The following is a 57,671-nucleotide window of genomic DNA, read 5'->3' on the forward strand; positions in this document are numbered from 1 at the left end:
GATTAACGCTTTTATTTTTTAAGACTCATTTGATACTTTGCAATAAAACACTCATTCATGTTAAATACTGAAGGAGTTATTTAACCAATAAATGAAAGATAAAATAAAACAATTAGCCAATGATTTGGCTGGAGAATTCGTTGCAAATCGCAGACATTTGCACCAAAACCCTGAGTTGTCTTATGAAGAATTTAAAACTCAGCAATACGTAGCCGCACGTTTAAAGGAAATTGGTATTACACCAACAGAAATTGCAAATACTGGTTTAGTAGCAACAATTGAAGGCAATAATCCTTCTTCAAAAATCGTGGCTTTGCGTGCTGATATGGATGCTTTGCCGATTGTTGAAGCAAATGATGTTCCTTATAAGTCATTGAATCAAGGTGTAATGCACGCTTGCGGACATGATGTGCATACCGCTTCTTTGTTGGGCGTGTCTAAAATTTTATACAATCTCCGCAATGAATTCGACGGAACAGTGAAATTAGTTTTTCAACCTGCGGAAGAAAAAGCACCGGGCGGAGCTTCGGTAATGATTGCCGAAGGAGCTTTATTAAACCCTGCACCAAGTAAAATGCTTGGGCAGCACGTTGCACCAAATATTCCTGTAGGTAAAATCGGTTTCCGTGAAGGGATGTATATGGCAAGTGCTGATGAATTGTACTTTACGGTAAAAGGCAAAGGCGGACATGGTGCTATGCCAGAATTAGGCATCGACCCAGTGTTGATTACTTCGCATATTATTGTGGCTTTACAGCAAATCATTAGCCGAAACAGAAATCCACGTTATCCGTCTGTTTTGACTTTCGGGAAAGTAATTGCCAATGGTGCTACCAACGTGATTCCAAACGAGGTATATGTAGAAGGTACTTTCCGTGCGATGGACGAAGTTTGGCGTGCAGATGCTTTGGCTCGTATCAAAAAAATGGCAGAAGGCATTGCAGAATCAATGGGTGGAACTTGTGAAGTATTTATTCAGAAAGGTTATCCATTCTTGAAAAATGAGCCGGAACTCACTCGCAGAATGAAAGGTGCTGCCGTGGAGTACATGGGCGAAGAAAACGTAATTGATTTAGATATTTGGTTGGCTGCCGAAGATTTTGCCTATTATACACATCATGTTGATTCATGTTTCTATCGTTTGGGTACTCGTAATGAAGAAAAAGGCATTATTTCGGGTGTGCACACACCTACTTTTGATATTGACGAAAGTGCTTTGGAAATCGGAGCAGGGCTGATGTCTTGGTTGGCAGTGAGTGAATTGGCTTTATAATCATTCGATAATTCAATAAAACCCCTTGAACTTTACGGTCGAGGGGTTTTGTTTTTGTAGAATACTTTTGTGATTCACTTGACACAAAATCTTCATTCATTGATAAACAGTTTTTAATGATGACGGAATAGAATTCCGTATTACGATTAATGTAAAAATGGCGAAAATGAATTTTTGTCCACAATGTGGACAAAGCTTGATTATCAAGTTTAAAGATGATAGAGAAAGAGTACTCTGTGCTGATGAAGAAGACTGTGGTTTTGTGCATTGGAACAATCCAACACCCGTTGTCGCCGCCATTGTTGAACACGAAGGCGATATTATTCTTGCTAGAAATGCAGCTTGGCCAGAAGGCTGGTTTGCTTTAATCACAGGCTTTCTGGAAGCAGGCGAAACACCCGAAGAAGGTATTTTACGAGAAGTAAAAGAAGAATTAAATCTTGATGGCGAAATCGTAGAATTGGTAGGTTTATACGAATTCCACAGAATGAATCAATTGTTGATTACTTATCATGTTCGGGCTAGAGGAACAATACAATTGAGTCCTGAATTGGTAGCATATCAACGTAAAAAAGACCATGAAATTCTTCCTTGGGCATCAGGAACTGGCAAAGCCGTAAAAGACTGGCAAGCAAAAAGAGGAATTTTTAATGAGGTGATTGAGTTTAAGAAATAAGACTGACTCATTTACAATTTATTCAAACAACACTAATTTTGAACCAAATAAGATTTAAAAAACGTTTCAAACAAAATAAGTAAAAGGCTTTAGTCTATCATAATTTACAATAAACAATCATATCAAATGAGTTTTTCAGATACACGTCAAGCACAAATGCGTGAAATTTTAGCAAACGAAATCGCTAGAGGCGAAGCATTTTTAGCAGAAAACAAGAAAAGACCTGAAGTTATTGAAACTGAAAGTGGTTTACAATACGAAATATTAGTTCAAGGTGATGGACCAAAACCAAGCGGACCAAGAAGTAAGGTATTGACACATTATCATGGTACAACTATCGACGGTAAAGTATTTGATAGCAGTGTATTGCGTAACGACCCAATCAGTTTTGGCTTAAATCAAGTAATTACGGGTTGGACAGAAGGTTTGCAATTGATGCCAACGGGAAGTAAATATAAATTCTACTTACCACATCATTTAGCTTATGGTGAACGTGGTGCAGGCAGAGATATTCCAGGGGGAGCAACTTTGATTTTTGAAGTAGAATTATTGAAGACTAACTAAACGTAGTTTACCTTTTAAATAGGTTTTCAATATTAATTTTTATACATAATCCACTCATAATAATGGGTGGATTATTCATTTTATAAGCCCTTCTTCTGCATTACTTTCAATTGTTCATTAAACCAGCCAACCTATCTTTCCTATTGACAAACCCATCAAAAAGAATCAAGAATCCATCTCTGAGATAGGTCATTCCATCTTTTTGATAGGACAACCTATCTCTGAGATAGCTCGTCCTATCATTTTTGCGGTTTTTTGCGTGAAAAAGATAGGACATCCTATCTTCGAGATAGATTTGTCTGTCTTTTTCACGCAATTTTCCGTATAAAAACGAAGAAAACCGTAAATTTTATTTGGTCATTAGTTAGCCTCAATAACACTTATCTTTTATTAGTACACTTGAATATTGGCTAAATAATGCTCTTTGCCCTTTCAGAAATATTTTTCGATTCAAAACCATCTTTGTCTATCTTGTGTTAACCTCATGTACGTACATGAACACTGTCTTTGTTCATTATTGACTGTCCCCCAATGATGAACCGTTTAAACCAAAAACAAATACTCCATCGGGGATTGGAGGTATCTATTTCGATGAAAAAACTATTGACTACTTTGGCTTTCACAACTCTTTCGTACTTTGGTTTTTCACAGAGTTGTTGTTCATTAACAAAAGATGACATGCAATTGATGGCATCTACTAAAGAATTTCAGGCAGCTCACCTTTCGCCACTTCCTTATACTCACGTGAGTACTGTTGGTGGAACGATGATTGAATTCAAAACACCAGATGGCAAAATGGCAAATGCTTATCTGATTAAATCTGCAAAGCCTTCTAATAAGTATTTATTTGTATATCAAGAATGGTGGGGCTTGAATGATTATATCAAAAAACAATCAGAAGTATTTTATGGTGATTTGAAAGATGTAAACGTACTAGCAATTGATATGTACGATGGAAAAATAGCAACAGACCCTAAAGACGCTGGTGCATTAATGTCGGGTGCTGACCCTGCTCGTTTACAAGCTATCATTAAAGGTGCTTTGGCTTATGTAGGTCCTAAAGCTAAAATTGCTTCGGTGGGTTGGTGTTTTGGCGGTGGACTTTCGCTAAAATCAGCTATTTTAGAAGGCAAGCAAGCGGTAGGTTGCGTAATGTATTATGGGATGCCAGAGAAAGATGTTGAGCAATTGAAGACTTTGAAATGTGATGTTTTAGGATTATTTGCAGGAAAAGAACAATGGATTTCTCCAGCAGTTGTTGCACAGTTCGAGAAAGATATGGCAACGGCAGGTAAATCTGTAAAAGTAAAATCGTTTGATGCTGAACATGCTTTTGCAAATCCATCAAACCCAAAATTTGACAGAGAAGCATCAGAAGAAGCATACACTTTAGCTATTACTTATTTGAAAGATAAATTGAAATAAGGGAGATTGAAACAGCTGGATTTATCAAACTTGTATGATTCCGAATTTTATAATCATAAAAAAGCGGTCGAAATTAATTTTTCGACCGCTTTTTTATGATTGGTGGGTAATGAATTCCTACTGTTTGAGCGGAGCGAGGTGGTTCGCCACTGCGATTAGGAATTCTTGATTTTCTTTTGTTACTTTTCTTTCATCAAGGAAAGAAAAGTAAGGACTAGGATAAATCCCCAAAGCATTGAAATCTTCAATAACTTCATTCTCTTAAAATTAGGAATAAAGCATGTTTGATATTTAATAAGTTTGTTAAAACCTACAAACTATATTCCTTTACAGTATCGATAAAACATTTTACTTTTTCAGGGTCAGTATCTGGATAAACGCCATGTCCTAAATTGGCAATGTATTTTTGTCCACCGAATTGTTGAATCATCGAGCGAGTTTGTTTCTTGATTTCGTCAAAAGAACCATACAATACACATGGGTCAAGATTTCCTTGTAATGTTTTGCTGTCGCCAATTAATCTACGAGATTCAGCAATGTCCATGTTCCAATCTAAACCAATGGTTTCACAATTTAATTTACCCATTTCTTCACGAGCAAAGAAAGCACCTTTTGCAAAGACCGTCACAGGTACTTCTGTAATGGCATCACAAATCTGAGCGATATAAGGCAATGAATAAATACGGTATTGTTCTGGAGAAAGGATACCCGCCCAAGAGTCAAAAATCTGAACAAGGTTTGCACCAGCCGCTACTTGTGCTTTTAAATAAGCGATGGTACTATCGGTAATTTTCTGCAAAAGAGCATACGAAAGTTCAGGTTCAGAATACAAGTATTTCTTCGCTTTCGAGAAAGTCTTTGAGCCTCTTCCTTCAATCATGTAGCAAAGTAAAGTGAAAGGCGCACCCGCAAAACCAATTAAAGGTACACGTCCATTCAATTCTTTTTTTACAATTCTGATGGCATCTAATACATATTTCAATTCCACTTCTGGGTCTGAAACGATTAATTTATCCACATCAGCCATTGTTTTTATTACTTCTGGAAAGATTGGACCAACTTTTTCTTCCATCAAATAAGGCAAGCCCATTGCTTCTGGAATAACCAAAATATCAGAGAAAATAATGGCAGCATCAACGCCTAAAATATCAACGGGTTGAATCGTTACTTCGGCTGCTAATTCAGGATTGGTAGCTAACTGAATAAAACTTCCTGCTTTCTCACGAACGGAACGATATTCCGATAAAATTCTTCCTGCCTGACGCATCATCCAAACGGGTACACGTTCTACTTGTTCGCCTCTAGCGGCTCTTAACAATAAATCATTTTGTAAAATTTCCATATAAACTACACGATTTCTAGAATCGTTTGTGGTATTGATAAAAGCGAATGCGTGAAATCGCTGTAATTTTCACAAAGATACGATTGTTTCATCAGACTGGATTTTCATAGAGAAAGAAATCATCAGATTATTCATAGGTATCAGCTTTTGCGGACAGTAATTGACTCCTAAACAGCGCCATACGTCGAGTAAATTTCCAAGAAGCAAGAGAAGTCCTAAATCTTCCGTAAATTTGTAAAAGTTTTAAAAAGACGTATTTCATTTATAGAAAATGAGTAGCGTTTCAACATCAGTTTTATGAAAGTCTCAGAAGCAATATTTTTACAGAGTAATACAGAATACGAAAAATGCCCAAAGCCTGATAAACCAGAATATGCATTTATTGGTCGTTCGAATGTGGGTAAATCGTCTTTAATCAATACCATCGTTCAGAAAAAAGGTTTAGCGAAAACTTCGCAAACGCCTGGGAAAACCCAATTAATCAATCACTTTTTGATTGATCAAAAATGGTATTTGGTAGATTTACCGGGCTACGGTTATGCCAAAATCAGTAAAACAGAACGTGAGAAATTTGAATCAATGATCCATAATTATCTTTCAAATCGTGAAAATTTACTTTATACTTTTGTATTAGTAGATATTCGTCACGAACCACAAAAAATTGATATGGAATTTATCAATCGTTTGGGAGAAGAAGGTATTCCTTTCTGTTTAGTTTTCACAAAAGCGGATAAATTATCGAAAACAGCAGCCGATAGAAACGTGGCATTGTATCAAGAAAAACTCCTTGAAACATGGGAAGAAATGCCACAATTTTTCGTGAGCTCTTCCGTTAATGGCTCTGGTAGAGATGAAATCTTGCGAACAATCAATGAATTGAACATTGAATTTAAAGGTTAAAAGCACTTAGCAACTAGGAATTCAAGTCTTGTACTATTTTGCTAAGAACTTATTGAGTAATTTTGCAAAAACAAATCATTAAAATAAAACATGGAATTATTAAAAGAAATAGCCAATATTTCTGGCCAAAGTGGTTTATACAGAATTTTAAAACCAACACGTACAGGAGTAATTGTTGAAAGTTTGGATGGAAAGAAAACACGTTCGGTTGTTGGAGCGAATGCACGTGTATCAGTATTAAAAGATATTTCAGTTTATATTGAAGATCATCAAGATGCAGCGATGCCTTTAGCGAATATTTTCTTAAAAATCAGAGAAACACACGGCGAGAAAGTTGAATTAAATACGAAAAATGCTACAGAAGCTGATCTTTATGATTTCTTAGCAACAGTAGTTCCAAACTTCGACCGTGAACGTGTTCATGGTTCTGACGTGAAAAAAATGATTAGTTGGTATAATATCATTTCAGCAAATTTACCAGAAGCATTTGTGGTTGAAGTTGTTGAAACAGCAGAAGAAACAAAATCAGAAGAAGCTTAAAAATATTTTTATTATAAGTAAAAAGCCTTGAATGTTTTCCAACATTCAAGGCTTTTTTATGTTTGAGATTGTTATAATCTTTTTTAATTCATTAACATTTTAGGAAAACGGTACGATTGCGAGTCATAAACCATCAATTGGTCTATTTCTAATTCAAAGTATTTGTACAAAGGCGAACGTTGCAGATATTTATGAACACTTTCCTTACTTTTAGCATTGACAATTATCCATCCACGACCTACTTCCGCCGAAATAGCGTAAGAATCTATTACTCCTTTCAGAATTAAATCATTAATAATACTGCGATGTTCAGGAACGAGTGTCATGAATTCTTGATCAACACTAAAATAAACAGTTACTTGGTATTTGTTCATATCAATAAAAATTGTGGCTCGATTAAAAATACTAATATTGAGCGAACAAAAAAAATACCTTGACAGTTCGTTACCGATGTCAAGGTATTTTGATAATGTTTAATCGCTCTTAGCTTTTTTTAGCTTTACCTTTTGATTTTGCCGCTAATGAATTAATCCATCCTGCAATTTTCATTGCATCTTCTTTAGGTACTTTTAAAGCAGCCATTGGAGGATAACCTGGCCAGTTAGAAGGCTTCGGAGCACCGATTAATTCTACAATTTTCTCATTAGTATATTTCTTTTTTGCCACATCTGTATAAGCAGGACCAACAAGTCTAGCATCAACTTTATGACATGCAGTACAAGCGTACTTCGTTACAAGTGGCTTAATATCCTCTGGGAAGTCCTGAGCTTTTGCATTAATTGCTAAACCTGCAAGCAATAGTGCGCTAAATATCGTTTTTTTCATAATAAAGAAAAGAAAGGGTTACTGATATATTGATTAAATCTTATTTGTTCGGATAATTATAATTAGCAATAAGACTTGTTTATGGTTTAAGTAATTTCACTTATAACGACAAACATAGTTGCTTGTTTTAATACTTGATGTTAACAATATGTTAATGGCTGGCTCTGTAGGCATCTACTGAAGCTCTAACACTTCCGTGTTTTTGCAATAAGCTTTCTGCTTCATCACGAGTAATTCCTAATTCTTCCATCACCATATTCTCTGCTCTGACAACCAATTTATTATTGCTCAGTTGCATATCAACCATTCTGTTTCCTCTTACTCTTCCCAATTGAATCATCACCGAGGTTGAAATCATATTTAGAATTAACTTTTGAGCCGTCCCTGATTTCATACGAGTACTTCCGGTTACGAATTCTGGTCCTGGAATGGCTTCAATTTTAAATTCAGCAGCTTTAGAGATTTCACTATCTTCATTACAAGAAATAGAACCCGTCAACAATCCATTTTCACGAGCTTTGTTTAAACCGCCGATAACATAAGGCGTTCTTCCAGAAGCTGCAATACCGATTACTGTATCTAATTCATGAATATCGTAAGCTTCTAAATCTTTCCAAGCTTGTTCAATATCATCTTCTGCATTTTCAACTGCTTTACGAATAGCGCCATCACCCCCAGCAATTAAACCAATGACCAAATCAAAAGGTACACCAAAAGTTGGTGGACATTCTGAGGCATCTACAATTCCTAAACGTCCGCTTGTTCCAGCTCCGATATAGAAAAGTCTTCCTCCTTTTTTCATTCTAGGAACAATCTCTGCAACTAGTTTCTCTATTTGGGGAATGGCTTTTTCTACAGCATAAGGCACTGTTTTGTCCTCATTATTAATACCTTCTAAAATCTCACGTACTGACATTTCATCAAGGTTATCATACCGTGAGGATTCTTCTGTTGTAAGAGCTTCTAAATTAATTTCGGTCATGATGATTATAATTCAATTCTTTCAGAAAAGGCAAAAATCAACACTTATACCTCTCTTTAATCTTTGTATTAAGATATTTTATTACGTAGCAACGCTTCTATCTTTTTTGCAAATATAACAATTTGCCTTTTTAATTAAGCACAGTCCTATCTTGACTGTAATGGTTTTACTATAAAATACAGCAGACCTTTGCTATATTTTACTGAATCTTTATGATTCTGCGTAATATTTAAAAAATAAAGGTATGGTTTCTATTCCCTTGTAAAAATTAAATAAACCGTAATGCTCATTCGGCGAGTGAATAGCATCTGAATCTAATCCAAAACCCATTAATACAGTTTTTAAGCCTAATTCTTTCTCAAATAAAGCCACAATCGGAATACTTCCGCCCCCACGAGTAGGCACTGGTTTTTTGCCAAAACTTTCTTCCATTGCTTTTTCGGCAGCTCTGTATTCTTTAGAATCTGTTGGGGTAACATAAGGTTCACCACCATGATGTGGACGAACAGTTACTGTTACTCCTGCTGGTGCAATCGCTTGAAAATGCTTTGTAAATAATTCAGTAATTTTATCTGATTGTTGGTTTGGTACCAATCTCATTGAAATTTTTGCAGAAGCTTTTGAAGGCAATACTGTTTTTGCACCTTCTCCGATATAACCTCCCCAAATACCATTCACATCCAAAGTCGGGCGAATAGATGCTCTTTCCAAGGTTGAATAACCAGCTTCTCCTCTTACATCATCTATGGCTAAATCTTTTTTATAGGCTTCTAAATCAAATGGCGTTTGTGCCATTGCTTCACGCTGAGCAGGCGTTAATTCAACCACATCGTCATAAAAAGTAGGAATCGTGATATGATTATTTTCATCATGCAATGAAGCAATCATTTTACTCAACACATTGATTGGATTCGCTACTGCGCCACCATATACCCCAGAGTGTAAATCTCTGTTTGAGCCTGTTACTTCTACTTCTAAGTAACTCAAACCTCTTAAACCAACATCAATTGATGGAATATCATTTGCAATAATCGCCGTATCAGAAATCAAAATAACATCAGCAGTTAATCTTTCTTTATTGGCTTTTACAAAAGTACCCAAGTTATCAGAACCAACTTCTTCTTCCCCTTCAATCATGAACTTTACGTTGCAAGGTAAAGCATTGGTAGCCATCATCGTTTCAAAAGCTTTGATGTGCATATATACTTGTCCTTTGTCATCACAAGCACCACGAGCATAAATTTTTTCGTCTTTTACTACTGGCTCAAATGGAGGAGAATCCCAAAGATTTAATGGGTCAGCAGGTTGTACATCGTAATGTCCATACACCAAAACCGTTGGTAAAGATTCATCTATTATTTTTTGTCCAAATACAATTGGATGACCTGCCGTTTCACAGATTTCTACGAAATCAGCACCAGCAGATTGAATTTTATCAGCAATAAATTCAGCGGCTTTTCTAACATCATCTTTGTATTTACTATCAGCACTTATTGATGGAATTCTTAATAAATCAAGTAATTCAGCTAAAAAACGCTCTTTATTTGCTTCAATATAGTTTTTCATGTTGTTGTGATTGTGTAATGATGAGCTATTATTTTGTAGTTCGATGCTCAAATATTCTATCAAAAAAATACCTTCCGTCAATTTTCTGACAGAAGGTACAAATATAATATCTTCTAACGATTTAAACGGATTCTTTCTTAGGACGAAGGTAAATTCTATTCTCTTGTCCTTTGAACAATCTCACTACGTTTTTACGATGAGTAATCAGGATAAGTAAAAATAAAATAAAACCGAAGATGATTACTAAATCGTTTTCTTTACCAAAAGTCTTTAATAAAAGTAATATAGGAAACGACAACGAAGCGATGATAGCCCCCAATGAAACATAATGAAAAGAAATAAATACTAAAAAGAAAATCACCATGCAAACTAAAGCAGCTTCTGGATGTACCGACATCACCATTCCTAATAAAGTTGCTACTCCTTTTCCACCTTTAAAATTAGAAAACACAGGGAAGATATGACCTAAAACCGCTGCAAAACCAAAAAGTAATTTAAGATTCTGGCATTCAGACCATTCAATGAGATGCCCATAATAAATCATTAAAGCTAAAGACGTTGCAATCCAACCTTTGATAGCATCAATTAATAATACGATTGTTCCTGCTCTTTTTCCTAGTACTCTAAAAGTATTGGTAGCACCTGCATTACCACTTCCATGTTTACGAATATCAAAACCAAAATAAGCTTCACCATACCAAATTGCTGTTGGAATAGAACCAAGTAAATATGCAGCAATTGTGCAAGAAATTATAAGTACTAAAATTGACATTGATTGAGTATTAATTAATGTTAGGTAAACAGTGCTATATTTATTTTCTCTAAAACAAATATAAATCAAAATTTATTAAAACACGAAAGCCCCACAAAGTTCTTCAAATTGTACAAATTGGCTCTTTTAAATGTTTTATTTTTGAAAAACAGCTAAGATTCTTGCCTTGTTTAAGGTCTTTAATAAAATAACATAGCATAGTTCCGTAATTTTCAAAAACATAAAGCCTTGGCAATTTACATATACCAAGGCTTTATAATACTTAAAATGTCTCTTCGATTTACTATTTGTCTCCGCCGATTTTTCTATAAACTAAAGTAGCACTATCTTTTTCTTTATAGTAAATACTTCCTTCAATGGCTTTCGTAAATTCATCGGCATAAGTATCTCCAACAGGGATTCTCACTACTTTATCAAGGATTACTTCGTCCCCTTCAATACCTGTTATTTTTTCAGTTGAAATGATATAAGAACGGTGAATTCTCATAAAACGATCAGGAGGTAAACGCTTTTCTAAATCCGAAAGCGTTAGATTCGTCGTAATACGTTCTTCCTTCGTATAAATAGAAGCATAGCTTTTTTGAGCTTCCATATATACCACATCTTTGTAAAGTACTTTATGGAATTTTCCTTTTACATCTACTTTTACAAAAATAAATTCTTCTCTTTTAACGGGTTGTTCTGGAGCTGCCTCAACAGATTTCGTTGGGTCATCAACCAATGTCATGCTAAATGGCATTTTATTAACAGCCTTCAAAAACCTTTGATATGAAAATGGTTTAACCAGATAATCTAATACTCCATATTCAAAACTTTTCAAAGCATATTCCTGATAGCCCGTCGTCATTACGAATTTTACTTTATTTTCGAAAAGACTTACCAAGTTCAAGCCATTCATTCTTGGCATTTGAATATCTGCAAATACCAAATCAACCTCCCTAGATTGAATAATACCAACAGCTTCCATAGGGTTGGTTGTCGCAGCCACTAAGTTAAGGAAAGGGGTATCATTGATATAATCTACTACAAGATCTAAAGCAGATTGTTCATCATCTACTACAACACAATTAATCATTTCTTCAGAAGGTTAAAATTTACTGTAAATACTACTGTATAGTCCTCTTCGCTATCAATTATATCTATACTATGCGCTTCGGCTGGATATGTTGTTAAAAGTCGTTTTTTAATATTTTTAATCCCAATTCCAGTCTGTCCAGCATCTGCAATGGCATTAGGATACGGATTTTTCTTATTTGTCGCCGTAAACACAAATACTTCATCCATTAAAGAGGCTCTTATTCTAAATGCAATATCCGGTTCATCAAAAACACCGTGTTTAATGCCATTCTCTACAATCGTAATCAAGACCATCGGAACAATTCTGTGGTAAGAGAAATCTCCGTCTTCTTCAAAGTCGATATAAACTTTATAATGAAATCTTTGTAAATGTAATTCAATATATTGTTTTACAAAATCTAATTCACCACCTAAATCTACTTCATCCTCTTGCGATTTTGTACTGGTTGCATATCGTAACATTTCGGCAAAAGCTAGAACTATATCACCAGCCTCACGAGAGGCCTTTCTTACCCTTTCAAAAATCATATTAAGGGTATTATACATAAAGTGCGGATTAATTTGGGCTCTTAAAAATGCCATTTCCGCCAAAGCTTTTTCTTTCGCTAAGATAGCTATTTCCAATTCTTGTTTAGCAATTTTTGCTTCCTTTTCTGCAATAGCAATTTTTTGTTTGGCTATTTCTCTATCACGAGTAGCAATTTCAATTTGTTGGTTAATTGATTTCTGTGCAAAGTAATAGCCAAGAGCATAAAAAGTAAAAATCTGTGCATTCCAAAAATGAGAAATTAATTGTACTTGATTAAATACAACGCCAGGGTAATCAGGAAAAAAAAGAACTATTATATAAACATTAATTATAGTAATAATAGATACATTTAATATACTCAAAAGAATTACAATCAAATACTTTTGAGTAAATAGGAATTTAGGGTATATAAATAATATACAACAATAAAATATTATTATCCAACAAAGACAGTTTATCAAAATTATTATGCTCGTTATTAAATCAAATTTAAGCGAAACAACGATATAGCTTAGTTGATAATAAATGACATATAATGTCCAAACTATTATATGAATCTTCTTTCTTTCATTCATTTTAAATATTTTTTCATTTAATTATTCTATATATCTTATTGATTTATAGTCTAGTTAACTATATATACATGGCAATTCAAATCTATAATAACACATTTCAGACTGATAATAAGCTGATTAAGACATAGTATCTTTCTGATGCCTATTTTCTTTGCAATTTTGAATCAACAAAGTAAACAACGATTATTTAAAACATTATACTAATATACTAAGATGAAAAATAGCAAATTAACCCTCTCGAAAAAAACTGTATCAAGCCTTTCCGATTCTAAAAATTTCAAATCTAATAAGTTTATAACTATACCTAGTGGTGGTTCAACTGTTATTTCTGGTTTCTAGATATTTACAATTGAGGAAATATGATTAGACAATTTTAATCTTTTAATTTCCAAAAAAAATCCCACCTCACAGCTATATATTCTGTAAAGTAGGAGCTTTTTGTAAAACTAGTAAGTTTGTCTTAAAAAGAGAAATGTACAGATGCTTTTAATGCAAAAGGTCTTGGATTTCTTCCTGATGGTGAAAGATGGTCTAGGTAAGAAAGGCGATGAAATGCCTGAATCCTAAATATCTTAAAGATGTTATCAATACCGTATCCAACTTCTATATAAGGTTTGTTGGGGTCTAGTCCTGAAAAACTATACCTTGGCTGTAATTCTCCTTTAGTATGTCTTGGATTGATTACTGGTATAGCTTCTTGCATCAGTTCTTTATTCTCAGCTCTTTGGCTTCCTAGAAGTACATTCGCTGAAGCAATCAAACGCCATTTTAATTGACGAATGGCAGGAATACGGTTAAAGAGTAATCCATCAAAATTGTGATTATAATTTAACGAAACGTATTTATCACTGACAAATTCAAAATAGTGCATAGTATTGAATGCTGCACGATTATAAAAAAAGGTTTCGTTCCCTAAATGTGGGAATAAAAGCGGTGCTGGCAAAGCTGTTGGAATATAGCCTGCCTGCAAAGTATAATCTGAGCGCCCAATTGTTCCGATACGAAACGATTGAAATACTTTTGCCATAAACTTATCATAACGAAAATCTCCATTGAGGACTTTCATTCCATGTTGATAAGTTAGTGTAACCGTAGGAGTACGTTTACTTCCAAGCGTTATGCGTTCATTACCATCCATTAAGAATGTTTCATTCTTTGCGAAGCGTGCTTCAACAGTAAAAAAAGTATCATTGTAATTATCTATCGTAGGAGAATTTTTTCCTTCGTCTGGTCTTGTACGATATTGAAACTCAAAAAGTGGATCAAATCCTCTTGTCGTGAGTGAACCTGTAAAACTAATCCCTTTTGTTGGCTCTGTTTTATAGAATACTTCACTTTCTCTTCTGTAGAAAGCACCAGAAAATGCACCCCAGCGGGTAAAAGCATAGAATATTTTATTGTCTCCAATTAATTCTGGTGTCAATCCGATACGTTCTAAGTCATAGCTGTGTTTAATACCAGCAACAGTCCAATGTCTGCGAGAAATAATATAATCTACTTCACCACCATATTTAAGTACTAAATCTTTGGTGCCAAATCCTGCCCAGCCTTTTAAAATCCATTCTTTACTAAAATCTGAATTCGTTTTAAAACCTAGTCTTGTTCTAAAACCTTCAATTTTGTTGGCTGAAAAAAGTGTAATGTATGGACCTACTCCAAATTTATTAAATCTTTTATAGCCACTTGCAATGATTTCAGCGATTTCCACATAAGTCTTCACTATTGGAACATTTCTAACTGTATCAATTAATTTTGAAGCGAGAATATCTTGTGCTGAGAGTGATTCATGTCTTGCTTCAAGCCAAAATTTCGGGTCCGGTTCTTTTGAATTTTCTGCTACTTCTATTGGTAAATCATAGAAACTTAATTCTTTAGGTTGATTTACGACAAAATCTTTATTTGAAATATACATTTTCAACAACATCCCTGCCGAATTTTTAGTTAATTCTGCAATGTCAATTAAAAAACGTGTTTTTGCTGGCAGCCAAGCACCTTCAGCCGTTTGCTCTAATTCCTGAGATATTTTTATTTTATCAATAAAGTTGATGTTGGCTTCTTTTCCAACGGTAGCATCAATTTGTACTAAAGCATACGAAGTAGTATCAATGTAAGCTTTTCCTATAAAAACTAAATCCTTATCATTTTTAGGGTCAAATTCCATTCCATAACAAATATGCCCATCAACATTTGTTGTATCAGATAAAAACCATTTGTATGTTCCTTTCCAGTTGTCACCAAATGGAGAAATAATATCTTTCCCTAAAAATGGTACATAATTATCGTAGAAATTATAATTGGCAAAAATGTTTCCACCAACTAATTGAGAAACAAAGCCTCCTTCTTTTACACCAATACCTTTGATGTTATTTTTCAAGATAACTTCTTTCTTTCTTGAAGGACTTTCACGGAAGTAATATTTTGAAAGCGTTTCTGAAATAAAAGTTGGAATAACAGCTTTACCATCTTCGCCAGCTAATTTTTCAAACTTTTCAATAGCACCCTGTATTTGCTTCATTACCTTTCTTTCTTTAAATTTTTCAGAAAGGTTATCCACATCCAATTCCATTTTAGAATAAGAATTATACTCAAAAGCATTTAGGCGCTTTCTATCATTCTTAGCTTTATTTTCACTAAGTTTTCTAAGAATTTTAAATGCAGGATTTTCACCAGAATACACCACTACTTCGTCCAATGATTTGGCTTCTCCTTGTAATTGAAAGTCTATCGTTTGCGTGAATGCTTTTTTATCAAGAGCTTTCATTCTCTTTTTATAATTCACAGTACTGACATAGATAGAATCGGAAAGCACTTTTGTTTTGATGACATAGATGCCTTCAAAATTTGTTTGTGCTCCTACATTTATGCCTTTCAAGCCAACTGTTGCAAAAGGTAAAGGGTCTCCATTTTTGGCATCAGTTACAACTCCAGTGATAGTGTATTGGGCATTGGTATTTTGATAAGCTAAAGCAATGATTATAACAATTAGCAGTTTTAAAATTTTTGGGTAAGTCATTCTCTTTATGAATGTTAAAGAAATTAGCATTTTCTATTCGAATTTACATGATTTAGAGGCAATATCAAATTTGCTCGCAGAATACAGACATTTCATCTATGCAAAACCCCCATTGAATGTATAAATCTTTAAAAAAACACATATTTTGAAACAATGATAACCCATAAAGCAAGATAGCCACAAGACTAAGTAACAATCACTTAGTCTTGTGGCTATTCATCTAGTTTTTAATATTTACTTTAAAAAGCTAATTAATTTTTCAACAGCTTTTGCACGATGCGAAATTTCACCTTTTTCTTCTATACTCATTTCAGCAAATGTTATTTCATAGCCTTCTGGCATAAAGATTGGGTCATATCCAAAACCTTCGCTTCCTTTTAATTCTTCAATGATTTTACCTTTAACAATTCCTTCAAACTGATTTACTTTTCCATCTAAAATCAAAGTAATCACTGTCCTAAATTGCGCTGAACGGTCTTCTACTCCTGATAAGTTTTTTAAAAGTAAAGCAATATTATCGGCATGGCTTCTTTGCTCTCCTGCATATCGAGCAGAAAATACTCCTGGTTCACCACCTAATGCTGTTACTTCCAAACCTGAATCATCTGCGAAACAATCTACCTGATAATGGTCAAAAAGATATTGAGCTTTTTGTAAAGAATTAGCTTCTAAAGTATTTCCAGTTTCAGGTAATTCTTCTTGGCAACCAATTTGATTGAGCGTCAGTAACTCAAAGTGCTGTCCTAAAGTAGCTTGAACTTCTTCTACTTTATGAGCATTGTTCGTTGCAAAACATAGTTTTTTCATGATAAAATAAATAAAAAGCCTCCTCATTACTACGTGAGGAGGCTCTTAATGAAAATATGAATTTATTTAACCGCAGTTACTTCTATTTCAAAATTTAATGGTGAATACGGAGGAATTGTATAAGCTCCTGTCGAGTTATCAAGACTACCCGTTTTACTATAACCTAATGATGATGGAAAAACAAAATTTCCTTTATCTCCAACTTTTAGTTTTGAAACACTTTCTTCAAAACCTGCTACGGTTGAACCCTGTCCTAAAACAAAGCTGAAACTTCCAGCATCGAATTGTTCATTATAAACATAAAAACCGTTACTATCTCTTTTTTTCGTTGGGAAAAGTAATTTCCCTGTATAAGTAACGGTAACAGTTTGTCCAGTTTTAACCAATTCTCCAGTAGAGTTTGATTTCGTAATTACATATTGTAAGCCTGTACTAGTTGAATTCACATTTAATCCTGCAAATTTACTTTGAACGAACTCTCCAATTTGTTCCGTTTCATTACGAGTTGAAATCAATTCAATACTTAAAATTGTTGGTTCTGTATATTGGCTTGTTTCTGGAAAAATAAATACTCCTTTTTCACCTTCTTTTAATAATGCAGCAGGAATATTTAAAATGGTATTGTAAGTATAATAAGGGAAACTAGATGGTACTGTAGTTGTGCTATCAATTAATGTTCCGTCTAATTTTCTATATGTATAAAAAACTTTTACTAATTCTGTTTCCTTAGGGCTTCTTCCTGAAGTATTTGGAGTAGTTACTGCATAATAAGTGCCAGAGTTAGCTTCTTTGGTAAGTGTCAGATTGTTGGCTTTGCCGTATTGAATTACTTTATTTTCATTCTCGATGTATCTTTGGCTTGTATCTTCAAGTCCACTCGAACAGGCAGTAAGTAAACCCACAACGCCAACCAACATTACCCAAAATATACTTTTATTCATTGTTTTGTATTTATTTTTATTGATCTTTCATTGCTACTATTTCTAATTCAAAAATAAGGGGTGTGTATGGTGGAATTTTCCCTCCATCTCTTGAATCTCCAGTGGCTCCATAACCTAGTGCTGATCTGAAAATTATGGTTGCCTTTTCTCCAAGTTTCATTTTATTCGCTCCTACCATAAAACCTGTTACAAAGGAAGCCGCTGTAGAACCCACGGTTAAACTCAACGAATCTGTTTTATTTAGATTTGTATCGAAGATTTCACCATTTAAGAATTTACCGGTATATTTTATCTTAGCTACTTTTCCAGCAATTAAGTCAGCAGAACCATCTCTGGTTTTGATATATCTAACTCCTTCTGTGGTTTTTTCTGTAACTGTAATATTGTTTTTGGCGATATAATGATCAATATCTGCTTCTTCGCCGAATGTGTAGAAATAAGATATATCACAACGAACAGGTTGGTTAGCTGCTAAATTTGGGAAAGCTACTCCTCCGCCCACTAATCTTGATGGTAAAATAAACGTACCTTTTTCTCCTTCATGCAATAAAGAAAGGAATTTCAAAAAGATATTGGTATTCGCACCGTTGTGATAAAACGTAAAAGGCTTCTTAGTTAGTACCGAAGAACTATCAATTTTAACACCGTCGAGTCTGCTAATGACATAATGCAAACGTATAGTATCGCCCAAAAGCATTTGGCGACCACTTGCATTCGACTGAGTAACTGTATAATAAACCCCATTTCCAGCTTTTTGCATCGTTAGGCCTTTACTACTGATATATTGCTGGATTTGTGTTTCGTTTTGTTGGTCGATTACATTTTCTTCCAATACAACCGAAGAAAGACATGAACTGAGCAAACTCACTACCGCCCCAAACACTAAAAGGTTTAATAATTTGAACTTCATCATTACTGACTGTTATTTGATTATCAGTTATTCGTTAAAATTATAACGAAACTAAACTCTTATTTGAAACGCAAAATAACGAAATCCATTGTTGAGAATTCGTTAAAAACTGTTAAAATGGCAGAAAACCAAAAAGGTAAGTAAAAAAATACAACAAAATCTTAGAAATAAATAAATTCAAGCCTGTTTAGGCTAAATTATTTACTTATTCATTTTATTGTCTTCTTCACTTACCTTCTGTGAAATCTATTGTCCGCCTTTTTTGAAATCTACTACTTCAACATCAAAAACTAAAGCAGAGTTTGCTGGAATTGGTCCTTGAGCAGCCTCTCCATATCCAATTGTTGGAGGAATCAAGAAAGTACCTTTTCCACCTTTTTTCATCATTAATAATGCTTCATTGAAACCAGGAATCATACCTCCGATTGGCATATCTAATGGACTTGGGCTTTGGTCAAATACTTTTCCATCCAAAAATTTACCTACATACATACATTTACAAACATCGCCAGTTTTTGGAGTTTCGCCTGTTCCTTCTTTCGTGATTACATATTGTAAACCAGAAGCAGTAGTTTTAAATGTTAAGCCTGATTTTTTAACATAATCAGCCATCATTTGAGGCAATTTAGTTTTACGTTCTTCAGCATCAGCTTTTGCTTTTGCTTGTTCTGCCGCCATGTCTTTCTCAAATTCAGCTTTCGACTGTACTTTCAAAATCTTAACTGTATATTTTAAATCTGTTCCTTTTTTGATAAATGGAGGTAATTGCTGACCACCTTTTGCCAAAGAATCTACAGGAACATAAATTGTTGCGCTATCACCAAGAGAAAGTAAACGTAAACCATCTTCAAAAGAACCTTTGAAACCTGATAAACCAGCTGGTTGTAACATAGCACGTGCTGGTTGTGAAGCTGGCGACTCTTGAAGTACTGAGTCTGTAGAATTTTGAATTTTAGCTGTAAACGAAATAATATCTCCGTCTTTTAATTTTCTTGCTTTGTCATCGTGACTATGAATTTGGATTTTCACACCGTCTTTTACTTCTACACGATTCTTGTTACATGCAACCATCATGCTGGCAGCAAACAATACAACACTGATTCTTTTGAACATTTTTGTTTGATTTTATTGATTTTATTTTAGTTTTTTTGCTCGATGAGCGTTTATATTAAATGGGTACTGCCAATAATTCTTCCTGATATTCTGGTAAAATACTAATGAATTTTTCTACCGTTGCTTGTAAACCAATGCCTGATGTTTTGCCACCAGAAGCATTTTTATGCCCGCCACCACTGAAATACTTTGAAGCAATTTGATTCACTGCAAATTCTTCGACTGAACGGAAAGACATTTTTACTGCTTCTGGGCGGTCAACAATGATTACAGACATTACAACACCTTCAATTTGTAAACCGTAATTGACAATTCCTTCGGTATCGCCCGTTTGTGAATTAAAACGTTTGAGTTCTTCTTCTGTTACAGTAAAATAAGCTACTCTATACTCTGGTAAAATGACTAATTTTTCAGAAAGAACATATCCTAAGAAATTTAACCTTTCAGCAGTTGTACTATCGTAAATTCGGCGATGAATTAAATTTGTATTCACACCAATTTCCATAATATCAGCTACAATTCTGTGTACTGCTGGTGTGGTACTTGGATGACGGAAAGAACCTGTATCCGTCATGATTCCAGCATACAGACATTCACAAATTTGAACATCTAATAAAGATTCATCTCCTAAAAGTACTATTAGTTGAAATATCAATTGCGCTGTAGCTGCTGCTTTGGTATCATGATACGAAAATTGTGCAAAATCTTCAGGGAAAGTATGATGGTCAATCATTACTTTTATTGCATCCGATTGCCTAACTGGCTCTGCCATTGCTTCAATACGAGACAAAGCTGAAAAATCTAGGCAAAAAATTACATCTGCCTCAGCAATTAACTTATTAGACTTTCCTCTTAATTTATAATCTTCATAATTAACAACCTCCTCATTATTAGGCATCCAGAACAAGAATTTAGGATAGTCGGAAGGAGTTATAACCGTAATATGATGTCCCTTTTTTCTTAAATATCCTGCTAAACCTAATGAAGACCCAAGTGCATCTGCATCGGGTTTAAAATGGGTTGTAATTACAATTTTTTTGGGCGTATTAATCAACTCACGAAAGGCTTCAAGATTTTGCATTATATACGATTGATTATCAGGATATTATGTTTTATTCTAAATTTGAATGGCAAAGTTAGCGAGAATTCTCCACAAAAAAAGCTGCAAGGTTTCTAAAACCTTACTGCTTTGTCGTAATTTTACATAAATAATCTATTTAAATGGCGTTTTAGTTGCTTTTTGATAAGCTTTAAAACTATTTAGCTCAAAGAAATCACATTCCACACATTTCATAAATTCAAAATATGGCAACTAACAGAACTTTTACAATGATTAAACCTGATGCAGTAGCAGAAGGTAACTCTGGCGCAATTATTAAAATGATTGAAGAAGCGGGTTTCCGTATTGTAGCCATTAAGAAAACGCTACTTACTAAGGAAAGAGCTGGAGAATTTTATGCAGTTCACGCTGAAAGACCTTTTTATGGTGAATTATGCGACTATATGTCGTCGGGACCAATCATTCCAATGATTTTGGAGAAAGAAAATGCAGTATTAGATTTCCGTACTTTAATCGGAGCAACAAATCCAGCTCAAGCAGCTGAAGGAACTATTCGTAAAGTGTTTGCTAAATCGGTGCAGGCTAACGCAATTCACGGTTCTGACTCAGATGAAAATGCGGCTATTGAAGGATTTTTCTTTTTTGCTGGTGTAGAGCAGTTCTAGTAATGAGTAATGGTGCTATGCAGCAATATGAGTAGTAATATGTAATGTAAACATGCTACTACTCATATTTATCGTTATCGCCTAAATCTTCCCCAATAATTCTACTTGCTGCTTGCTTTAGTTTTCCAAAGAATCCTAAAGAGCTTTTCTTACCATTGGTTTCCGCAGTTTTTGTATTTTCTCTACTACTCTTATTAATTGTTGTATTAACGGGTACAACTGGAATAATTACTGGAGCATCTTTTCTAAGGATTTTATACGCCTCTTCACGCTCATCAATATCTCTAATTCCTCTCCAAACCAAACCAACAGCTGTTGAATAAGTAGGATTTTTAATCTCTTCTGTAAATGTCTTTCCTAAATTTTCGTTTGGATAACCAATTCTTACATCTCTTTGTGCTACTCTTTCAAAAAGCTGATCAATATAAGGCATTTGGGCAGTTCCGCCAGTAATTACAATTCCACAGTTAATTCTATTTAAATAACCAGAACGTGTAATTTCAGCAACAACCAAAGCCATGATTTCTTTCAATCTTTCCTCAATAATAATCGCAACATTTTTTACCGAAACAATTTTAGGTTTACGCCCATTTGCACTTGGAATCGAAACAACCTCTTCAATGGCTACTTCATCAGCAATGGCAGAGCCAAATTTTACTTTTAATTGTTCCGCTTGTTCAATAGATACACCACAGCCTTGTTCAATATCTGTTGTGATTGAATCTCCAGCAAATGGTAATACGGCTACGTGTCTTACAATGTTCTTATAATAAATTACAATTTCAGTAATGCCACTTCCTATATCTACTAAGGCTACGCCTGTTTTCTTTTCTTGTTCGGTTAATACAGCTAAAGAAGCGGCTAAAGGTGAGTACACTAATCCTCCTTCAATCTCCATTTTATCTTTAGAGCGTTCTATACAGCGTTTGGTTTTATCCAATTCTGCTTGAGGAGAAATAATCATTAAAAACTCTCCTTGCAATTTCAAACCACTGATTCCTACTGGTTCTTGAATTCCATTGGCAGAATCTACAGAATATTCCTGAGGTAAATTGTGCACAATAGCATTACCCTGCGAAATAAAAGTTCGCTGGGCATCATTAGCAACTTGATCTACATCTGTAACCGTTACTTCTTCTCCACGAGTTTGTCTGGTAATACCAGCCTTATGTTTCGAACTATGAATGTTCGGTCCAGCGATACTAGCCACAACACCTCTAATATGAATATTGGCTTGGTTTTCAACTTGCTCGATAGCAGACTGAACAGCTTCTATCGTTTTATTGACATTCAAAACGACACCCTTAGAGACTCTTCCGGTGGTATCGGCTTTACCCAAACCAAGAATCTCCAACTTGCCTAAACTGTCAAGTCTGCCAGCAACTACACTTACTTGCTTACTGCCTATGTCAAGTCCAACGATTATTTCATTCATGGAAGGTAGAATTTAGGAAACTTGGGATTAAGAATTTGCAACATACAGTTTTATTAAAATAAACCGCCAATATAAGTACTCTTATTGGATAATCGTTTACCGTTTAATAAAGTCTATCTTGAAACATCATCTTTACTCACAAATAATCTGATTTCTGTATTTTACACTTACTTTATGATAGGTATCCCAGCCTTTAGCAGGCAGAATATCTTTATAAAAAATTTTAATTTTCTTAAATTTAGATTCAATATCAATACCCATCCCAAACTCAATCACATGATTTCCTACTTCGGGCACCATGGTAATACCTCCATCTTTCTCAACGATTAACTGGGTTATTTGCGCTTTCCAAAAAGGATCGTCATTGATAGCATTGATTAGTTCTAAGATAGGTTTACTTCTCACTTCTTTTAAATCCTGTATTTTATCAAAATACTTTCCCGAGAGTAATAAAACTCTGGGAGTAAAATGTTGAGAAATACCGATAAAATCGCCTTTCTCTGTGACGTAACTATCTGAACTTTTATTATATAATACTCGGGCGAGTGGTGTGTGTTCTACAATATCAATTGTCATTTCTCCGCTTAAATCACGATGAACTTGACATGACTTTACTAATTTATTTAAACAAACTCTTTTTTCAATTTTTTTAAAGTCAATCTTATCAAAAGGTTTTCCTTCTGGACTGTCAACAACGTTTGGACTAACAATCGCTAAAATCTCATCAGCAGTAACTAATTCACTTTCGTTAGCACCTTCAATGTTTACCTTGATATTCTTACATTTCTGATGATGATGAACACTTTCAGCATAAATTACAATCGACAGTAAAACTATAGTTAGTACCGTCGGCCAAATCCATTTCTTAATTTTTCGTAAGGGGTTCAATGTAATTTTATTAAAGATATTGTTTTCAAGCAATTAGAAAAAGCTTATTCACATACCTATGAAACTACTCATTATACTAATGAACTTTCTAAAAGTTTGAAAAAACCATACGAAATTAAAAAAAATAACTTAAAACCTTAGCATTATTTACTAAAAGGCAATTAAGTACATAAAAAAATAGAAAAAGTTTCAATTCTCAACACATTTAAGGCTGAAAAAATATAATCTTAATATTAACTCACTCTTTTTAATAAATTGCTGGAAACTTTATCGGATAGCATTCAGACATTAGTTGATAAGCCGTATCTACAACATTCTCTGCATTTGGTTTTGAAAAATAATCTCCATCAGAACTATATGCTGGACGGTGAGGAACTGCTGCCATACATACAGGTTTGGCATCTAAATATCTATAGGCATTTTGTTCATCCAATACTTGTTGCATCATATATGCTGAAGCTCCTCCTGGCATATCCTCATCTGCAAAAATTACTCTATTCGTTTTCTTAATTGATTCTACTATACTGTGTGAAATATCAAAAGGCATTAGAGTTTGTACATCTATCACTTCTACCGAAATATCCATATTTTCTAATTGGCGAGCCGCTTCCATCACAATTCTACACATCGAACCATAAGTAACAATGGTAATATCTCTTCCTTCTCTGATTACCTCTGGCATTCCCAATGCTACTCTTGTTTCATGTAAATTGGTTGGCAATTTCTCTTTCAATCGATAACCATTCAAACATTCGATAACAATAGCTGGGTCGTCTGAATTCAATAAAGTATTATACATTCCAGCGGCTTGCGTCATATTTCTTGGTACGCAGAGATGAATACCTTTTAAACCACCTAATAAAACAGACATTGGCGAACCCGAATGCCAAATTCCTTCTAAACGATGTCCTCTGGTTCTAACAATCAATGGTGCTTTTTGTCCGCCTACTGTTCTATATTGTAAACAAGCCAAATCATCCGATAAAGTAGCGAATGGGTAAAATATATAATCTAAATATTGAATTTCAATAATTGGTCTTAAGCCTCTCATCGCTGCTCCAATTCCTTGACCAACAATCGTCATTTCTCGAATTCCAGTATCAGTTACTCTTAATTCCCCAAATTTATCTTGTAAACCTGCTAATGTTTGGTTTACATCCCCAATTTTCCCCACATCTTCTCCTAAAATAAAAATTCTGGGATTTGTACTGAATAAATAGTCGAAATTTCTATTTAATATTTCTCGTCCATCTATTATTGGGGAACTCGCATCATATTCTGGCTGAACAGCCTGTACTTTTAAGGGTGAATATTTTGAGATACTAAACTGATGCGAGTTAAATCTTTTATCATTAGCAGCATCAGTTTGTTTTAACCATTTTTTTAATCCTTGTTTGGCTGATGAATCTTCAGAACGTAAAACTCTTAGTACTTTTCTCGCCGCTACCACATTTTCATGATGAATCGGATTAATAGCTTTGCGTAATTCTTCTGCTATTTTTTTTACTTCTGCTCCATTCTCGGTTTCAGCGGCTGCTTGATATAATAATGAAAGTAAATCTTCTCTTTCTGGCTTGATTGAACTCATGTAAGCACTCCAAGCTGCTTTTTGACAAGCCTTTGCTTCTTTAACGGCTTCTTCGTCAATACTTTTTAGTTCTTCTTCAGTAGCCAAATCTTCTGCAAGAATCCATTCTCTGAATTTTATATTACAATCATAATCTAATTCAAATTGTAATCTTTTCGCAGATTTATATCTTTCGTGTGAACCCGACGCTGAATGTCCTTGCTGTTGTGTTACTTCTTCTACGTGAATTAAAGATGGAATATGATACTCACGAGCTAAAGTCGCTGCTTTTTGGTAAGTTTCCATCAAAGCCACATAATCCCATGCTTTTACTGTAAAAATTTCTATGCCAGCGCCATCTTCATTTCTTTGATAGCCTGCCAGCGCTTTTGAAATAGAAGATTTTGTGGTTTGATATTCTGAAGGAACTGAAATGCCATAACCATCATCCCAAACAGACATCACCAAAGGAATCTGCAAAACACCCGAAGCATTTACACATTCCAGAAACATTCCTTCTGAAGTAGAAGCGTCGCCGATGGTCGAGAAACATACTTCACTGCCGTTACGAGTAAACTTTTCTGAAATTTCTTGAAGATTAGGTAATTGTCTGTATAATTTAGAAGAATAGGCTAAGCCGACTGCTCTTGGCATTTGTCCAGCCGTTGAAGATACTCCAGCCGCAGAATTAAATAATTTTGTTTGGTCAACCCATTCTCCCTCTTCGTCTAACCATCTAGTAGCATGATGATTATTCATTGCTCTTCCGCCAGTGTGTGGGTCGAAATTAACGTCTGGGTGTCCGTAAAGTTGTGAAAAGTATTGCATCCAAGTCATATCACCGACGGCCGCAACAATGGTTTGGTCACGATAATATCCTGAAATAAAATCTCCAGCTTTCATGGCTCTTGCCAAAGCAAGTTGGCAGAGTTCTTTTCCGTCTCCGTAGATTCCAAACTTAGCACGACCAGCAAAAACTTCTTTCCTTACAAGGAGGCTACACTCACGACTCATGCGAGCAACCCGATAATCAGTCAAGACTGATTCTTTGGTGAATACAATAGTTTCTGACAGAAGTGTGTTTTCCAAGACAGTGAGAGGGGTATAAATGAACGATAAAATATAAGTTTCAGTACCAAAAATAACAAAAATTAATTAGGGTAACAAATATAGATTCTCGAAGCAAAGAAATTGTGCTCTTGTTAATGATTTGTTAAAACCTATGAAACATTTTGCGAAGCATCTACAAGACTTTACTTTTGTTTTGTGAATTAAGGGTATTTTTTATTAAATTAAACGAAATTTTAATTTTAAGGCATCGTTTAAAACTTTGTTCTGATTATAATATTTTTACAATTATCTTAAACATCATTAAAACAAAACAATTAAATCTAATATGAAAAAGTTATTTTTCGTTTTCGCATTGGTATTTGTTGCTTCTTTTGCCAATGCGCAAGGAGTAATTAAATTCAAATCAGAATCTCATGATTTTGGTAAAATAGAAGAAGGCGTTGTGGCAACTCACGTTTTTGAATTTACAAATACAGGTACTGCACCAGTTGTTATTTCAAATGCTTCGCCTTCATGTGGTTGTACTACTCCTGACTGGACGAAAGAGCCAGTAATGCCAGGAAAAACTGGTAAAGTAACAGCAGCATTTAGTTCGGCTGGTCGCCCAGGTGGTTTTTCAAAAACAGTTACTGTAATTAGTAATGCAGAGACACCACAAATTATCTTATCATTCAAAGGTGAAGTTGTTCCAAAAGGTACTCCAATTGAAACACCTGCTCCAGCGAAAGCTCCAGCTAAGAAAAAATCAACGAAATAATATTTCTTCAATAGTTCAAAGAAAGGCGTAGGCAGCAATGTTTACGCCTTTCTTTGTTTTTTATCAATATCAGCAATCCAAAACTTTATTACTTCCGTAAATCTGTTTGAAACGATATTTAAACAATCAAAAAAGATGAAAAAGGTAATATTAGGATTAGCATTTTGTGCAATGGCATTTACGAGTAATGCCCAAACAGTAACCGTAGGAAATGAAGCGATGTTTCCTGCAAAAAACATTGTTGAAAACGCTGTTAATTCTAAGGCGCATACTACTTTGGTTGCCGCAGTAAAAGCAGCAGACTTAGTAAGTACTTTACAAACTAAAGGACCATTCACAGTTTTTGCTCCTGTAAACGATGCTTTTGAAAATCTTCCAGCAGGTACTGTTGAAACTTTATTAAAACCAGAAAACAAGGCAACCTTAGTCAAAGTTTTAACGTACCATGTTGTAGCTGGCAAATTAGATTTCGATGCTATTGCAAAAGCCATCAAAGCGGGTAATGGAACAGCTACTTTAAATACAGTAAGTGGGGGAAAATTATATGCAATGATGAATGGCTCTCATAACATCATGTTGAAAGATGAAAATGGTGGAACATCAAACATCAGTACTTATGATGTTTATCAATCAAACGGTGTAATTCATGTGTTGGATGCCGTAGTATTACCTAAAATGTAATTCATCCAAAAGGGTATGAAGTTAGTTATCAATACTTTCTTCACGCCTAATAGACAGGTGTGGTTTAATAATGGGTAATGTACAAAGGGCTTTCTCTTTGTTGGAAAGTCCTTTGTTTTTAACGCTTATTTTACTCCGCCATTTGAAGAAATAAGTTTTTAAATATAATTTTCAAAAATAGTACAATCGTAAAATCTCTTTAATACTTCTTATTTATAAATAGCATATTATTAAACCTCCTTCTCCTTAACGTTATAAACACATAATATTTCAATAGTAAATTATTGGAATTATCCCATTATCTTTATTAAGCCCTTTAACAAGAAGGTAAAATATGAAAAAACTTATTTAAACATAACGTTGCTTTGGGCGTTGTATTAAAAAGTTATTCATTCATCATCTTACATTCATTGAGAAGAAAACACTCATGTCTAAACGCAAAACCATTATAGCTGAAGAAGCACTCGTGTCCTTATTGCAAAGTAAGGATGAGCGAGGGTTCTCCATCTTGTATGATAATTACTCTTCAGCACTTTATGGGGTTATTCTGAAAATTGTTCGTTCAGAAGAAGTCGCTGCTGATGTCATGCAAGACTCTTTTGTGAAGATTTGGCGAAATATAGAAGGCTATAATCGCACAAAAGGTACATTATTTACTTGGATTCTGAATGTGGCTAGAAATACAGCCATTGATAGAATTCGTTCACAAGAATTCCAGAATTCTCAGAAAAATCACGACCTCGATGACCATGTAAATTTCATCGATAGCCAAGGAGGAAGTCAGTTTGATATTGATGCCATCGGCGTAAAAAAGGTTATTGAAAACCTTCGTCCCGAACATCAGCAAATTATTGATTTACTATATTTCAAAGGTTACACACAAGCGGAGGTTTCTGAAGAATTTGGTATTCCACTAGGAACTGTCAAAACAAGAGTAAAATCTGCTATCGTACAATTAAGGCAGTATTTTATTGAACTCGGATTGATTTTCCTCTCTGGATTTTTTGATTTGTAATTGAACGATTGATGATTGCTCAATTGAAGCAAATCAGAAATCACTCTTTCACAAACATCAACCATGATTAACGTTTAAAAAAATGAACATTCAAGAATACATAGAATCTGGTATTTTGGAGAGCTACTTGCTAGGAGCTACCAATGCTGCGGAAACCGCAGAGGTAGAACGCCTTGCAGAAGAGTATCCTGCCATTCAGATGGAACTGATGGCTTTACAGGGTACGCTTGAAAATTATGCACTTCAATTTCAACAGGAACCTCCAGTTGCTCTCAAGGATAGAGTGATGGAAGCCCTTCAAAAAGAATATACAAATACTGAAAATACAGGATGGCAAACGCTAGAAATACCAACAACCATCAACTCAGAAAATAATATCAAGCCGCTGAAAACAACTAATACTTGGCGGATGGCAGCTTCATGGGTACTTTTGGCTTTGAGTATTGCAGGAAATGTTTGGTTCTTTAGCAATTGGCAAAAATCTGAAAATAAGTTACTTGCCTTAGAATCTCAAAATCAAATTTTAGCGCAAGAAGGACAAACCTTAAAAGCTAATTATCAAGAAGAAGTGGCTATTCTTCAAAACCCAAATGTGAAAGTAATTCCTTTGGCGGGACAACCAGATTTTCCAAATGCCAAGGCTTTGGTTTATTTCGACAAAACCAGTAAATCTGTTTACTTGTCTGGACTCAATTTACCAAATGTGCCTTCTGGCAAACAATATCAACTTTGGGCAATTGTTGATGGCAAACCTGTAGATGCCGGCATGATTGAAGGCAATGCAAGTATTTTGAAAATGAAATCTTTCTCTAATGCTGTTGCTTTTGCTATTTCATTAGAAAATACTGGCGGAAGTACTACAGAAGCTGGACCAAAAGGAGCAATTTATGTGATGGGAGCTGTTTAGAGTAGTTAAGAGTTGTGAATTGTGAGTGAGGAATGCTCTGCCGTTGTGATTGAGAGCCATCTTCCGCTGAAGTTTAAATATTACACTACTTAATTATCAACAAAAAAAGCCTAAAAGTATTTAAAATTCACTTTTAGGCTTTTTTGTTTCTCGTCGAGTTGATTAGCTGATATCCGAAATCCGATACCTGAGTACCCCTATATCATTCCTCTTGATTTAAGTTCTAAATACTTATTTACGGTATTCACGGTTAAATTTTGCGGAGCAGTTAATAATGCTTGAATACCATATTGAGCCAGCTCTCGTACAATTTGCTGTTTTTCGTAAAAATACTTTTCGGCTATCGTTTTATGATAAATTTCTTCTGTTGTTTCAGCTGGTTTGTCTAACAATGTTTTCAGCTCTGTATTTTCAAAGAAAACAACCATCAGCAAGTGGTCTTTCGCTAGTTTTCTAAAATAAGGCAACTGCCTCCGCATAGAAGCTACCGTTTCAAAATTTGTGTATAATAACAAAAGACTTCGCTGACGAATATGTGTTTTGGCATGAATGTATAAAGCTTCATAGTCAGTTTCCATATAGCGAGTTTTTTGTTTATACAATAAATCCAAGATTTTGGTCATTTGCCCAGCCTTTTTATCGGCTGTTAAAACCTGTCCGATTCTATCCGAAAAAGTAATTACACCTGCTTTATCTTGTTTATTTATCGCAATGTTCGATAGAATAAGCGTTGCATTGATGGCATAATCTAGCAAGGAAAGTCCATCGAAAGGCATTTGCATTACTCTTCCTTTATCAATCAAACAATAAACATTTTGTGATTTTTCTTCTTGATAAGCATTCACCATCAAATCGTTTCGGCGAGCGGTAGCTTTCCAGTTAATACTCCGCACATCATCGCCTTGAACATACTGGCGAATTTGTTCAAACTCTTGGCTTTGTCCAATTCTACGAATTTTCTTGATGCCCAATTCCGTTAATCGGTTTGAAATTGCCATCAATTCGTAAGCTCGCATTTGTAAAAATGATGGATATACTGCCACCATTTTATCTTGAGAAAACTGAAAACGACGCTGTAATAAACGAATGGGACTTTTTACATAAACATTTACCGAACCGAAACTATACTCGCCTCTTTTTGTAGGGCGAAGTTGATATTCAATAATTTGTTGTTCCGTAGATTTTAGGGAAGTATGAAAAAGTAAATCTCGTTTCTGAAACTGAAAAGGAATTTCATCAATAATTTCAAGTAAGATTGAGAAGCTATAATGATTTTCAATAAAAATTGAAATAGGGTTTTCATCGCCATTTGAAAGCCTTTCGGGAACATCTCTTCTGCAAAAAATGCCTTTTTTAGCCATGAAAAGAATAATGCCGTCTGCCAACAAGAGTAATATTAAAATCATAAAACACAATTGTGCGATTCCCAACAACCAAGGAAACACAAAAGCAAACACAAACAAAACGACAATCCCAACGACGAAGTGAAACACCACTTTTGAAAAATATAAGGATTTGAAAAGATGTATCATGGTTGTTTTACAGGTTGGCTAACGGAATCTTTCGTTGCTTTTTTTAACGTATCACGTTTAGCCGCTTTAGGTTTAACTGTTTGTACAGCTTTTCGTCGGTTTTCTAATATTATTTTTACATCCTCGTACATTGTTTTAAAAGCAGGTGGATGCGTAATATAATACTTCAAACTTACTCTAAAAGTAGCGGTATCGGTTTGATGTTGCTTCATGATTTTCCAGCGCAAACGTTGATATGCCAACAAGGAAGAATCTTGTCCGCCCAAGTGCATATTATTGACACGAGCTTCCGCTTCATGAACATCTGCCAAGATTTTTGACATTTTATCTTGCTCTATCAAATTTGCGGGCTTATCTTCCGAACCGCAAGCTATCAACAAAGTTGCTAACAACAGAATTATTAATCTCATATTTCAAATTTACAGGGAATTTGGGTAGTTTTAAACTTGTGAAAGTTTTTTAAGTAAAATTATGAAATGATTTTTGTTTGAAGGAAGCTTCGACGAATGAACCAATAGATGACTCCCAACGAATTTTTAGCCAAACTTTATAAATACGAAATCAAAATCCGCAAGGCTGTTACTTCACAGATGCGGGGAAATTTTCATTCTATTTTTAAAGGTTCTGGGCTAGAATTCAGCGATTTACGCCAATATCAGTATGGTGACGACGTTCGTTTGATTGATTGGAATACTTCAGCAAAAGGACACGGAACTTATGTAAAAATCTTCAAAGAAGAAAAAGAACAATCGGTGTTTTTTGTGGTAGATGTAAGCGCTTCGCAAGATGTGGGGCGGTCTGACCGTTCTAAATTAGATACAACCAAAGAAATCTGTGGGGTTTTGGCTTTATCGGCAATCAAGGAAGCCAGCCATGTTGGTTTACTTTGTTTTTCTGACCAAAAAGAAAAATACATCAAACCTGCCAATACTTTAAAACATGGCTACCAAACCATTTTAGAGTTATTTAAACTCAAAACAGAATCTACTGGTACTAATTTGAAGAAAATGATTCTTTTTACTTTGGATGTTTTAAAAAGAAGAAGTTTGGTTATTTTGGTTTCTGATTTTATTGATACTGGTTATGAAGAAAACCTAAAAGCCTTGGCTCGAAAACATGATTTAATCGTGATTCACTTATTCGACCAACGAGAAACGAATCTTCCACGTTTAGGAATCATTCCTGTTTATGATACCGAAACTCGAAAAACAATTTGGGTAAATGCTTCATCAAGTTGGTTTAGAAATCGAATGAAGATTTTGTTCGATAAAAATTCACAACAAGTAGAGCAAGTGTGTAAACAACACCGAGCAAACTATTTAGCCATTGATGCTTCGGAAGATTATGTTCCTAAATTGATAAAATTATTTAAAGTAAGAAAGTAGTGCTTCTGTCGCTCATTAAATTTTATGAAACCCTTTTTTAATGAAGTCCACAATCATCAAATTTTCTGATTCATTAAAAGAAATATTTATACAGTTTCGTTCCTGCAAAGTTTCAACAACATTACAGGCAAAAATCTGTAGCTTAAAGGTTAGCTTAAGGCAAATTTTATCTCGTATTTCTTATTTCCTCATTCACCAAATAAGCTTAAAATCTTATATCTCAAATCTTGTATCTTTTGTCTTTTCTCTTGCTTTTTTATTTTTCTTTTCATCCAATATCAATGCGCAGAATCAGAATTGGCAACCACCCAAAGGACAATTTTTGAGTGATAGTTTAAAAGTAGGTTTACCGATAAAGTATGCTTTGAGTTATCGTCACAAACCTACTGCCGATATTTTCTTTCCAGACTCAACTTATAATTTTGCGCCTTTCGAACTTGTTTCGAGAGAATACTTTCCGACAGTTACCAATTCCAAAGGTAGCCTTGATAGTGCTATTTATACTTTAATTTCATTTGAAGTTTTGCCAGTTCAGGAACTTAGCTTGCCTGTTTTTGTAAGAGACAATCTTGATTGTACTCGTGTTTTTGCACCGATAGATTATGTCCGTTTGCAAGGTACAATTTCAGCAAGTGGAGAAATGGACACAATGTCTTTGAAAAAAGATACCCAAGTAATTCCGTTATCACAACAACCCAATTATCCTTTAATTTTTTTATTTATTATTGGATTAAGCTTTTTGGGCGTATTGACTTTCTGGTTTTTTGGTACTCCTATCAAAAGACAAATTAAATTATTCAGGTTTAAACGTCGTTACGATGAATATCTAAGACTTTTCCAAAGATTAAGCAGAGCTACCGACGACAAGAAAAAAGGATTGGAAAATGTTGAAAAAGCAGTAATTCTCTGGAAAAAATATGTAGAACGTCTTGAAAACAAACCGTTTACTACTTTTACCACGAAAGAAATTTTAGATAATTTACAAGATAACCGCTTGTCGGATGCCCTCAGGGAAATTGATGCCACTGTTTATGGAGGCATTTACTCTAAAACAACAGCAAGTTCTTTGAATATTCTTCAAGAACTCGCTGAAAGCCTTTACAGAAAACACAGACAAGTATTAGTACAAAGCACTTGATGAGCATCAAGCAATTTTATGGAAGATTGGTTTATAAAATATTGGTTTTTACCATCTACCCTTTCAAGTTTTGATTGGGCAAATCCTTTCTTTTTATATAGTTTACCCATCATTCCGCTATTGTTTTTAATCAGAAGTTGGTTGCGTGGCAATGCTATTCAAAAATTAAACATTGCTTTTCCTGCCAACGATATTCAATCTAACTGGATAAGTTATTTACGATTTGTCCCTGCTATTTTTTTGTTATTATCAATTACTTCAATGTTTTTAGCCTTGGCTCGTCCGCAAAGAGTCGTTTCTGAAACAGAAGAATTTTCTGATGGGATTGATATTATGCTTGCTTTGGATATTTCAAAATCAATGGACAGCAAAGATATTCCGCCAACAAGACTTGCAGTTGCACAGCATGTAGCGAAGAAATTTATCGGTGGCAGATTGTACGATAGAATCGGAATGGTTATTTTTTCTGGAGAACCATATTCCCTTTGTCCACTTACAACAGACTATGAAATGTTGCAAGATTATGTAGATGAAATTTCGTCTGATTTAATTAAAACATCTGGCACAGCCATTGGTAATGCTTTGGGAATGTGTATCAACCGTTTGAGAGAAATTGATTCAAAAAGTAAAGTAGCCATTTTGATTTCTGATGGAGATAATACCGCTGGAAATCTCGACCCAGTAACATCGGCACAACTTGCCAAAGCTTTTGGTATTCGGGTTTACACGATTGCAGTAGGAAGTAATAAGAATGTAACCGAAAAAGTAGATGAAGGTACATTGCGTGAAATTGCTAAAGTAAGCGAAGGGAAATTTTTTAGGGCAAAAGATGCCAAATCTTTAGAAACGATTTTTGAAGAAATTAACCTTTTAGAAAAAGTTGAAATCAAGCAAAATAAATCTAGAAATGTTCGTGATTTCTATCATCCATATTTAAGATGGTCAATCGCTTTTTTACTTTTATCCTTTGCTTTTAAGAATACTTTTATGGGAAATATTTTAGAAGATTAGGCTAATCAATTCATAATCATTACAATATACAACACCAAAGTACTATAAAAACTATGATAAGTATAAATATTGGCGATTATTATTTGTAAAAACTAGATTTAATAATTCCTTAACATTGCGATAACTAAGTATTTATACCTTTGTGGCGAAATTACCAATATGAAAAACCACGATAATTGAAGATTTACTTATTGCTGTAAAAGTTTTTGTAAATTTTCATATTAACATTAGAGTGATTCGTCGCTCTTCAAATCAATAAAAATAATGTTCGGATTAGAAACTTCTCTATTCATTTTACTTTTCCTGTGTTTGTTTTTGGCTTGTGCCTTTGAGTTCGTCAATGGCTTTCACGATACAGCAAATGCCGTAGCTACAGTAATTTATACAAATTCATTAAAACCTACACAAGCAGTAGTTTGGTCTGGATTTATGAATTTCTTAGGATTACTTACTGGTGGTGTTGGTGTTACCATGTCGATTATCGGTTTGCTGCCCACAGAGCTCCTCATCGACCCCAATGTTTATCATTCCATGGCAACAGCATTAGCGATGTTGATTACTGCTATTCTTTGGAATTTGGGTACTTGGTATTTTGGTATTCCAGCTTCTTCTTCGCATACATTAATTGGTTCTATTATTGGTATTGGTGTAGGTTATGCACTTTTACCTGAAAATAAAGCAGGTTTAGAAACCGTAAACTGGGACAAAGCCATCGAAATCGGTAGAGCGCTTTTATTATCTCCATTATTCGGTTTTGCAGTAGCAATCGTATTAATGTATATCATGAAAAAAGGTATCTCTAATAAAGATATTTTCAAAGAGCCTAAAAAAGATACTCCTCCACCAATGTGGATTCGTGTGATATTATTTACTACTTGTACTTTAGTAAGTTTCTTCCACGGTCGTAACGATGGACAAAAAGGAATTGGTTTAGTAATGATGATTTTGATTGCTTTTTTACCGGGCTATTTTGCCATCAATACTGATGTTGATCCATTCAAATTGCAAGCAGAAGTAAATACTGTTCAACAAGTAATTACTAAAATTGATACTACAAAATTATCAGCAACAGAGAAAGAAGGTTATCATAAAATCATTAAAGCAACTACAGGTTTAACTACAATTTTAGAAGATAAAACACTTACAAACGATAATTTGACGGTTGAGAAAAAATTAGAAATTCGTAAAGATGTTTTATCAATCAATAAATACGCTAAAAAATTATCTGAAAGTGATGCTGTTAGTTTGAGTAAAGACGATAAAAGTGCTTTGAAAAAAGCAACTGCTGGTTCTTCTCCTGCTTTCTTTACTTTTGGAAATTCTGGAACTGGTTTATCATCATTAACAGATTTTGCTCCGACTTGGGTAATGTGGATGATTGCTCTTTCTTTAGGTTTAGGAACAATGATTGGCTGGAAACGTATTGTAGTAACTGTAGGTGAAAAAATCGGAAAGCAACATTTATCGTATGCACAAGGTGCTTCTGCTGAATTAGTTGCTTCATTTACCATTGCATTATCTACTATTTATAAATGGCCTGTATCAACTACGCACGTACTTTCTTCGGGTATTGCAGGTTCGATGGTAGCTTCAAAAGGTATTAAAAACTTACAAGGCGGTACTGTTAAAAGTATCGTAATGGCTTGGGTACTTACTTTGCCTGTTACGATTTTAGTATCTGCTACAATATTCTATTTACTCCGTACAATTATCGGTTAGTATTAAAATCTCAAGAGGGCGTATGGAAATAATTTCATACGCTCTTTAAGTACCCGCTTACATTGCAATTACCCCAACTACCAATATAGAAAATCCAAATGAAAAACGTTATTCTGTCTGCAATTTTATTGCTGACCTTGTCAAACTCGTCCTTTTCTCAAAGTCCACGACAGTATTATCATATTGCTAATGGTTGGACAGACATCAATATTTCAGGAAAAATTGCAGGGAAATTCACTTGGCAATTAGAAAATCAGCATCGTCGTGAAGACATGCAAGGAGATTATAATTCAGGAACAACCACAGGGAATCCTTATAATAACCTCAACCAACACGTTTTTCGTCCTTGGCTACATTATCAATTCAATCCAAATATTCGTTTTTCTTTAATGCCTTTAGGCTGGATTGGTTCAAATCGTTTTAAAGAAGGGTCTCCTTCTGCTTTCTTTTCAGAAATCCGTGTTTCTCCACAAGTAATGTTAACGCAAAATTTTGGAAGAGTACGTATAGACAATAGATTGCGCTATGAATTTCGTTGGTTCGGACAAAATCAAGATGTAAACGACAAAAGCTTTTTGTATGGTGGCGATTTTTCTACCACTACTTTCAAAGAACGTTTTCGTTATCAATTAAAAGTAACTGTGCCAATCAACCATGCTAAAATGGATGATAATACTTTGTATGCCCAAACGTACAATGAACTATTTGTAAATACAGGCGAGCAAGTTGCAAATACAAATTTATTAGACCAAAACAGGGTATTAATTGGGCTTGGCTATAAATTCAACAAATATCTTGCCGTTGAAGCAGGCTATATGCAACAAACAATTTTCAAGTTTAACAATGCTACCAAAAGTAATGTTGACATCAATAATATTATTCAGCTAAACTTAGCTGTCAGTAATTTCGAACAGTTATTTAAGAAGTAACCTTTAAATAATTGCATATTGAGACAACCTCATTTATCAATATCTGATATTGCGGCTATCTCAGCTACCATTATAGATACTCTATAAATCAATGAAAACTTTCAAGGGACTTTTTGTTCTAATGACTTGCTGTGTCATTAGCTCAGTAACTTTTGCCCAAAATTTCTCGAGTGATTCCAAAAAAGAAGCACAAGCTCCTAAAAAATGGTTTGAAAAAATCTCATTAAGAGGTTATGCACAGGTTCGTTATAACCGTTTGTTAGAAACAAATGATAAAGTAAAATGTGAACAATGTGATAAATCTTGGGGCGAAAATGGTGGATTTTTTATCCGTCGTGGACGATTAATTTTCTCTGGAGATATTTCTGAGAGATTATACATTTACGTTCAACCAGATTTTGCTTCAAATGTGAGTAATTCTTTTCAACATTCTTTGCAAATCCGTGATGCTTACTTTGATTTAGCTTTAGATTCAAAAAAAGAATTTCGTCTTCGTTTTGGACAAAGTAAAGTTCCCTACGGTTTTGAAAACATGCAGTCTTCACAAAACCGTTTAGCATTAGACCGTGCTGACCCAACAAACAGCCCAGTATCAAACGAACGAGATTTAGGAATTTTCTTTTATTGGGCTAAAGCGGAAATCCGTAAGCGTTTTGCTTACTTGGTTAGTTCAGGATTGAAAGGAAGTGGAGATTATGGTGTTTTTGCATTTGGGCTTTATAACGGACAAAATGCCAACAAAGTAGAACACAATAATGAACCGCATGTGGTATCAAGAATTACGTATCCGTTTAAATTAAAATCAGGACAAATCATTGAAACAGCTATTCAAGCTTATACAGGAAAATTTGTCATTGAAAAAAATACAAAAAACAAAGCAACTGAATCTTCTTTTATCGACCATCGTGTAGCGGCTACTTTGGTAGTCTATCCTCAACCTTTTGGTTTTCAAGCAGAATATAATATCGGAGAAGGTCCAGAGTTTAACCCAAGTACGACGACTACAGAAGTAAAAAAACTAAATGGTGGTTATGCTCAAGTAATGTATCGACAAAAAATCAATGACAATCACATTACACCATTTATCAAGTATCAATATTATAATGGTGGGAAAAAACATGAAATTGATGCAAGAAGATACATTGTAAAAGATTTAGAAATTGGTGCAGAATGGCAATTGAAAGATTATTTTGAGCTTACAGCAATCTATACAATTTCGGATAGAACATTTGAAGATGTAGCCTTGCCAGACAATCATCAAACTGGAAATTTATTACGACTTCAAGCACAGTTTAATTTTTAGACATAAAAAAAGAGTTGTCAATTCGAAACTGACAACTCTTTTTATTTATGCTCGTTTTAATTCAAAAATGGTAATTTCTGGTGGCATTCCAATTCTGCCAGGATAACCGATATAGCCATAACCACGGTTTACGTACAATTTTTGGTCTCCTTCTTCATATAAACCTCCCCATTGTTTATACACATATTGAGCTGGCGACCACGTTTCGTTACCAATTGTAATACCAAATTGCGTTCCGTGAGTATGTCCTGAAAACATCACATCAATATCTTTGAATTTGGTATTTACTTCCTTATCCCAATGGGTTGGATCGTGCGAAAGTAATAGCTTTACAGGTGCTTCCTCCGTTCCTTTCACCGCTTTTGATAAATTGCCATAGGTATGAAAACGATTTTGTCCACTAATATTTTGAACACCAATAATCGCTAGTTTTTCGCCACCTTGTTCAATAAATCGGTTTTCATCCATCAATAAATCGTAGCCCATTACTTTGTGCGCACGGATTAAATCATTTAGATTTTTCTGTTTTCCAATTAAATCATTATCCCAACGTACATAATCGGCATAATCATGATTCCCCAAAGTACTATAAACGCCCAAAGGGGCTTTTACTTTATTGAAAATATCAATGTATTCTTGTACTTCTGAAGCTAAATTATTCACTAAATCGCCCGTGAAGAAAACAGCATCTGGTTTTTCTTTCATCAACATTTCTACACCGCCTTTCACAGCAACACGGTTGAAAAAAGAACCAGAGTGAATATCAGAAATCTGAGCGATGGTCATTCCATCAAATTGCTTCGGTAAATTTTTCAAAGCCAATTTTACTTTGCGTACTCTATAATCATGCGCCCCAGAAATAATTCCCCATGTTAACCCTAAAGCTGGCACAGCACCTGCAATCACAGCCGTTTTCATCAAAAACTCACTTCTTGTAATAGGCGTATTTAAAGCTGAAGGTTGGTCGGGACTTGAAATAGATGTTGTTGTGGCTGTACTCGAAAACTTAGAGACAATCAAACGGAATAATCGAACGATGTCGTCTATCAATAAAAAGAGTACCACAAATATTTTAGAGAAGTAATTAATAAAAACACCAACCATAATAATGGTTCTTAGGTTTTTACCAAGCCATTCTGGAGGAGTAAAATTATAAAGCCACATGCCAAGCATAGTGATTGATGTAAGTCCCCAAAAAATGTATTTTGTAATGTTCTGAGTATTAGCTGAAGTATTTTGAATAGATACTTTTACGGCTTGCCAAACGTACCAATCAATCAATAAAAGTACAATTGATACAATTGGAATAATAATTAATTTATTCATTGAAGTATAAGGATATTTTTATCAGAAAAGAGTATTCAATAGTTTATTTTAACTATTTGATTAAACCCTAATTCAATGACTTGGGTTCTGGATGTACTTATTTTTATGATAAACGGCAAAATCCTGTATTAAAATTTACTTTTGTCGATATAACCTTTGGTAAGCCTGTGGCTTCATTTGCATTAAAGATTTGAAGGAACGGTTGAAATGAGAAAGATTATTAAAGCCGCTTTCAAAAGCTACTTGCGAAATACTGAGTTTCTCGCCTGCCAATAATTTACAAGCATGCCCGATTCTGAGTTCTTGCAAAAACTGGAAATATGTTTTCCGAGTATGGGTTTTAAAGTAACGACAGAAAGAATTCACACTGATATTAGCTACTTCGGCTACTTCTTCTAAAGTAATTTCTCTGGCAAAATTATTCAATGAAAAAGAGTAAATCATGTCAATTCTTCTAGTGTTATATTCATCTAAAGAAACATTAAATTCTGTTTTTGATAAATCTGCAACATCATCTGAGCTGGCTATGTAACTCAAGATATTCAATAATTGAATTACTTTATCAATCCCAGTTGTATGAAGCATTTCCTCCATCAAAACACCAACTTTTTCACGAACAGCGCCGCCAACCAATAAACCTTTCTTTGCTTTTTGAAATAATTCATTCAATGAAACAGATTCGGGTATTTTCATAAAACCATCTCCCCAAAAGTTTGGATTGAAGTGAATTACAACTGAACGTGACATTAAAGTAGAATTTTGTTCAAAATAATGTGGGTCGCTTCTGAAAAAATGCGGCACATTTGGTCCAATCATGATTAAATCATTTTCTTTGAAACTCCTCACACCATTTCCTACCAAAAGTGTTCCTGTTCCTTCAAAAATATATACAATTTCAATCTCAGGATGATAATGCCAGTGATTATAGAAAAATGGGACAAAATCTTTATTAACACTGAACGATTGCTCAGGCATTATCTGAACTTTTCTGAATAATGGCTTCATTGTATGTAAATTATTACCGAAATAAAGTATTCAATAAAATTAATGCTAATATAGTATTAAAATGTACTAATAACGGAAAAGTTTATGTAAGAAAAATACGCTCTCTTTGTAATGAAGTTTTTTAATAATTTATTGTAATAAAAATAGATTTAAAGATGATTAAGCGTCAACATTACGATAATTTTGAGCTTTGGCAAAGATTTAAGAAAGGAGATCAGCAGGCTTTTCACTTGATTTATAAATTAAATCATAAAGTTTTAGTCAATTATGGTAGTAAAATAACACAAGACATAGAACTTGTGAGAGATACCGTACAAGATTTATTCGTAAACTTATGGCTTAGAAAACACAATCTTGCCGATACCGACAATATTGAACCTTATTTAAAAACTTCATTGCGCCACGATTTAGTCAGGAAAATTACTGAGTCAAGAACGGGCGTTCCTTTCGATAATATTTCTGAACTTGCTCATCAGCTTGAAAAATATCATTTTTCATACATTCATGAAAATGAAGAACGAGAAGAGATGTTCGTAAAACTTGAAAAAGCATTATTGTCGTTGCCAAGTAGAGTATCGCAGGCTTTAAAAATGAGATATTTCGATAAAATGGGTAATCAAGAAATTGCCACAAAAATGTCTATCAATTATCAATCTGTCAATAACAATATTCACAGAGGTGTAGAAACACTAAGAATCGCAATGACTCAGTAATATAATACTTGTCTGTTTGTTTTTGTGAATCCTTATCATCAAAAATAGCAGACAAGTATCACTTATATTTCTCATTTTTCTCTTCATTTTCCATCTTAAACAAGGCTATTTCCTGATTTTTTATCCTTGTTATATTTATTTCCTCAGATTCCATCTCTGTTTTTTTTCAGATAAAACCAAAATCCATCACTGGTTGAATATATCTTTTATTTATTTTGTTATCCTTTGTTAATACGTGTTCATACACATATATTTGTCTAAATAAATAACTAATCACAATTACCCACTAAATTTCTATAGCGATTATTTCATTGCTATAGTATGAACGACAATTACAGAACTCCTGAATTTTAATCTTTTAAGTTTCGAAAATCATAGTGGCGGCTTTGGTTTTTTAAGCAAAGATTATCACAGGAGTTTTTTTATTGCTTCATTCTGACTCATTCATGTCTTACAATTCCTTTTCACGGCTGAATTATGACCTTTATTCAAATTGAACACCAAATTACCTTTCTTCAAACCCTCTATTTTCTATGCATCAACTTTGTTGTTGTGACGCCTAAAACTTCTCAAAAAAAATCATCATAATGGTATGCAAGCATAATGAATTCGCTAAATTCGTAATAACATTATAAACAATCTTCAAAAATGAATATAGCTTATATATATGATGCCGTTCGTACTCCTCGTGGACGAGGAAAATCAGACGGTTCATTGCATGATATTCAACCTGTTCAACTGGCACAACAAGTATTACAACAACTCCGAGAACGAAATCAATTAGATACTTCGCTGCTTGATGATGTAATTCTTGGTTGTGTTACGCCCATTGGGGAACAAGGGGCAGACATTGCTCGCACGGCAGTTTTGGCAGCTGGTTACGACCAAAGAGTAGCAGGTGTACAAATTAATCGCTTTTGTTCTTCGGGGCTCGAAGCCGTAAATATGGCATCTGCTTATATCATGTCGGGACAGCAGGAGTTGATTATTGCAGGGGGAATCGAGTCTATGTCGAGGGTTGCTATGGGTTCAGATGGTGGGGCAATGGTGATGAATCCAGCATTAATTGCCGAGCATAAATTTGTACCTCAAGGCATTTCAGCCGATTTAATTGCTACCAAATATGGATACTCTCGTGAAATGTTGGATACTTATGCCGTTGAATCACAAAGAAAGGCAGCAATAGCACAGCAAAATCAACGCTTTGATAAATCTATGTTTGCCGTAAAAGATGATATTGGACAAGAAGTATTGACTTTCGACGAAGGTATGCGACCCGATACTTCGCTTGATTCTTTGGCGAAATTAAAACCTGCTTTTGAAAGCATTGGACAAATGGGCTTAGACTATTTGGCTTTGATGAAATATCCAGAACTGAATGAAATCAAACATTTGCATCATGCAGGAAATTCTTCTCAAATCGTAGATGGTGCGGCTGGTATTTTAATTGGAAATAAAGCGATTGGTGAAAAACTGGGCTTGAAACCAAGAGCTAAAATTACAGCCTTTGGTGTTTCGGGTTCTGAGCCAACAATTATGCTGACAGGGCCAATTCCTGCCACACAAAAAGTACTCAAACGCAATGGCATGAATATTAATGACATTGATTTATTTGAAATCAATGAGGCGTTTGCTGCTATTCCTTTATTGTTTATGGACGTTCTAAAGGTTGATGCTTCTAAAGTAAATGTCAATGGCGGAGCAATTGCCCTCGGTCATCCACTTGGTGCGACGGGTGCAATTATTTTAATGACGCTTTTGGATGAATTAGAAAGAACAGACAAAAGCACTGGTTTAGCAAGTTTATGTATCGGCGGCGGAATGGGAATTGCTACGGTTATTGAAAGAGTTTCTTGAGACTTGAGGATGTTGGATTTTAGGACTAAAAGACTGGAAGACTTTGGATGTAAGGATTAAAATATTAATTCAAATCAGTTTTATTTCTAACTCCTCAATAAAGTCACAGAGTCCAACAATATCATAAGTCCTAATTTTTTCAATCATCAAATCTTAAAGTCCAATATCCTAATATCATTTAGTCTTAAAGTCCGACCTCCTAAATTCCTTTAGTCCGCAAATCCATCATCCTGAAGTCCTTTAGTCATAAAGTCTTAAAGTCCCCTAAAAAAATGCTCTCATACAATCTCTTACATAACGTCGCCATTTTAAGTATCAATGTTGCGAATCAAGCAATGAATGTCTTGAATGACGAATCAATTCCTGCTCTTGCTAAGGCATTAGAGCAAGCATACGCAGACCCAGAAGCTAAAGGAATCATCATTACTTCTGAACGACCAGAGTTTATCGCTGGTGCAGATTTACGCATGATTCTTAATAATAATGGTAACGCTCCCGAAGAACTCTATCAGCTTTCAAGGTCATTGAATACCATTTTCCGTAAAATGGAAACCAATGGAAAACCCATTGTAGCCGCCATCAACGGCACAGCTTTGGGTGGTGGCTATGAAGTATGCTTGGCTTGTCATCATCGAGTAGCCATTAATAATCCTAAAGCCTTAATTGGTTTGCCAGAAGTAACTATTGGTTTACTGCCCGGCGGTGGCGGTACGCAACGTTTGCCCCGAATGATAGGCTTAGAAATGGCAGCTCCACTTTTATTAGAAGGCAAAAAAGTATCTCCCAAAGAAGCTCTTTCCCTTGGCATGATTGACGAATTAGTGGATTCGCACGAAGCGATGATGGAAAAAGCTTTTGCGTGGATAAACGCCAATCCTGTTGCTTTACAACCTTGGGACGAAATCAACCGAAAAACTGGAAAAATTCAAGCAAAAGAAAATTATAAAGTACCCAACGGGAATATTTTAAGCCCTAAAGGAGTACAGTTAATGATGGGCGGTACGGCTCTTACGATGACTAAAACCAATGGTAATTATCCCTCACCCATCGCTATTTTGTCTTGCGTGTATGAGGGACTATTAGTAAATATCGACCGTGGACTTATCATCGAAGCTCGTCATTTTGTAAAAGTTGCCAATTCTTCTGTGGCTAAAAACCTGATTCGTACCCTATTTTTTGGGCTGAATGAAGTAAATAAAGGTGCAAACAGACCTAAAAACATTGAAAAAACCGAAGTAAAAAAACTGGGGATTTTGGGTGCAGGTATGATGGGTTCGGGTATTGCTTACGTTTCGGCAATGGCAGGAATTGAGGTTGTATTAAAAGATATATCGCTCGAAGCTGCCGAAAAAGGGAAACAATATGCTCGGACTTTACTCGAAAAAGCTATCAGTAAAGGTAAAATGAGTCCTGAAAAAGCAAATGGTATTTTAAGTCTTATCAAAACTACTGATAATTATGCCGAGCTTGAAGGAACAGATTTAATCATCGAAGCAGTTTTTGAAAATCCTCAATTAAAAGCAGAAGTATCTAAAGCAGCGGAGCTTTTCTTGAAAAAAGATTCAGGTGTTTTTGCTTCAAACACTTCTACTTTACCTATTTCAAATTTAGCCAAAGCGACAAGTCAGCCCGATAAATTTATTGGTATTCATTTCTTTTCACCAGTTGATAGAATGCAATTAGTGGAAATTATCATGGGCAAAGAAACTTCCGACTACGCACTTGCCGTGGCGATGGATTTTGTCAAGAAGATTCGTAAAACACCGATTGTCGTGAATGATTCTCAAGGTTTTTATACTTCCAGAGTATTCTTTACTTATACTTCCGAAGGCATTGAATTATTAAAAGATGGTGTAAATCCTGTGGTTATCGAAAATATCGCTAAACAAATGGGAATGCCCGTTGGCCCTTTGGCAGTAACAGATGAAGTAGCGCTGGATTTAGCCTATAAAATTGCCAAGGAAGCTGTAGAAAATGGTATTCTATCTGAAACAGATACGGCTTATCAAGTCAGTAAACAGTTTACTGAAATGGGACGTTTGGGCAAAAAAGCCAAAGCAGGCTTTTATACTTATCCAGAAAATGGCAAAAAGTATTTATGGGAAGGCTTAGCTGAAATTTTTCCTTTGAAAGAAGAACAGTTAGCCGTAGAGGAAATCAAGAAAAGATTATTGTACCGACAAGCTTTAGAAACCGTAAAATGTGTTGAAGAAGGTGTAATTCGTAAGTATTTGGATGCCGATTTGGGTTCTATTTTCGCTTGGGGTTTTCCTGCCTATTTAGGTGGAACGCTTTCCTTTGTGGATACTGTGGGCATCAAAACTTTTGTTGCCGAAGCCGACCGTCTGGCTGATACTTATGGCGAAAGATTCAGACCAACCGAAAAACTCAGAGCAATGGCAGAAGCTGGGAAAGGCTTTTATGAATAATGATTTTTTGATTTTATTCAGTATTTTTGAAGGTAAGTCATCACTGGCTTACCTTTTTATTGCCATAAACCCAATAACAAAAAGATGAAATTAATTTACAAACACCTAGCTTTTATTTTGCTACTTTTTTACACGACCAACTCCTCTGCACAATCTGTCTTATGGATAGTAGAAGGTAATGGTTTAGAAAAACCTTCCTACATTTTTGGTAGTGTTCATGAAATGTGCATACATAATTTTAAATGGGATATTAAAATCGAAAGGGCAATGAAGATTACCAAAAGAGTTTGTTTCGAGATTGATATCAACAATATTTTTGAACTTTTCAGGCAAAAAAGAATTGAGAAAATGCCTGATGGATATTCGCTAAAGGATTTTTATTCTGAAGAAGATTATGAATTGGTGAGTACTTACTTTAAAGAAAAGTTTAAGATTAATGTTGAAAAAAAAGACAATATCTCTCCTTTGTTTTTAATGATGAATGCTGCTTATAAAGGGCAAAAGGAAATCTGTAAAAAAAGAATTTCCTACGATTATGAGATTCTTAGATTATACAAAGAAAAATATACTTTACCCGTTAATGTTAATAAAGTTGACGGACTTGAGACAGCCGAGGAGAGAGACCACATCCTTAAAAAAATAAGTTATCAACGTCAAGCAGATATTATACTCCATGTAATTCGCCAAGAATCTATTGAAAAAACGTCTTCTGCATTAGAATATGCCCAGATGATTTCATCTTATTATAGAATGGACATTGATGAAATTAGAGAGAGTTCTAGTACAGACCCTGAAATAAGAGATTTTGAAAATAATATCATTGATGCTAGAAATGAACTATGGGTAAAGAAGATGCCCAAAATGATGGAAAATAATCCTACCTTTTTTGTAGTTGGTGCGGCACATCTTGGTGGAGACTTTGGATTAATTAATCTTTTAAAAGATGAAGGTTATATAGTACGCCCCTTAAAAATGACTTGGGATAAGAAATTATAGTTTCACCCCAGAACTTATTCTTTCAACTTTCATTACCTTTACGAAAATCCCAAAAAACCCTTGTAAGTCCGCAAGATTTACAAGGGTTTTTTTGTGGTAATGCAAAGTCAAGAAGAAAAGTTTGAAGGCTTAATTGAAGGAATTGTCGCCAATGGCTACGGCGTTTGTGATGATTTTTTAAGTAGTGAAGAAGTAAACATGCTTAACGCAAGATTTACCGAAAGGTTTGATGATGGCAATTTCAAAGAAGCGGGCATCGGTAAACAAAGTGAAGTACATCAAGCCAAAGAAATCAGAGGGGATAAAATTCTTTGGTTGGAAACAAATACGACAAATATTGCCGAAAGAATACTTTTGGATAAAAATCAAGCATTTATCAATTATCTCAATCAAACCTGTTATTTGGGCATTATTGATGCAGAAATACACTTTGCCAAATATGATATTGGTAAATTTTACCGCCGACACCGAGATACTTTCCAAGCCCAAAAAGGCAGAATCCTTTCTGTAATTTATTATTTAAACAACAATTGGCAAACCGAAAATGGGGGCAACTTATTGATTTATACCCAAGAAAACAATATTGAAAAAACAATCAGCATCGCCCCATTAGCAGGAAGATTAGTCTGTTTTGAAAGCGATAAACTAGACCACGAAGTAAGCGAAACTTTTAGAGAAAGATTGAGTATTACGGGTTGGTTGTTGAATTGTTGAGGATAAACCCAACCAAAAGCTCCCAATCTCCTCCATAACATACCGCTTAATAAGAATAGAATGATTTCTTTTGATGTCGTTACGAGTTTTGGTATATTTCTATCAAATTTATTATCAGATGCTTAACTCGTAAATTTTATGGATGATTCGCTCGTTTTTGAAGATTGGGACTTAATTATTGAAGACATTCAAAACCAAAAATGTATTGTCATCGTTGGGCCAGACATTATCGAGTATGATGGCTATCCAAGTTTCTTTGAAGCAGTTTCTAATGAATTAATTGATAATAAATATATCAGTCAATCTTTTGTTGAAGAGCAATTATTCCAAATAAAAATCAGCAACCCTGTTCGAGCAAAAGCCGAAAAAAATGACGGTATTCGTCACATTGCGAAGGCGATGCAAAGAGTAATTGAACAGAATCAAACGAAGCTTGATGCGATTGCAGAGTTATTAAAAAAGTTGCCTTCACAGTTAATCCTTTCTCTGATTCCCGAAGAAGCTACTTTTTCACGCATTTTACAGACACCCGTTCGATATTATCATAAAAATAAAACATCCGAAAAAGAAGCACTTCCTCCGCTCAGTCCCGATTCGCCAACGGTTTATAATATCTTAGGCTCATTGAGCCAATCAGAATCCTTGGTTTTTACTTATGATGATTTATTTGAATATATTTTCAGTATTCTAGGCGACAATCGCTTGCCTCAGGAATTACAAATTGCCTTAAAAAGTGCAGAACGGTTTATTTTTCTAGGAGTGAATTTCAATAAATGGTATATGCACTTATTGTTGAAACTATTGGCTTCTGATAAAAATGTATTGGCGATAGATGCCCACATTCCCGAAGCATCTCGCACCTTTATCATGAACCGTTTATCTTTAGAAATGATGGATTATACACCTTCGGCTTTTTTAGATAAACTAACCTGCAATTGTCATGGTGCATTAAAACCCAAAGAAGATACTTCTCCCAAAACAATTGTTCAACCGATTAATGTCCCTGTTTCAGTCAATAAACCTAATAAAAATACTCCTGTCAGAATTTTCCTTTCTTATGCTCATGTAGATGAAGAATTCAAGAAAGAATTACTCATTACTTTATCGCCTTTGATTAACCAATCGAAAGAAATAGAAATTTGGGAAGACCGACAAATTGTAGCTGGACAAGAGTGGGGTAAAGCCATTACCACAGAATTGCAAGACGCTGAATTAATGATTTGTTTGGTGAGTAGAAATTTCCTGAATTCTAAATACTGTATCGAGCAAGAAGTAGCGAATGCCATCAATCAACAAAAACACGTTTTACCTGTTTTGCTTAAATCTTGTGCTTGGAAAGACTTCCCTTTTCTGGCATCTCGACAAGTAATTCCCAGAGATAATAATTCAATCATAAGTTTTAAAGACCAAGACGAGGCTTATCAAAGTATTTATGAAGAAGTAAAACGTTTAGTTACATTGATTAAATCTGAAAGAGCATGACAGTCAGTAAAAATCGTTATCCTGGGCCTAAACCATTTAGAACAGACGAAAAAGATATTTTCTTTGGAAGAGATACCGACATTGCCGAATTCTATAAGTACATTTTTTTACACCAAAGTGTGGTACTCTTTGGTAAAAGCGGCTATGGAAAAAGCTCATTAATCAATGCGGGCATCATTCCTTTATTGGCAGAAAAAAACAAGCAAGTACATTTCTTTGAAGTAAAGTTCGGTCCTTATGTTTCAGGTTCGGATAGGTCAACGCCCATCGAAAGAATAAATGCTATCATCAAGGAAAAATCAACGGAAAAATCATCCTTGATTTTAGAAAAATACTTTGAAACAGATGATTCCTTTTGGCATACACTCAAAAACTATCAGATTAGTCACGAAGCAAACGAAATAATTTTCTTTTTCGACCAGTTTGAAGAGCTATTCACTTATCCGCAAGAACTCATTTTTGAGTTTAAACAACAATTGGCAGATGTTTTGTACACAACCGTACCTGCCTTTTTTAGGAATCAAGAAGATTTATTAGACCAAGAAGGAATATCGGAAGAATTCAGGCTTAATTTCTATCAGAAACCTGAAATAAAAGTCGTTTTTGCCATTCGTTCGGATAGATTGGCTCAATTAGAAGAACTTAAAGATTTTCATCCAGCTATTCTTAAAGACTGTTACGAATTAAAAGGTTTGGATAAAGAAGGTGCTTTGGCTGCCGTTTTAAAACCTGCAACCTTACCAGATGAACCCGTAGGAACATTTAAAACGCCAACTTTTGAAATTAAACAAGAACTAGCAGAGCAATTGGTTAGTGAATTACAAGATAGAAATGGGCGTATTGAAACTTCTACGCTACAAATTATCTGCTGGCAAGTAGAAGATAAATTTGTTCCTGCATGGATACAAGGCGATGAAAAATTTGTATTGACTTTCGAGCAAATTGATATTGACCAAGATGGACAAATAAAAGGCGACATCGAAACCGTTTTTGATAATTATTATAAAGATACCATCGAAACCAAAATTGATGCGCCCTTCCGAGAAGCAGCTTATCGCTTGGTTGAAGAAGTATTGGTTCAAAATGGACAAAGAATCCCTTTTGAGCATCACTATTTGATGTTTGTGGTTTTAGTGGAACAATTACATATTCCTAACAGACAAATTGCCCAACAAATATTAGATATTTTACGAGAAGCATCTTTATTGAAAGTGGAACAAGATTCGCAAAGACGATTAATGTATGAATTAGGACACGATACTTTGGTTGACCCAATTAGTAAAGCCGCAAAACTCCGTGAAGAAAGAGACGAACAAATACGAGTATGGGAAGAAGCTGAAAATGCAAAAGAATTAGCCCAGAAAGCTCAAGATGAAAAAGATAAAGCTAACGAACAAGCAGCACAGTTTTTAGTACTGAAACGACGAGCAGAAGTACGCTCTGTGATTGCCTTTGTTGGTTTTATCATTGCTTTTATCGTGGCATTTTATGCTTATTATCTAAAAAGAGAAGCTGACGATTTAAGTTTAAAGCTACAATCTGCCTATTTAATAACAGAACAAGCCAAAACAAAAGTACAAAGTCAGCTCGATACTGCTCTGACTACCATTGCTCATGATGTGATTGATAAAAGCATTAAAAAAACAGAAGTAGATAGTGAAAATAAAAAGCCCACTTCCCAAAAATCTAGCTATGATTCTGCCATTGCAATTTTAGCTAAAATAAAAAATACAACCCTAAGAACACAAGTAAAGAAGGAACTTCAAAAAGTGAATACATCAAAAAAGTATGATGGATATGATACAAAAAGTGTAGAGGCTATCAATCCAAAATATTCGCCAAAAGAATTTGATTCAAATAAAAAATTGATTGAGAAAAAAGTCTTACCATAAATATTGTTTTACTTATTTACTTCTTCTTTAGCATCAGGATTAACTTGATGGGCATTTTGCTGTTGATGATTATTCAAATTAAACCATTCCGCATTTTCTGTGGACATAATGGCTTCTATATTAGCTACAAATTGCTGAAAAGTAGCATTTTCTAGATAAGGACCTGATTTTGTTAAATACAAGATTTTTTCTCTTTTAAGTACCTCACGTACTTTTCTGTAATTCACCCAACTTTCATGGTAATTAAAAAGGGCATCTAATCCACTTAAAATAGCGATTAATACGCCTATAAAACTTATTATTGCAGGAAATGAAGGCACTTCGCTATACTTTGTAGCCAGAGGTAGCGAAGCAGAAAGAATGATAATTAACACCTTGGTTCTAATGTAGTTAGTTTTGCTATTTCTACTTTTCTGAGCAAAGAAACTCATTTGCTCATCTAATCTTTGTTCGATGTATTCTTGTTCTGTCATGGTTATTTAGGAATTTGGAGATATTAACCATAATTTAAAAATATCCTGATGAAAGAACAAATTTCAACAGAAATTATAAAACAAAAACGCCTGTCTCTAATGCTAGAAACAGGCGTTTGAAATGTCTTTGTTTATTTAAATACTCCTAACGGGTCTTCTTTTTTAGCGATTAACTCTTGTAGGAAATTCATATCCAGAAAAGTAATATCTAATATTCTACATTTATGAAAATATTCCCAAGCTTTGTCGTAATGTTCTAATTGAAATTCGGCGATGGCATATTTTAACCAACCATTTGCATTGGTTGAATCAATTTTTAATGATTTCTCTAACAACATTAAAGCGTCGTCAATATCATCACATTTTTTTTGTTCTTTAAAACAAGCCAATTGCACCGTTGCTACGTCAATCATCAAGGTTGGATTTTCGGGTGCTAAAGCCAATCCTTTTCTCAATAATTTAGCAGACTCTTCATAATTTTTTCTTTGATAACTTATCGAACCTAGTCCCCAATAAGCTTCAACATTATTTGGGTCGAGTAAAAAACTAAGATTGAATCGGTACGTAGCGGTATCCAATAAACCTTCACTCAAATATTCCCAGCCTCTTTCAGCAAAAAACTTACTTGCTTCAGCACGGTCTTTGAAGTTTTGTTCACATTGAGCAAAGAATTCTTTGGACTTCAAAATCTGTTCATCCACAACCTTTTTGCTACCAAAAAGTGGGATATACTTCACATCTTGACTATCAACTGCAAGTTCTTTTTTGGGAGCTTCTTTAGTACTAGCTAAAGGAATTGGTTGAACCTGAGCTAATAATGACTGAAAGCTAGACGATAAAATAAATATATATATTAACTGCTTCATAATGGTGGTAACAATACGAATGTTATAACGATGTCTAATAATTATTATTGTTTAGTATAAAGCTTCTTTCAAAAACCAAGCCTAATAAGTATTTCATGATAAATTATGCTAATCAAGAATCATAAATATCATGAATTTATAAATACTATCAAGCGAATTAATACTTTTTTATGCTATTCAATGTAAAAATAACAATATCTAGCACAAAAAAAGGATTGATTCTAAAGAACCAATCCTTTTTAGCAACTAAAAAATTATTTTTATGGTAAATCAAGTAAAAAGCCAATTGTAAAGTTTGCGTCCCAATCGAATACGAATTGTTCACATCCTGTTGATTCGGCAATGGCTTTATAAATGTTCAAGCCTGCTTTAGATTTAGCGTTGTCTAATTGATAAGCCGAAGGCGCATCCAAAACGGTATAACGCTCTTTGTCTTTTCTTACTTTCTTCGCTAATTCAAAAGGTACACCACCGATGATAAAACAAGTTTTACGATTTGCTTCTGGAATTTTTTTAGACTTTTCTCCAACTTCTTTGCTTACAGTTTCGTCACTTACACCATTTTGAAAATACTTCGCACCATATGATTCTACTGAAGTTAATTTACCGTTTTCTTTCCAAGAGATTTTGGTATTTCCCGAACCAATATCCGCTACAAATGAATTATCAGCATATTCGGCAGGTTGTACACATTTCAAGCCTAAAATCCCTTCTTGTTCTGGCGTTACGGTATTCACAAAGTATTTCAAAGATTTCAATACTTTAATGATTTTCTGAGTACCTTCTGCTTTTACAGCTCCAGAACTCACTACGAAGTGAATATCTTTTCCACTTACACCATAATCCAACATTCCACCAATGTATTTTTTCAAGCCCGCTCTGATGTCGTCATCACTTGCCATATTTTCAATTACCAAGCTATTTCCAAACTCTGCTTTTTCAAGCTTCCAACGTTTGTCAGCATCAATTCTGATAATAAATGAATTGAAACCACTTGCACCTAATTCCACTACTCCTTTCAATTTCCCTGCAATTGGGCCGGGAGGAGTATAATCAAAACTCTTTTTCTCGCCTTCAACAGTAGCCGAAGAATTTTCTTCTGAAGAAGAAGATTCATTCGAATCAGCAGTGTTTGTGGCAGAAGCTGTTGTTGCTGGAGCTAATTTTTGGAGTGCTTCTTGTCCTCCAAATTTTGTAAAGCCATAATAAATTGCTCCTACGATAATTGCGGTAATCAATAATCGTCCCGCTACGGTTAATCTTTGCATTGTTTTTGAGGGTTTAGTTGAGTTACGAGCTATGAGCTTTGAGCCGTGAGCTTTGAGCTTTTTTTATTTCTTATATTTATAATTTAATTCTAAACTGAAAAGTCTAAAATCTTTTTTCTTGCTTCTTGTATCTTGCTTCTAAAAATCTTAAAGTCCTCCAGTCCTAAAGTCTCCAACAAGTCTAAAATCTTGTCTCTTGCGTCTTGTCTCTTGCTTCTAAAGTCCCAACAAAGATATTCAAAGCCTCAAACCTCGCTATTTTTATTTGGTTATGTGGTAAAAGCAGACATTCATTTTGTAAAAATTGATGATGAAATTGAAAAGCCTAAAATTGTTGCCGAAGTAAAAACCGAATTCATATCTTTACAAAAATCTCTTTTCGCTACAATGTTCAAGCAAAAACTCATCAATGCCTTTCAAACAATTATCAAAAACAAATACTTTAAAGGAATAGCCTGCCTTTTTATCCTTTTTGTTTTGTTAGATTTGATTTTTCCGTTCAGAATCAACCCCAATTATTCTACACTCATTACCGATTCCGAAGGAAAATTACTGCACGCTTTTTTGAACAAAACTGACAAATGGCGAATGGAAACCGAGCTAAACGAAATTACGCCAACACTCGAAAAAGCCATCGTTTTTAAAGAAGATCGTTGGTTTCGTTGGCATTTTGGGGTAAACCCCTTTGCCGTGATGCGAGCAGGAGTAAAGAATGTACTTACAGGTAGAAGAACCTCGGGAGCAAGTACGATTACGATGCAAGTAGTCCGCTTGCTTAATCCTCAGAAAAGAACTTATTTCAATAAATTCATCGAAATTTTTCGGGCGATACAATTAGAATTTCATTATTCTAAAGACCAAATTTTACAGTTTTATATCAATCTTGTGCCTTATGGCTCGAATATCGAAGGCTTAAAATCGGCTTCTATTTTGTACTTCCAGAAGTCGCCAAATGTATTGAGTTTGGCAGAAGTAACGGCTTTGACCATTATTCCAAACCGACCGTCAAGCTTGCGTTTGGGCGTGAATAATCCTTATATTTTACAAGAAAGGAATCGTTGGTTACAGAATTTCAAAGAAGAAAAAGTATTCAATGCACAAGATATTGAAGATGCCATGAACGAACCGCTGAATGTAATTCGCCACGAAGCTCCACATTTAGCACCGCATCTTTCTTTGCGTTTGAAACAAGAAAATCCTACGAAATCTATCATTAAAACGGCTTTGGTTCGTCATAAACAATTGACGATTGAGAACATTGTGCAGAATTATGTCAGTCGCTTGTACGCTATGAACATTCATAATGCTGCGGTGATGGTGATTAATAATAAAACGCATCAAGTGGAAGCTTATATCGGTTCGGCAGATTTTAATAATCCGATTGATGGCGGACAAGTAGATGGCATTCGTGCCATTCGTTCGCCGGGAAGTACGCTGAAACCTTTACTTTACGCAACGGCTTTCGACAAAGGAATTATTACACCCAAAACTGCCATTAACGACGTGCCGACTAATTTTGGAGGTTTTGAGCCTGAAAATTTTGATAAACTTTTTCATGGAAAAATCACGATAGAATACGCTTTGGCAAACTCGCTGAATATTCCAGCAGTCAAAATTTTAAAAGAAATTTCTACGCCTGTTTTCGTGGATAAATTAAAAAAAGCAGATTTCCAGACGGTCAAAAAGAATTCTTCCAAGCTTGGACTTTCTTTAGTTTTAGGCGGTTGTGGCGTTACTTTAGAAGAATTGACGAATCTTTTTTCCGCTTTTTCTCAAGAAGGAAATTTCCAGAAAGCTACTTATACTTTAAACGCTGATACAAAATCACGGATAAAAAACGAAATCATTTCTAAAGAATCCAGTTATTTGATTACCCAAATTTTGGCACAAATTACTCGTCCAGATTTACCCAATAATTACGATTATACTTATAGAATGCCCAAAATTGCTTGGAAAACGGGCACTTCTTTTGGTAAAAAAGATGCTTGGAGTATCGGCTATAATGCAAATTATACCATTGGCGTTTGGGTTGGGAATTTTTCTGGTGAAGGAGTACCCGAACTTTCAGGAGCAAATATCGCTACGCCTTTACTTTTTGATATTTTTAATACTGTCGATTATAATTCTTCTTCTAAATGGTTTAAAGCTCCCGAAAATATCGCTTACCGAAAAGTATGTGCCGAAAGTGGCGATGTACCGAATGATTTTTGTACGCACCAGATTGTGGATTATTATATTCCGAGTGTGTCTAAAATGACGAAATGCCAACACGCCAAGTACATTTATGTAAGTAGGGATGAAAAAATAAGTTACTGTTCGCATTGTTTGCCCGAAAGTGGAACGGTGCAGAAACTTTACCCAAATTATGCTCCAGAATTATTGAGTTGGTACGAAAGCAAGCATATTCTTTACGAAAAAGTCCCTCCACATAATCCGAAATGTGAAAGAGTATTCAATACCAATGCTCCGCAAATTGTATATCCTGTAGATGGTTCGGAGTATTTTTTGGCTAAAAATGAAAACCAAAAATTGATGCTGAATTGTCAGGTAGGCAATGAAGTAAAAACGGTTTATTGGTACATCAATGATAAATTATTGCAAAAAGCTTCACCGAATACAGAAGTATTTTTCAGACCAGAAGCTGGCAAAATCAAAATTTCATGTAGCGACGATAAAGGACGTAATGCTGATATTTATGTGGAGGTAAAGTGGGAGTGAGTTTTTTCAGTAAGTAAGTTTTGGAGTTCTTCAGAAAAGAAAAAAGGCTCAGATTTTACCTGAGCCTCTACAAATAATTTATACAAAAGTGGCAATTAACATTGGCTTGAAAGTATTCTTCCTACTTAATCTTAATAATTTTCACCGTTGTTCTACGGTTTTGTTGGTGTTCAATTTCTGTACAACTTACGCCATCGGCACAACTATTCACTAATTCGCTTTCGCCATAACCTTTGGCTAAAATTCTATTGCGACTGATCCCTTTACTCACGATATAGTCAACTGCGGCTTGGGCTCTCTTTGTTGATAAATTCAAATTATCTTGTGCATCGCCACGGCTATCTGTATGTGAACCCAGTTCTATCACCATTGTTGGTGTTTTTTGAAGCGTAATTGTCAATTTATTTAATTCTCGCATGGCATCTTTCCGTAAAGTAGCACTGCCTGAATCATAATAAATTTTATTCATCGTGATTAAATCGCCTTCTTTAAACAAACTTAAATCCTGTGAAATTACTTTGGCATTGCCTTTTTTTACTTTCTTAATTTTATTGACATTTTTGCCATAACCACTTTTTGAAACTTCAATGGTATAATCGCAATCTTCATTCATGTAAAAAGTGTAACTACCGTCAGCACCCGTAGTAATTTGCTGAACGCTATTATCACAAACATTGATAAAAGAAACTAAAACACCTTCCATTGGTTTCTGATCAATTTCGCTTTTCACAAAACCCGTAAGCATGGATTTATTTTTGAGATTAGCAGGATTGGGGCTTTTTTTAGTTGAAGTACTATTTTTTGTCGTTGAAATTTGCAATTCAAGAGGTGCTTGTTGGGCTAAATCTATTTCTAATGTCGATGATTCAGTATCAATTTCTCCTTTGGTTGAATAACCAATTGTTTTAACTACAAAACCTTCTTTTTCTATTTTGAAGGAATAATCGGTGTCTTGTGCCGTACAAAAAGTAATATTGCCATCAGCATCTGTTTTCTTGCTTTCTAAATGACTATCGGCTGAAGTAATCACTACGACGGC

Annotated in this window: 50 protein-coding genes (1 of these 50 only partly in view); 25 read left to right on the top strand and 25 right to left on the bottom strand. The window is 34.7% G+C overall.

Annotated features, from left to right (window positions below):
- The first annotated feature begins 91 nt into the window (after positions 1-91).
- From ABID42_RS17510 to ABID42_RS17525, 4 genes are all read left to right on the top strand, one after another.
- Positions 92-1,273: a M20 metallopeptidase family protein gene (locus ABID42_RS17510; protein WP_184129319.1), complete on the top strand. Its 1,182-nt coding sequence runs from the start codon at positions 92-94 to the stop codon at positions 1,271-1,273.
- 166 nt (positions 1,274-1,439) lie between these two features.
- Positions 1,440-1,949 carry an NUDIX domain-containing protein gene (locus ABID42_RS17515; RefSeq protein ID WP_367284788.1) on the top strand — a complete coding sequence of 170 codons (510 nt, stop codon included), beginning with the start codon at positions 1,440-1,442 and terminating at the stop codon, positions 1,947-1,949.
- Positions 1,950-2,075: 126 nt separating this feature from the next.
- Positions 2,076-2,513, top strand: a complete 438-nt coding sequence (locus ABID42_RS17520; RefSeq protein WP_323258335.1) for an FKBP-type peptidyl-prolyl cis-trans isomerase — start codon at positions 2,076-2,078, stop codon at positions 2,511-2,513.
- Positions 2,514-3,104: 591 nt separating this feature from the next.
- Positions 3,105-3,938: a dienelactone hydrolase family protein gene (locus tag ABID42_RS17525; RefSeq protein WP_367284789.1), complete on the top strand. Its 834-nt coding sequence runs from the start codon at positions 3,105-3,107 to the stop codon at positions 3,936-3,938.
- 310 nt (positions 3,939-4,248) lie between these two features.
- Here ABID42_RS17525 and hemE read toward each other — a convergent pair whose 3' ends face one another.
- On the bottom strand, positions 4,249-5,280 hold the full coding sequence (gene hemE / locus ABID42_RS17530) for a uroporphyrinogen decarboxylase (protein ID WP_367284790.1): 1,032 nt from the start codon (positions 5,278-5,280) through the stop codon (positions 4,249-4,251).
- A 297-nt stretch (positions 5,281-5,577) separates the two neighbouring features.
- Here hemE and yihA point away from each other — a divergent pair, with 297 nt between their 5' ends.
- Both yihA and ABID42_RS17540 read left to right on the top strand, forming a co-directional pair.
- Positions 5,578-6,180 carry a ribosome biogenesis GTP-binding protein YihA/YsxC gene (yihA, locus tag ABID42_RS17535; protein WP_367284791.1) on the top strand — a complete coding sequence of 201 codons (603 nt, stop codon included), beginning with the start codon at positions 5,578-5,580 and terminating at the stop codon, positions 6,178-6,180.
- A gap of 90 nt (positions 6,181-6,270) precedes the next feature.
- A complete protein-coding gene (locus ABID42_RS17540) occupies positions 6,271-6,720 on the top strand; it encodes a DUF5606 family protein (protein ID WP_367284792.1) in 450 nt (149 codons plus the stop codon).
- 83 nt (positions 6,721-6,803) lie between these two features.
- On the opposite strand, the gene ABID42_RS17545 is transcribed toward ABID42_RS17540, so the two are convergent.
- From ABID42_RS17545 to ABID42_RS17605, 13 genes are all read right to left on the bottom strand, one after another.
- Positions 6,804-7,094, bottom strand: a complete 291-nt coding sequence (locus ABID42_RS17545) for a hypothetical protein (RefSeq protein ID WP_323258330.1) — start codon at positions 7,092-7,094, stop codon at positions 6,804-6,806.
- Positions 7,095-7,203: 109 nt separating this feature from the next.
- On the bottom strand, positions 7,204-7,545 hold the full coding sequence (locus ABID42_RS17550; RefSeq protein WP_323258329.1) for a cytochrome C: 342 nt from the start codon (positions 7,543-7,545) through the stop codon (positions 7,204-7,206).
- A gap of 151 nt (positions 7,546-7,696) precedes the next feature.
- The gene (gene murQ, locus ABID42_RS17555) at positions 7,697-8,527 is read right to left on the bottom strand and encodes an N-acetylmuramic acid 6-phosphate etherase (protein ID WP_323258328.1); all 831 of its coding nucleotides are present in this window, start codon (positions 8,525-8,527) and stop codon (positions 7,697-7,699) included.
- Between the two features lie 210 nt (positions 8,528-8,737).
- Positions 8,738-10,138 (bottom strand): dipeptidase, encoded by a 1,401-nt coding sequence (locus ABID42_RS17560; protein ID WP_367284853.1) that lies wholly within the window; start codon positions 10,136-10,138, stop codon positions 8,738-8,740.
- 76 nt (positions 10,139-10,214) lie between these two features.
- Positions 10,215-10,865 (bottom strand): glycerol-3-phosphate 1-O-acyltransferase PlsY, encoded by a 651-nt coding sequence (gene plsY / locus ABID42_RS17565; RefSeq protein WP_323258327.1) that lies wholly within the window; start codon positions 10,863-10,865, stop codon positions 10,215-10,217.
- Between the two features lie 283 nt (positions 10,866-11,148).
- Entirely contained in the window at positions 11,149-11,940 is a 792-nt protein-coding gene (locus ABID42_RS17570; RefSeq protein WP_323258326.1) for a LytTR family transcriptional regulator DNA-binding domain-containing protein, read from the bottom strand.
- Entirely contained in the window at positions 11,937-12,848 is a 912-nt protein-coding gene (locus tag ABID42_RS17575; RefSeq protein ID WP_367284793.1) for a sensor histidine kinase, read from the bottom strand. The genes ABID42_RS17570 and ABID42_RS17575 overlap by 4 nt, the downstream gene beginning before the upstream one ends.
- Positions 12,849-13,506: 658 nt before the next feature.
- The gene (locus ABID42_RS17580; protein ID WP_367284794.1) at positions 13,507-16,059 is read right to left on the bottom strand and encodes a DUF5686 and carboxypeptidase-like regulatory domain-containing protein; all 2,553 of its coding nucleotides are present in this window, start codon (positions 16,057-16,059) and stop codon (positions 13,507-13,509) included.
- Between the two features lie 234 nt (positions 16,060-16,293).
- A complete protein-coding gene (locus ABID42_RS17585) occupies positions 16,294-16,866 on the bottom strand; it encodes a non-canonical purine NTP diphosphatase (RefSeq protein WP_367284795.1) in 573 nt (190 codons plus the stop codon).
- 62 nt (positions 16,867-16,928) lie between these two features.
- Entirely contained in the window at positions 16,929-17,807 is an 879-nt protein-coding gene (locus ABID42_RS17590; protein ID WP_367284796.1) for an FKBP-type peptidyl-prolyl cis-trans isomerase, read from the bottom strand.
- Between the two features lie 16 nt (positions 17,808-17,823).
- The gene (locus ABID42_RS17595; RefSeq protein WP_367284797.1) at positions 17,824-18,720 is read right to left on the bottom strand and encodes an FKBP-type peptidyl-prolyl cis-trans isomerase; all 897 of its coding nucleotides are present in this window, start codon (positions 18,718-18,720) and stop codon (positions 17,824-17,826) included.
- Positions 18,721-18,963: 243 nt separating this feature from the next.
- Complete coding sequence (locus ABID42_RS17600) at positions 18,964-19,830, bottom strand: FKBP-type peptidyl-prolyl cis-trans isomerase (protein WP_323258320.1); 867 nt, start codon at positions 19,828-19,830, stop codon at positions 18,964-18,966.
- Positions 19,831-19,885: 55 nt separating this feature from the next.
- Positions 19,886-20,911, bottom strand: coding sequence for a DHH family phosphoesterase (locus ABID42_RS17605; protein WP_367284798.1), 1,026 nt, complete (start codon positions 20,909-20,911; stop codon positions 19,886-19,888).
- Between the two features lie 224 nt (positions 20,912-21,135).
- Between ABID42_RS17605 and ABID42_RS17610 the strand changes: the two genes are divergently transcribed.
- Positions 21,136-21,555, top strand: a complete 420-nt coding sequence (locus ABID42_RS17610; protein ID WP_184136654.1) for a nucleoside-diphosphate kinase — start codon at positions 21,136-21,138, stop codon at positions 21,553-21,555.
- Positions 21,556-21,613: 58 nt separating this feature from the next.
- Here the strand turns inward: ABID42_RS17610 and ftsA are convergent, their stop codons facing one another.
- The 3 genes from ftsA to ABID42_RS17625 form a co-directional block, all read right to left on the bottom strand.
- Positions 21,614-22,990 carry a cell division protein FtsA gene (gene ftsA, locus ABID42_RS17615; RefSeq protein ID WP_367284799.1) on the bottom strand — a complete coding sequence of 459 codons (1,377 nt, stop codon included), beginning with the start codon at positions 22,988-22,990 and terminating at the stop codon, positions 21,614-21,616.
- Between the two features lie 132 nt (positions 22,991-23,122).
- A complete protein-coding gene (locus tag ABID42_RS17620; RefSeq protein WP_367284800.1) occupies positions 23,123-23,911 on the bottom strand; it encodes a cell division protein FtsQ/DivIB in 789 nt (262 codons plus the stop codon).
- Between the two features lie 214 nt (positions 23,912-24,125).
- The gene (locus ABID42_RS17625; protein ID WP_367284801.1) at positions 24,126-26,534 is read right to left on the bottom strand and encodes an alpha-ketoacid dehydrogenase subunit alpha/beta; all 2,409 of its coding nucleotides are present in this window, start codon (positions 26,532-26,534) and stop codon (positions 24,126-24,128) included.
- Positions 26,535-26,841: 307 nt separating this feature from the next.
- On the opposite strand from ABID42_RS17625, the gene ABID42_RS17630 reads away from it, so the two are divergent.
- The 4 genes from ABID42_RS17630 to ABID42_RS17645 all read left to right on the top strand — a co-directional run bounded on the left by ABID42_RS17630 (position 26,842) and on the right by ABID42_RS17645 (position 29,876).
- Complete coding sequence (locus ABID42_RS17630; protein WP_323258315.1) at positions 26,842-27,273, top strand: DUF1573 domain-containing protein; 432 nt, start codon at positions 26,842-26,844, stop codon at positions 27,271-27,273.
- A 135-nt stretch (positions 27,274-27,408) separates the two neighbouring features.
- Complete coding sequence (locus ABID42_RS17635; RefSeq protein ID WP_367284802.1) at positions 27,409-27,954, top strand: fasciclin domain-containing protein; 546 nt, start codon at positions 27,409-27,411, stop codon at positions 27,952-27,954.
- Positions 27,955-28,381: 427 nt separating this feature from the next.
- Positions 28,382-28,969 carry an RNA polymerase sigma factor gene (locus ABID42_RS17640; protein ID WP_323326576.1) on the top strand — a complete coding sequence of 196 codons (588 nt, stop codon included), beginning with the start codon at positions 28,382-28,384 and terminating at the stop codon, positions 28,967-28,969.
- A gap of 82 nt (positions 28,970-29,051) precedes the next feature.
- Positions 29,052-29,876, top strand: a complete 825-nt coding sequence (locus ABID42_RS17645) for an anti-sigma factor (RefSeq protein ID WP_367284803.1) — start codon at positions 29,052-29,054, stop codon at positions 29,874-29,876.
- A 197-nt stretch (positions 29,877-30,073) separates the two neighbouring features.
- Here ABID42_RS17645 and ABID42_RS17650 read toward each other — a convergent pair whose 3' ends face one another.
- Together ABID42_RS17650 and ABID42_RS17655 are read right to left on the bottom strand one after the other, a co-directional pair.
- Entirely contained in the window at positions 30,074-31,405 is a 1,332-nt protein-coding gene (locus ABID42_RS17650) for a DUF58 domain-containing protein (protein ID WP_435521484.1), read from the bottom strand.
- Positions 31,405-31,818 carry a DUF4296 domain-containing protein gene (locus ABID42_RS17655; protein ID WP_367284805.1) on the bottom strand — a complete coding sequence of 138 codons (414 nt, stop codon included), beginning with the start codon at positions 31,816-31,818 and terminating at the stop codon, positions 31,405-31,407. Before ABID42_RS17655 ends, ABID42_RS17650 begins: the two co-directional genes overlap by 1 nt.
- A gap of 108 nt (positions 31,819-31,926) precedes the next feature.
- On the opposite strand from ABID42_RS17655, the gene ABID42_RS17660 reads away from it, so the two are divergent.
- From ABID42_RS17660 to ABID42_RS17685, 6 genes are all read left to right on the top strand, one after another.
- The gene (locus tag ABID42_RS17660; protein ID WP_323258309.1) at positions 31,927-32,793 is read left to right on the top strand and encodes a DUF58 domain-containing protein; all 867 of its coding nucleotides are present in this window, start codon (positions 31,927-31,929) and stop codon (positions 32,791-32,793) included.
- A gap of 322 nt (positions 32,794-33,115) precedes the next feature.
- A complete protein-coding gene (locus ABID42_RS17665) occupies positions 33,116-33,931 on the top strand; it encodes a hypothetical protein (protein ID WP_367284806.1) in 816 nt (271 codons plus the stop codon).
- A gap of 18 nt (positions 33,932-33,949) precedes the next feature.
- Positions 33,950-34,942, top strand: coding sequence for a VWA domain-containing protein (locus tag ABID42_RS17670; RefSeq protein WP_323258307.1), 993 nt, complete (start codon positions 33,950-33,952; stop codon positions 34,940-34,942).
- Between the two features lie 264 nt (positions 34,943-35,206).
- Entirely contained in the window at positions 35,207-36,661 is a 1,455-nt protein-coding gene (locus tag ABID42_RS17675; protein ID WP_367284807.1) for an inorganic phosphate transporter, read from the top strand.
- Between the two features lie 98 nt (positions 36,662-36,759).
- Complete coding sequence (locus ABID42_RS17680) at positions 36,760-37,590, top strand: DUF2490 domain-containing protein (RefSeq protein WP_367284808.1); 831 nt, start codon at positions 36,760-36,762, stop codon at positions 37,588-37,590.
- Between the two features lie 91 nt (positions 37,591-37,681).
- Entirely contained in the window at positions 37,682-38,893 is a 1,212-nt protein-coding gene (locus ABID42_RS17685) for a porin (protein ID WP_367284809.1), read from the top strand.
- A 45-nt stretch (positions 38,894-38,938) separates the two neighbouring features.
- On the opposite strand, the gene ABID42_RS17690 is transcribed toward ABID42_RS17685, so the two are convergent.
- A complete protein-coding gene (locus tag ABID42_RS17690) occupies positions 38,939-40,219 on the bottom strand; it encodes a metallophosphoesterase (RefSeq protein ID WP_367284810.1) in 1,281 nt (426 codons plus the stop codon).
- 135 nt (positions 40,220-40,354) lie between these two features.
- The gene (locus ABID42_RS17695; protein WP_367284811.1) at positions 40,355-41,224 is read right to left on the bottom strand and encodes an AraC family transcriptional regulator; all 870 of its coding nucleotides are present in this window, start codon (positions 41,222-41,224) and stop codon (positions 40,355-40,357) included.
- Between the two features lie 155 nt (positions 41,225-41,379).
- Between ABID42_RS17695 and ABID42_RS17700 the strand changes: the two genes are divergently transcribed.
- The 7 genes from ABID42_RS17700 (at position 41,380) to ABID42_RS17730 (ending at position 51,307) form a co-directional block, all read left to right on the top strand.
- Positions 41,380-41,937, top strand: coding sequence for an RNA polymerase sigma factor (locus ABID42_RS17700; RefSeq protein ID WP_367284812.1), 558 nt, complete (start codon positions 41,380-41,382; stop codon positions 41,935-41,937).
- Positions 41,938-42,585: 648 nt separating this feature from the next.
- Positions 42,586-43,794: an acetyl-CoA C-acetyltransferase gene (locus ABID42_RS17705; protein ID WP_367284813.1), complete on the top strand. Its 1,209-nt coding sequence runs from the start codon at positions 42,586-42,588 to the stop codon at positions 43,792-43,794.
- 272 nt (positions 43,795-44,066) lie between these two features.
- Positions 44,067-46,223 (top strand): 3-hydroxyacyl-CoA dehydrogenase NAD-binding domain-containing protein, encoded by a 2,157-nt coding sequence (locus tag ABID42_RS17710; protein WP_367284814.1) that lies wholly within the window; start codon positions 44,067-44,069, stop codon positions 46,221-46,223.
- Between the two features lie 84 nt (positions 46,224-46,307).
- On the top strand, positions 46,308-47,219 hold the full coding sequence (locus ABID42_RS17715; protein ID WP_367284815.1) for a TraB/GumN family protein: 912 nt from the start codon (positions 46,308-46,310) through the stop codon (positions 47,217-47,219).
- 99 nt (positions 47,220-47,318) lie between these two features.
- The gene (locus tag ABID42_RS17720) at positions 47,319-47,933 is read left to right on the top strand and encodes a 2OG-Fe(II) oxygenase (RefSeq protein WP_367284816.1); all 615 of its coding nucleotides are present in this window, start codon (positions 47,319-47,321) and stop codon (positions 47,931-47,933) included.
- 138 nt (positions 47,934-48,071) lie between these two features.
- Positions 48,072-49,415, top strand: coding sequence for a toll/interleukin-1 receptor domain-containing protein (locus tag ABID42_RS17725; protein WP_367284817.1), 1,344 nt, complete (start codon positions 48,072-48,074; stop codon positions 49,413-49,415).
- Entirely contained in the window at positions 49,412-51,307 is a 1,896-nt protein-coding gene (locus ABID42_RS17730) for an nSTAND1 domain-containing NTPase (protein WP_367284818.1), read from the top strand. The genes ABID42_RS17725 and ABID42_RS17730 overlap by 4 nt, the downstream gene beginning before the upstream one ends.
- A gap of 8 nt (positions 51,308-51,315) precedes the next feature.
- Here the strand turns inward: ABID42_RS17730 and ABID42_RS17735 are convergent, their stop codons facing one another.
- The 3 genes from ABID42_RS17735 to ABID42_RS17745 form a co-directional block, all read right to left on the bottom strand.
- Entirely contained in the window at positions 51,316-51,780 is a 465-nt protein-coding gene (locus ABID42_RS17735) for a DUF4231 domain-containing protein (protein WP_367284819.1), read from the bottom strand.
- A gap of 131 nt (positions 51,781-51,911) precedes the next feature.
- Positions 51,912-52,646, bottom strand: a complete 735-nt coding sequence (locus ABID42_RS17740) for a tetratricopeptide repeat protein (protein WP_367284820.1) — start codon at positions 52,644-52,646, stop codon at positions 51,912-51,914.
- A 260-nt stretch (positions 52,647-52,906) separates the two neighbouring features.
- Positions 52,907-53,914, bottom strand: coding sequence for a hypothetical protein (locus tag ABID42_RS17745; RefSeq protein ID WP_367284821.1), 1,008 nt, complete (start codon positions 53,912-53,914; stop codon positions 52,907-52,909).
- Positions 53,915-54,124: 210 nt separating this feature from the next.
- Between ABID42_RS17745 and pbpC the strand changes: the two genes are divergently transcribed.
- Entirely contained in the window at positions 54,125-56,632 is a 2,508-nt protein-coding gene (gene pbpC, locus ABID42_RS17750) for a penicillin-binding protein 1C (RefSeq protein ID WP_367284822.1), read from the top strand.
- Positions 56,633-56,753: 121 nt separating this feature from the next.
- Here the strand turns inward: pbpC and ABID42_RS17755 are convergent, their stop codons facing one another.
- Positions 56,754-57,671 carry the 3' portion of a carboxypeptidase regulatory-like domain-containing protein gene (locus tag ABID42_RS17755; protein WP_367284823.1) on the bottom strand. The gene runs 1,533 nt beyond the window's last position, so the window shows 918 of its 2,451 coding nt (coding positions 1,534-2,451); its start codon lies beyond the right edge, outside the window — the gene reads right to left on this strand; it ends in the stop codon at positions 56,754-56,756.

The organism is Arcicella rosea (genome assembly GCF_040543805.1).
Classification (GTDB): Bacteria; Bacteroidota; Bacteroidia; order Cytophagales; family Spirosomataceae; genus Arcicella; species Arcicella rosea.

What these genes read in the sequence shown, in the direction of transcription:
- ABID42_RS17510 (WP_184129319.1), top strand. Translation starts at nt 92, where the DNA reads ATGAAAGATAAAATAAAACAATTAGCCAATGATTTGGCTGGAGAATTC.
- ABID42_RS17515 (WP_367284788.1), top strand. Translation starts at nt 1,440, where the DNA reads ATGAATTTTTGTCCACAATGTGGACAAAGCTTGATTATCAAGTTTAAA.
- ABID42_RS17520 (WP_323258335.1), top strand. Translation starts at nt 2,076, where the DNA reads ATGAGTTTTTCAGATACACGTCAAGCACAAATGCGTGAAATTTTAGCA.
- ABID42_RS17525 (WP_367284789.1), top strand. Translation starts at nt 3,105, where the DNA reads ATGAAAAAACTATTGACTACTTTGGCTTTCACAACTCTTTCGTACTTT.
- hemE (WP_367284790.1), bottom strand. Translation starts at nt 5,280, where the DNA reads ATGGAAATTTTACAAAATGATTTATTGTTAAGAGCCGCTAGAGGCGAA.
- yihA (WP_367284791.1), top strand. Translation starts at nt 5,578, where the DNA reads ATGAAAGTCTCAGAAGCAATATTTTTACAGAGTAATACAGAATACGAA.
- ABID42_RS17540 (WP_367284792.1), top strand. Translation starts at nt 6,271, where the DNA reads ATGGAATTATTAAAAGAAATAGCCAATATTTCTGGCCAAAGTGGTTTA.
- ABID42_RS17545 (WP_323258330.1), bottom strand. Translation starts at nt 7,094, where the DNA reads ATGAACAAATACCAAGTAACTGTTTATTTTAGTGTTGATCAAGAATTC.
- ABID42_RS17550 (WP_323258329.1), bottom strand. Translation starts at nt 7,545, where the DNA reads ATGAAAAAAACGATATTTAGCGCACTATTGCTTGCAGGTTTAGCAATT.
- murQ (WP_323258328.1), bottom strand. Translation starts at nt 8,527, where the DNA reads ATGACCGAAATTAATTTAGAAGCTCTTACAACAGAAGAATCCTCACGG.
- plsY (WP_323258327.1), bottom strand. Translation starts at nt 10,865, where the DNA reads ATGTCAATTTTAGTACTTATAATTTCTTGCACAATTGCTGCATATTTA.
- ABID42_RS17570 (WP_323258326.1), bottom strand. Translation starts at nt 11,940, where the DNA reads ATGATTAATTGTGTTGTAGTAGATGATGAACAATCTGCTTTAGATCTT.
- ABID42_RS17580 (WP_367284794.1), bottom strand. Translation starts at nt 16,059, where the DNA reads ATGACTTACCCAAAAATTTTAAAACTGCTAATTGTTATAATCATTGCT.
- ABID42_RS17585 (WP_367284795.1), bottom strand. Translation starts at nt 16,866, where the DNA reads ATGAAAAAACTATGTTTTGCAACGAACAATGCTCATAAAGTAGAAGAA.
- ABID42_RS17590 (WP_367284796.1), bottom strand. Translation starts at nt 17,807, where the DNA reads ATGAATAAAAGTATATTTTGGGTAATGTTGGTTGGCGTTGTGGGTTTA.
- ABID42_RS17595 (WP_367284797.1), bottom strand. Translation starts at nt 18,720, where the DNA reads ATGATGAAGTTCAAATTATTAAACCTTTTAGTGTTTGGGGCGGTAGTG.
- ABID42_RS17600 (WP_323258320.1), bottom strand. Translation starts at nt 19,830, where the DNA reads ATGTTCAAAAGAATCAGTGTTGTATTGTTTGCTGCCAGCATGATGGTT.
- ABID42_RS17605 (WP_367284798.1), bottom strand. Translation starts at nt 20,911, where the DNA reads ATGCAAAATCTTGAAGCCTTTCGTGAGTTGATTAATACGCCCAAAAAA.
- ABID42_RS17610 (WP_184136654.1), top strand. Translation starts at nt 21,136, where the DNA reads ATGGCAACTAACAGAACTTTTACAATGATTAAACCTGATGCAGTAGCA.
- ftsA (WP_367284799.1), bottom strand. Translation starts at nt 22,990, where the DNA reads ATGAATGAAATAATCGTTGGACTTGACATAGGCAGTAAGCAAGTAAGT.
- ABID42_RS17630 (WP_323258315.1), top strand. Translation starts at nt 26,842, where the DNA reads ATGAAAAAGTTATTTTTCGTTTTCGCATTGGTATTTGTTGCTTCTTTT.
- ABID42_RS17635 (WP_367284802.1), top strand. Translation starts at nt 27,409, where the DNA reads ATGAAAAAGGTAATATTAGGATTAGCATTTTGTGCAATGGCATTTACG.
- ABID42_RS17640 (WP_323326576.1), top strand. Translation starts at nt 28,382, where the DNA reads ATGTCTAAACGCAAAACCATTATAGCTGAAGAAGCACTCGTGTCCTTA.
- ABID42_RS17645 (WP_367284803.1), top strand. Translation starts at nt 29,052, where the DNA reads ATGAACATTCAAGAATACATAGAATCTGGTATTTTGGAGAGCTACTTG.
- ABID42_RS17655 (WP_367284805.1), bottom strand. Translation starts at nt 31,818, where the DNA reads ATGAGATTAATAATTCTGTTGTTAGCAACTTTGTTGATAGCTTGCGGT.
- ABID42_RS17660 (WP_323258309.1), top strand. Translation starts at nt 31,927, where the DNA reads ATGACTCCCAACGAATTTTTAGCCAAACTTTATAAATACGAAATCAAA.
- ABID42_RS17670 (WP_323258307.1), top strand. Translation starts at nt 33,950, where the DNA reads ATGGAAGATTGGTTTATAAAATATTGGTTTTTACCATCTACCCTTTCA.
- ABID42_RS17675 (WP_367284807.1), top strand. Translation starts at nt 35,207, where the DNA reads ATGTTCGGATTAGAAACTTCTCTATTCATTTTACTTTTCCTGTGTTTG.
- ABID42_RS17680 (WP_367284808.1), top strand. Translation starts at nt 36,760, where the DNA reads ATGAAAAACGTTATTCTGTCTGCAATTTTATTGCTGACCTTGTCAAAC.
- ABID42_RS17685 (WP_367284809.1), top strand. Translation starts at nt 37,682, where the DNA reads ATGAAAACTTTCAAGGGACTTTTTGTTCTAATGACTTGCTGTGTCATT.
- ABID42_RS17690 (WP_367284810.1), bottom strand. Translation starts at nt 40,219, where the DNA reads ATGAATAAATTAATTATTATTCCAATTGTATCAATTGTACTTTTATTG.
- ABID42_RS17695 (WP_367284811.1), bottom strand. Translation starts at nt 41,224, where the DNA reads ATGAAGCCATTATTCAGAAAAGTTCAGATAATGCCTGAGCAATCGTTC.
- ABID42_RS17700 (WP_367284812.1), top strand. Translation starts at nt 41,380, where the DNA reads ATGATTAAGCGTCAACATTACGATAATTTTGAGCTTTGGCAAAGATTT.
- ABID42_RS17705 (WP_367284813.1), top strand. Translation starts at nt 42,586, where the DNA reads ATGAATATAGCTTATATATATGATGCCGTTCGTACTCCTCGTGGACGA.
- ABID42_RS17710 (WP_367284814.1), top strand. Translation starts at nt 44,067, where the DNA reads ATGCTCTCATACAATCTCTTACATAACGTCGCCATTTTAAGTATCAAT.
- ABID42_RS17715 (WP_367284815.1), top strand. Translation starts at nt 46,308, where the DNA reads ATGAAATTAATTTACAAACACCTAGCTTTTATTTTGCTACTTTTTTAC.
- ABID42_RS17720 (WP_367284816.1), top strand. Translation starts at nt 47,319, where the DNA reads ATGCAAAGTCAAGAAGAAAAGTTTGAAGGCTTAATTGAAGGAATTGTC.
- ABID42_RS17725 (WP_367284817.1), top strand. Translation starts at nt 48,072, where the DNA reads ATGGATGATTCGCTCGTTTTTGAAGATTGGGACTTAATTATTGAAGAC.
- ABID42_RS17730 (WP_367284818.1), top strand. Translation starts at nt 49,412, where the DNA reads ATGACAGTCAGTAAAAATCGTTATCCTGGGCCTAAACCATTTAGAACA.
- ABID42_RS17735 (WP_367284819.1), bottom strand. Translation starts at nt 51,780, where the DNA reads ATGACAGAACAAGAATACATCGAACAAAGATTAGATGAGCAAATGAGT.
- ABID42_RS17740 (WP_367284820.1), bottom strand. Translation starts at nt 52,646, where the DNA reads ATGAAGCAGTTAATATATATATTTATTTTATCGTCTAGCTTTCAGTCA.
- ABID42_RS17745 (WP_367284821.1), bottom strand. Translation starts at nt 53,914, where the DNA reads ATGCAAAGATTAACCGTAGCGGGACGATTATTGATTACCGCAATTATC.